The sequence below is a fragment of the Deltaproteobacteria bacterium genome, assembly GCA_016874755.1.
Taxonomy (GTDB): domain Bacteria; phylum Desulfobacterota; class Binatia; order UBA9968; family UBA9968; genus DP-20.
Genome location: VGTH01000004.1, coordinates 1 through 57,671 on the forward strand (window position 1 = coordinate 1; position 57,671 = coordinate 57,671).

Annotated in this window: 49 protein-coding genes and 1 tRNA gene (1 of these 50 running past the window's edge); 31 read left to right on the forward strand and 19 right to left on the reverse strand. The window is 57.8% G+C overall.

The window, feature by feature from the left end; genetic code table 11:
- Positions 1 to 22: 22 nt before the first annotated feature.
- The 4 genes from FJ145_03405 to FJ145_03420 all read right to left on the reverse strand — a co-directional run bounded on the left by FJ145_03405 (position 23) and on the right by FJ145_03420 (position 3,086).
- Positions 23 to 586 (reverse strand): bifunctional (p)ppGpp synthetase/guanosine-3',5'-bis(diphosphate) 3'-pyrophosphohydrolase, encoded by a 564-nt coding sequence (locus tag FJ145_03405; protein ID MBM4260469.1) that lies wholly within the window; start codon positions 584 to 586, stop codon positions 23 to 25.
- Entirely contained in the window at positions 583 to 945 is a 363-nt protein-coding gene (locus FJ145_03410) for a hypothetical protein (GenBank protein ID MBM4260470.1), read from the reverse strand. The genes FJ145_03405 and FJ145_03410 overlap by 4 nt, the downstream gene beginning before the upstream one ends.
- 144 nt (positions 946 to 1,089) lie before the next feature.
- On the reverse strand, positions 1,090 to 1,878 hold the full coding sequence (locus tag FJ145_03415) for a hypothetical protein (protein ID MBM4260471.1): 789 nt from the start codon (positions 1,876 to 1,878) through the stop codon (positions 1,090 to 1,092).
- Positions 1,875 to 3,086, reverse strand: coding sequence for a hypothetical protein (locus tag FJ145_03420; protein ID MBM4260472.1), 1,212 nt, complete (start codon positions 3,084 to 3,086; stop codon positions 1,875 to 1,877). The genes FJ145_03415 and FJ145_03420 overlap by 4 nt, the downstream gene beginning before the upstream one ends.
- A 316-nt stretch (positions 3,087 to 3,402) precedes the next feature.
- Here FJ145_03420 and FJ145_03425 point away from each other — a divergent pair, with 316 nt between their 5' ends.
- From FJ145_03425 to FJ145_03445, 5 genes are all read left to right on the forward strand, one after another.
- The gene (locus FJ145_03425) at positions 3,403 to 6,177 is read left to right on the forward strand and encodes a class I SAM-dependent DNA methyltransferase (protein ID MBM4260473.1); all 2,775 of its coding nucleotides are present in this window, start codon (positions 3,403 to 3,405) and stop codon (positions 6,175 to 6,177) included.
- Entirely contained in the window at positions 6,174 to 7,244 is a 1,071-nt protein-coding gene (locus FJ145_03430) for a DUF1016 domain-containing protein (protein MBM4260474.1), read from the forward strand. The genes FJ145_03425 and FJ145_03430 overlap by 4 nt, the downstream gene beginning before the upstream one ends.
- A gap of 227 nt (positions 7,245 to 7,471) precedes the next feature.
- Positions 7,472 to 9,526 carry a DEAD/DEAH box helicase gene (locus FJ145_03435; protein ID MBM4260475.1) on the forward strand — a complete coding sequence of 685 codons (2,055 nt, stop codon included), beginning with the start codon at positions 7,472 to 7,474 and terminating at the stop codon, positions 9,524 to 9,526.
- Entirely contained in the window at positions 9,513 to 10,715 is a 1,203-nt protein-coding gene (locus tag FJ145_03440) for a GIY-YIG nuclease family protein (protein MBM4260476.1), read from the forward strand. Before FJ145_03435 ends, FJ145_03440 begins: the two co-directional genes overlap by 14 nt.
- A gap of 336 nt (positions 10,716 to 11,051) precedes the next feature.
- Positions 11,052 to 11,330, forward strand: a complete 279-nt coding sequence (locus FJ145_03445; protein MBM4260477.1) for a hypothetical protein — start codon at positions 11,052 to 11,054, stop codon at positions 11,328 to 11,330.
- An 11-nt stretch (positions 11,331 to 11,341) separates the two neighbouring features.
- Here FJ145_03445 and FJ145_03450 read toward each other — a convergent pair whose 3' ends face one another.
- Positions 11,342 to 12,574 (reverse strand): DUF4102 domain-containing protein, encoded by a 1,233-nt coding sequence (locus FJ145_03450; GenBank protein ID MBM4260478.1) that lies wholly within the window; start codon positions 12,572 to 12,574, stop codon positions 11,342 to 11,344.
- Positions 12,575 to 12,741: 167 nt separating this feature from the next.
- A tRNA-Thr gene (locus FJ145_03455) sits at positions 12,742 to 12,817 on the reverse strand.
- A gap of 394 nt (positions 12,818 to 13,211) precedes the next feature.
- Between FJ145_03455 and FJ145_03460 the strand changes: the two genes are divergently transcribed.
- The 3 genes from FJ145_03460 to FJ145_03470 all read left to right on the forward strand — a co-directional run bounded on the left by FJ145_03460 (position 13,212) and on the right by FJ145_03470 (position 16,562).
- Positions 13,212 to 14,645 carry an ammonium transporter gene (locus FJ145_03460; GenBank protein MBM4260479.1) on the forward strand — a complete coding sequence of 478 codons (1,434 nt, stop codon included), beginning with the start codon at positions 13,212 to 13,214 and terminating at the stop codon, positions 14,643 to 14,645.
- 90 nt (positions 14,646 to 14,735) lie between these two features.
- The gene (glnA, locus tag FJ145_03465; GenBank protein ID MBM4260480.1) at positions 14,736 to 16,148 is read left to right on the forward strand and encodes a type I glutamate--ammonia ligase; all 1,413 of its coding nucleotides are present in this window, start codon (positions 14,736 to 14,738) and stop codon (positions 16,146 to 16,148) included.
- 72 nt (positions 16,149 to 16,220) lie between these two features.
- Entirely contained in the window at positions 16,221 to 16,562 is a 342-nt protein-coding gene (locus FJ145_03470) for a P-II family nitrogen regulator (protein ID MBM4260481.1), read from the forward strand.
- Between the two features lie 124 nt (positions 16,563 to 16,686).
- Here the strand turns inward: FJ145_03470 and FJ145_03475 are convergent, their stop codons facing one another.
- Together FJ145_03475 and hisC are read right to left on the reverse strand one after the other, a co-directional pair.
- A complete protein-coding gene (locus FJ145_03475) occupies positions 16,687 to 17,094 on the reverse strand; it encodes a hypothetical protein (GenBank protein ID MBM4260482.1) in 408 nt (135 codons plus the stop codon).
- Positions 17,095 to 17,122: 28 nt separating this feature from the next.
- Positions 17,123 to 18,184 (reverse strand): histidinol-phosphate transaminase, encoded by a 1,062-nt coding sequence (gene hisC / locus FJ145_03480; protein ID MBM4260483.1) that lies wholly within the window; start codon positions 18,182 to 18,184, stop codon positions 17,123 to 17,125.
- Between the two features lie 288 nt (positions 18,185 to 18,472).
- Between hisC and FJ145_03485 the strand changes: the two genes are divergently transcribed.
- The 14 genes from FJ145_03485 (at position 18,473) to FJ145_03550 (ending at position 38,425) form a co-directional block, all read left to right on the forward strand.
- Positions 18,473 to 23,530: a hypothetical protein gene (locus FJ145_03485; protein MBM4260484.1), complete on the forward strand. Its 5,058-nt coding sequence runs from the start codon at positions 18,473 to 18,475 to the stop codon at positions 23,528 to 23,530.
- Between the two features lie 115 nt (positions 23,531 to 23,645).
- Entirely contained in the window at positions 23,646 to 24,422 is a 777-nt protein-coding gene (locus FJ145_03490; GenBank protein MBM4260485.1) for a DUF2075 domain-containing protein, read from the forward strand.
- A gap of 34 nt (positions 24,423 to 24,456) precedes the next feature.
- Positions 24,457 to 25,302, forward strand: a complete 846-nt coding sequence (locus tag FJ145_03495; protein ID MBM4260486.1) for a hypothetical protein — start codon at positions 24,457 to 24,459, stop codon at positions 25,300 to 25,302.
- Between the two features lie 144 nt (positions 25,303 to 25,446).
- On the forward strand, positions 25,447 to 28,074 hold the full coding sequence (gene clpB, locus FJ145_03500) for an ATP-dependent chaperone ClpB (protein ID MBM4260487.1): 2,628 nt from the start codon (positions 25,447 to 25,449) through the stop codon (positions 28,072 to 28,074).
- Between the two features lie 233 nt (positions 28,075 to 28,307).
- Positions 28,308 to 29,741, forward strand: a complete 1,434-nt coding sequence (locus FJ145_03505) for an MFS transporter (protein MBM4260488.1) — start codon at positions 28,308 to 28,310, stop codon at positions 29,739 to 29,741.
- A gap of 69 nt (positions 29,742 to 29,810) precedes the next feature.
- Positions 29,811 to 30,038, forward strand: a complete 228-nt coding sequence (locus tag FJ145_03510; GenBank protein MBM4260489.1) for a hypothetical protein — start codon at positions 29,811 to 29,813, stop codon at positions 30,036 to 30,038.
- 336 nt (positions 30,039 to 30,374) lie between these two features.
- Positions 30,375 to 31,493, forward strand: coding sequence for a DNA polymerase IV (gene dinB / locus FJ145_03515; protein MBM4260490.1), 1,119 nt, complete (start codon positions 30,375 to 30,377; stop codon positions 31,491 to 31,493).
- A 39-nt stretch (positions 31,494 to 31,532) separates the two neighbouring features.
- Complete coding sequence (gene hemE / locus FJ145_03520; GenBank protein ID MBM4260491.1) at positions 31,533 to 32,576, forward strand: uroporphyrinogen decarboxylase; 1,044 nt, start codon at positions 31,533 to 31,535, stop codon at positions 32,574 to 32,576.
- A 3-nt stretch (positions 32,577 to 32,579) separates the two neighbouring features.
- Positions 32,580 to 33,524, forward strand: a complete 945-nt coding sequence (gene hemH / locus FJ145_03525) for a ferrochelatase (protein MBM4260492.1) — start codon at positions 32,580 to 32,582, stop codon at positions 33,522 to 33,524.
- 35 nt (positions 33,525 to 33,559) lie between these two features.
- A complete protein-coding gene (gene hemG, locus FJ145_03530; protein ID MBM4260493.1) occupies positions 33,560 to 34,984 on the forward strand; it encodes a protoporphyrinogen oxidase in 1,425 nt (474 codons plus the stop codon).
- 103 nt (positions 34,985 to 35,087) lie between these two features.
- Positions 35,088 to 35,921 carry an amidohydrolase gene (locus FJ145_03535; GenBank protein MBM4260494.1) on the forward strand — a complete coding sequence of 278 codons (834 nt, stop codon included), beginning with the start codon at positions 35,088 to 35,090 and terminating at the stop codon, positions 35,919 to 35,921.
- Positions 35,873 to 36,739: a D-alanyl-D-alanine carboxypeptidase gene (locus tag FJ145_03540; protein MBM4260495.1), complete on the forward strand. Its 867-nt coding sequence runs from the start codon at positions 35,873 to 35,875 to the stop codon at positions 36,737 to 36,739. Before FJ145_03535 ends, FJ145_03540 begins: the two co-directional genes overlap by 49 nt.
- A gap of 270 nt (positions 36,740 to 37,009) precedes the next feature.
- Positions 37,010 to 37,720, forward strand: coding sequence for a dienelactone hydrolase family protein (locus FJ145_03545; protein ID MBM4260496.1), 711 nt, complete (start codon positions 37,010 to 37,012; stop codon positions 37,718 to 37,720).
- Complete coding sequence (locus FJ145_03550; protein MBM4260497.1) at positions 37,721 to 38,425, forward strand: class I SAM-dependent methyltransferase; 705 nt, start codon at positions 37,721 to 37,723, stop codon at positions 38,423 to 38,425.
- 578 nt (positions 38,426 to 39,003) lie between these two features.
- Here the strand turns inward: FJ145_03550 and FJ145_03555 are convergent.
- The 3 genes from FJ145_03555 to FJ145_03565 all read right to left on the reverse strand — a co-directional run bounded on the left by FJ145_03555 (position 39,004) and on the right by FJ145_03565 (position 39,981).
- Complete coding sequence (locus FJ145_03555) at positions 39,004 to 39,195, reverse strand: hypothetical protein (protein MBM4260498.1); 192 nt, start codon at positions 39,193 to 39,195, stop codon at positions 39,004 to 39,006.
- 142 nt (positions 39,196 to 39,337) lie between these two features.
- Positions 39,338 to 39,460: a hypothetical protein gene (locus tag FJ145_03560; GenBank protein MBM4260499.1), complete on the reverse strand. Its 123-nt coding sequence runs from the start codon at positions 39,458 to 39,460 to the stop codon at positions 39,338 to 39,340.
- A 239-nt stretch (positions 39,461 to 39,699) separates the two neighbouring features.
- Entirely contained in the window at positions 39,700 to 39,981 is a 282-nt protein-coding gene (locus tag FJ145_03565; GenBank protein MBM4260500.1) for a type II toxin-antitoxin system Phd/YefM family antitoxin, read from the reverse strand.
- Positions 39,982 to 40,120: 139 nt separating this feature from the next.
- Between FJ145_03565 and FJ145_03570 the strand changes: the two genes are divergently transcribed.
- The 3 genes from FJ145_03570 to FJ145_03580 all read left to right on the forward strand — a co-directional run bounded on the left by FJ145_03570 (position 40,121) and on the right by FJ145_03580 (position 41,470).
- Positions 40,121 to 40,519, forward strand: coding sequence for a VOC family protein (locus FJ145_03570; GenBank protein ID MBM4260501.1), 399 nt, complete (start codon positions 40,121 to 40,123; stop codon positions 40,517 to 40,519).
- Positions 40,520 to 40,721: 202 nt separating this feature from the next.
- Entirely contained in the window at positions 40,722 to 40,988 is a 267-nt protein-coding gene (locus FJ145_03575) for a hypothetical protein (protein ID MBM4260502.1), read from the forward strand.
- Positions 40,985 to 41,470 carry a type II toxin-antitoxin system RelE/ParE family toxin gene (locus tag FJ145_03580; protein ID MBM4260503.1) on the forward strand — a complete coding sequence of 162 codons (486 nt, stop codon included), beginning with the start codon at positions 40,985 to 40,987 and terminating at the stop codon, positions 41,468 to 41,470. The genes FJ145_03575 and FJ145_03580 overlap by 4 nt, the downstream gene beginning before the upstream one ends.
- A gap of 171 nt (positions 41,471 to 41,641) precedes the next feature.
- Here FJ145_03580 and FJ145_03585 read toward each other — a convergent pair whose 3' ends face one another.
- The 4 genes from FJ145_03585 to FJ145_03600 all read right to left on the reverse strand — a co-directional run bounded on the left by FJ145_03585 (position 41,642) and on the right by FJ145_03600 (position 45,959).
- On the reverse strand, positions 41,642 to 42,820 hold the full coding sequence (locus tag FJ145_03585; protein MBM4260504.1) for an NAD(P)/FAD-dependent oxidoreductase: 1,179 nt from the start codon (positions 42,818 to 42,820) through the stop codon (positions 41,642 to 41,644).
- Positions 42,821 to 42,834: 14 nt separating this feature from the next.
- Positions 42,835 to 43,209, reverse strand: a complete 375-nt coding sequence (locus FJ145_03590; protein ID MBM4260505.1) for a DUF4440 domain-containing protein — start codon at positions 43,207 to 43,209, stop codon at positions 42,835 to 42,837.
- 16 nt (positions 43,210 to 43,225) lie between these two features.
- On the reverse strand, positions 43,226 to 44,401 hold the full coding sequence (locus tag FJ145_03595; GenBank protein ID MBM4260506.1) for a CoA transferase: 1,176 nt from the start codon (positions 44,399 to 44,401) through the stop codon (positions 43,226 to 43,228).
- Positions 44,402 to 44,708: 307 nt separating this feature from the next.
- A complete protein-coding gene (locus tag FJ145_03600; GenBank protein MBM4260507.1) occupies positions 44,709 to 45,959 on the reverse strand; it encodes a CoA transferase in 1,251 nt (416 codons plus the stop codon).
- A 44-nt stretch (positions 45,960 to 46,003) separates the two neighbouring features.
- On the opposite strand from FJ145_03600, the gene FJ145_03605 reads away from it, so the two are divergent.
- The 3 genes from FJ145_03605 to FJ145_03615 all read left to right on the forward strand — a co-directional run bounded on the left by FJ145_03605 (position 46,004) and on the right by FJ145_03615 (position 48,575).
- Positions 46,004 to 47,371 (forward strand): MmgE/PrpD family protein, encoded by a 1,368-nt coding sequence (locus tag FJ145_03605; protein ID MBM4260508.1) that lies wholly within the window; start codon positions 46,004 to 46,006, stop codon positions 47,369 to 47,371.
- A gap of 22 nt (positions 47,372 to 47,393) precedes the next feature.
- Positions 47,394 to 47,660, forward strand: a complete 267-nt coding sequence (locus FJ145_03610) for a hypothetical protein (protein ID MBM4260509.1) — start codon at positions 47,394 to 47,396, stop codon at positions 47,658 to 47,660.
- Between the two features lie 252 nt (positions 47,661 to 47,912).
- Positions 47,913 to 48,575, forward strand: a complete 663-nt coding sequence (locus FJ145_03615) for a dienelactone hydrolase family protein (protein ID MBM4260510.1) — start codon at positions 47,913 to 47,915, stop codon at positions 48,573 to 48,575.
- Positions 48,576 to 48,610: 35 nt separating this feature from the next.
- Here FJ145_03615 and FJ145_03620 read toward each other — a convergent pair whose 3' ends face one another.
- The 4 genes from FJ145_03620 to clpS all read right to left on the reverse strand — a co-directional run bounded on the left by FJ145_03620 (position 48,611) and on the right by clpS (position 53,699).
- Complete coding sequence (locus FJ145_03620) at positions 48,611 to 49,759, reverse strand: cupin domain-containing protein (GenBank protein ID MBM4260511.1); 1,149 nt, start codon at positions 49,757 to 49,759, stop codon at positions 48,611 to 48,613.
- A 68-nt stretch (positions 49,760 to 49,827) separates the two neighbouring features.
- Positions 49,828 to 51,081, reverse strand: coding sequence for a M48 family metallopeptidase (locus FJ145_03625; GenBank protein MBM4260512.1), 1,254 nt, complete (start codon positions 51,079 to 51,081; stop codon positions 49,828 to 49,830).
- Positions 51,082 to 51,126: 45 nt separating this feature from the next.
- Positions 51,127 to 53,382, reverse strand: a complete 2,256-nt coding sequence (gene clpA, locus FJ145_03630) for an ATP-dependent Clp protease ATP-binding subunit ClpA (protein MBM4260513.1) — start codon at positions 53,380 to 53,382, stop codon at positions 51,127 to 51,129.
- Between the two features lie 2 nt (positions 53,383 to 53,384).
- Positions 53,385 to 53,699, reverse strand: a complete 315-nt coding sequence (gene clpS, locus FJ145_03635; GenBank protein ID MBM4260514.1) for an ATP-dependent Clp protease adapter ClpS — start codon at positions 53,697 to 53,699, stop codon at positions 53,385 to 53,387.
- A 218-nt stretch (positions 53,700 to 53,917) separates the two neighbouring features.
- Between clpS and FJ145_03640 the strand changes: the two genes are divergently transcribed.
- The 3 genes from FJ145_03640 to FJ145_03650 all read left to right on the forward strand — a co-directional run.
- A complete protein-coding gene (locus tag FJ145_03640) occupies positions 53,918 to 54,778 on the forward strand; it encodes a CBS domain-containing protein (GenBank protein ID MBM4260515.1) in 861 nt (286 codons plus the stop codon).
- Between the two features lie 74 nt (positions 54,779 to 54,852).
- Complete coding sequence (locus FJ145_03645; GenBank protein MBM4260516.1) at positions 54,853 to 56,676, forward strand: 2-oxoacid:acceptor oxidoreductase subunit alpha; 1,824 nt, start codon at positions 54,853 to 54,855, stop codon at positions 56,674 to 56,676.
- A 23-nt stretch (positions 56,677 to 56,699) separates the two neighbouring features.
- Positions 56,700 to 57,671 carry the 5' portion of a 2-oxoacid:ferredoxin oxidoreductase subunit beta gene (locus tag FJ145_03650; GenBank protein ID MBM4260517.1) on the forward strand. The gene runs 60 nt beyond the window's last position, so only the first 972 of its 1,032 coding nucleotides appear in the window; it begins with the start codon at positions 56,700 to 56,702; its stop codon lies beyond the right edge, outside the window.

Genomic DNA, 57,671 nt, shown 5'->3' on the forward strand with positions numbered 1-57,671 from the left:
TCTCCACAGCCATGACGATCACCTAACGCGGTTCGATACCGAGCTTCTTCCGGCCCTCTCGCAGTACCTGGGTGAAGTGGGCTTCCAGTTTGCCATTGACCTTTGGGCAGTTCGACACGACCGACTCGGCCCAGTCGAGGTATTCCCGGCGCCGCTCCATGCTCCAATCCGCGGGCGGCGCGTGGGTCACGTCGAGCACGTTGGAAATCTTGTCGCCTAGCTTAATCAGCGCCGCTCCGTCAGAAAGGCTTTTTGCGTGTTCGATTTGGAGCTGCTTACGCTCGCCTTTGGGCAAGCTCTTGTTGTCGCTCACCTCTTCGACAAGGCTACGGATTGTCGCACCGAACACTGCCTGCAACTCTTCCGGTGTGGTGCGGGTGTCCTCGATCGTATCGTGCAGGATCGCGCCGGCCAGCACTTCGGGGTCGGTGACGCCCCCAACGTCCGCCAGCAACAAGGAAACCGCGATGGGATGGTTGATGTAAGGAGAAGCTTCCTCGTCTTTGCGCCGCTGGTTGCGGTGGCGCTCCGCCGCGAAATGGACCGCGCGCAGAATCAGAAGTTCATGCGAGCTATTTTGCTTCATCGCTTAGTGTCCTTCTGAGGCTGAGGTTCGATGCGCTCCATGTCGAGGGCGCCAATAGCTGGCGCTCCACATAGTTCCTGACACCGGCTCTTGGCGTACTGCCAGGCTGAGAATCTGGGTTGTATGTCCGGTGCTGGAGCCACCGGCTTAAGCCATGGATCGTCTCCAAAGGCGGTATACTGTTCATACAATTGATCGCATGTCATGCCGCGCTTGTGCTGCGATCGGAGAGAGCGGTCGACGATATTTTTTGCCTTCTCAACGGCCTCCTCGTACGTCGCGAACTCGCCAAACTCATAGCGGTCCTCAGCGCTGAAGAGTGAATTGAAGTTGTCGTCAACGAAAACTTTGTACGGCATAAAGGGTCTCCGGACCACAGCCTGATACTATCACAATTGCCGGCTGACGTGTCATTGACGTGCCAGCCAACGGCTGTTCGCGTGACTCGCTGCTTGCCAGCCGCAACCCGTTGCGCGGGCGGCTTGGTTTTAAGGCAACTCCGACTAGATTTTAATATTCTTCCGAATGGTTCCCACGTCACGCCCCCGTGCGATGGGCAGCTTGGCGATTTGCTGTGCGTACCAAAAAGCCGACATGTGAGGCCGCCGCTTTTTCTGCGCCCGGTATGCCTTCCGCCATGCCGCGTACATCGCCCGAGTTTCCTGCTTGCGCTCCTCACGCCGGTCGACGCTCGGCGTGTAGGCTGGATCAACTGTCGTGGCGCTATCGACTATGCGGCGGATCGCCTCGGCGTCGACCCCGAATCGCCCGTTCTCGAACGCGACCAGATCCGCGAGCGGTTCCGACTTGTCCCCGGCGACCAGGGCGACTCGCTCGTCCACACGCAGGCATAGCACTTGGCGCTGCTTCTTTCCTTTGAACGTGCCGATGGGGAGCAATGAGTCACCGGCCGGCTTCTGCTCGCTCGGCCGGATTTGCAGGCTCGCAGCGATGAATTCGCCGACCGTGAGCGTATCGCAACGCCATTGTTTCAAAAGATCGTCAGGGATCGCCACCCGGTTAATATCGTCCCGCTTGTCGCACACTACGAACGAGGCCGCCTTCCCGTCGGCGCGGCTGACCGTATGCACCGCCATCGCGCAGGCCCGCTCGCAGCCGGGGCAGACCACCGACTTTGCCGGGCGGGCGCGTGCCAGTAGCTTTTGCTGTTTTAGGGCGGCGACCGGCTGGCTCGGCCAGTCACGCAGCTCTACCTCGCCGACGTACACCTGACCGTCAGGGGCGGCGCCGAGGCGCTCAAGCAACTCGATCACGGCGTCCAGCGGCTTCATCCTTCGGCGGCTTTCCGTTCCTCAACCGCTTCCCGTGGCTCGATTCCAGACGCGGTCAGCATATCCCGCAGCTTGAGATCGATCTCGTCGTACTTGAGCGAACAGGAGTTGGGGTGGGTGATACGGATCGTGACCGACTTGGGCCGGTCGTGGCCGTTGACCGTAACCAGCGCGCCAAGCTCGACCCGGGTGACGTTGTACTGGTGCAAGGGGACCGACTTGGCCAGGTTATCGAGCATACCATGGATCGCCCCCGGATCGTTGACGCCGTCGGCCTCCACTGTGATGCGTTCGCCCCGCGTCACCCTGGAGGACAGGCGCAGCTTTTTGATCGCCACTTCCTGGATGCCGCTGCTTGAATCATAGACGAAGTCGAAGCGCTTGTTTCTCAACGGATTGAGGTCGTAAACCCGGCCGTCCTTGGGATCGCCCGGCAGCTCGGGCAGCTTCAAGATCGCCGTGGCAAACATGCCCTGGAGCGGCTCGACGGCCTTGTTGGCGCCGCGGTAGTTGAGATCGAGGGTGCCGTCTTTTCGCGAGTAAACGAAGATCACTTCAAACGCCGGATTATGCGGCCGGCGGTCGAACTGGCCATCGACCCACTCGACGCCGTTTTGCGAATAGTCTTCCGGGTAGGCAAAAAAATAGTCGAGCTCGCCGCGCCGGTAGGGCTCGACCACGCAGTTGTTGCCGCGCCCGTCGGTGTGGTGGAAATAGGTGCGAATGAGCCCGGCCAGCTCTTTCAGGCTCGCGTCATCCACCGCCGCTGGGACCTTGGGCAAGTTCTTCCGCTTGCGCCAATGGGTCAGCGTGTCAGCGTGATAAAATAGCGCCGCGCCTTTCCAGTAAGCGCGATGTTTCAGGAAAGCGACCATCGCCCGCTCATAGTGGTTGGATAGTCCGGAGAGCTGAGCCACGAGTTCCTCGCGCGCCGCGCGATCGTCGCCAAGATGCCATTCGGCCTCGTCGATGATGGCCCGGAATCCTTTTTCACAGCTCAGCTCAAAAATGTCCCGCAGCTCGGCGTCCATGTCGTTGCGCTGGCTCGCGGGGAGCGCCAGCCAGGCGGTGAATAGCGCGTCCGGCTGGGTCTCTTTCATGGCCGCGAAATCCAGGTCGGTGAAGATTTCGTGGCTGTGAAAGTAGCGGGCCAGGAGCGCATTGGGCATCTGGCGGAAGAAGTCTCTAGTCGAGTAGTGGCGAACCATTGGCCCTCCCAAGACAACACTAGACTTCCCTGGAATATAGGAAAGAACCGGAAGTTTTAGTAGGGGTTGTGGAAAATGTTGGTAAACGCTCTGAGGGCGGCTTGCGGGAGACTCGGCCGCCATGGCGTTCACTCGCTTAAGGGCACGCCAGCACGGCGGTAATTTGCGCTACCCGCTAGGTCTCCTTCAGGCCGCGGTCCCCTACGTCACCGATTGGAGGTGCTTGGATTATATCGAACATCGGTAGTAAAAGGGGCTGTGCAAACCGTAAAAACGGCACTAGTTCCGAGTACTGCCTCAGAGGGGGCCAATTGCGTTGAACGCCGTTGAGATCGAGCAGGCCATCACGGACCTCGCAGAGCAGCCCTTTGACGCCGCGATCTTTCCCTATGCTTTCCTTGAGGCGTTTGGCAACAAGGAGACGACGATCAAGAGGCTTCGCGCTGGGGCGTCGAACAAGTCGGACCTCGGCGGTGTCCTCCAAACCAACAACGTCCACATCCTGACCTGCGACGCGGGCAAAGTGCCGGATTCACTCAAGGCGCTCAAGGATAGCCCCGCGACGGCCAGGGGCAAGGCGAAGTTCATTCTCGCTACCGACGGCACGGATTTCGAGGCCGAAGACCTGAACAGCGGTGAGACGGTTGCCTGCGCCTTCAAGGATTTCCCTGACCACTTCGGCTTCTTCCTGCCGCTGGCGGGGATCAGCACCGTTCGGCAGATCAGCGACAATGCCTTCGACATCCGGGCGACCAGCCGCCTCAACAAACTCTACGTCGAACTTTTGCGGGACAATCCGGAGTGGGGCAAGGCCGCTCGTCGCCACGACATGAACCACTTCATGGCGCGGCTGATCTTCTGCTTTTTCGCCGAGGATACAGACATCTTCGTCGGCAAGGGCAAGTTCACCGAAATGATCGCGCAGATGAGCGCGACCGACTCGTCCAACACGCACGAGGTCGTCAGCACGTTGTTCCTAGCCATGAACACCAAACGGGAGGACCGGTCAGCCGCCAAGATTCCCCGCTGGGCCGACGACTTCCCCTACGTCAACGGCGGGTTGTTCTCTGGCAGCATGGACGTACCGAAGTTCAGCCGGATCGCCCGCTCCTACCTCCTGCACGTCGGCCGCCTCGACTGGACCAAGATCAATCCCGATATCTTCGGGTCGATGATCCAGGCAGTTGCCGAGGACGAGGAGCGCGGCGAGCTAGGGATGCACTACACGAGCGTCCCAAACATCCTCAAGGTGCTGAACCCGCTTTTCCTTGACGACCTGCGGGCGCGGCTTCAGGAAGCGGGCGACAACCCCCGCACCTTACTCAACCTGCGCAAGCGCATGGCGAAGATCAGGGTCTTCGACCCGGCCTGCGGCTCCGGCAATTTCCTGGTCATCGCCTACAAGGAGATGCGCGAGATCGAGGCGGACATCAACAAGCGGCGCGGCGAGCCGGATCGCGCCTCCGAGATCCCGCTCACAAACTTCCGCGGGATTGAGCTGCGCGACTTCCCGGCGGAGATCGCGCGCCTAGCGCTGGTCATCGCCGAGTACCAGTGCGACGTGCTCTATCGCGGGCAGAGGCTGGCTCTGGCCGAGTTCCTGCCCTTGCGCAACGAGAACTGGATCACCTGCGGTAACGCGCTTCGGCTCGACTGGCTGACCATCTGCCCGCCCACCGGCAAGGGCGTGAAGGTGCAGGCGGATGATCTGTTTGGTACACCGCTAGACCAAGCCGAGATCGACTTCGAGAACGAAGGCGGCGAGACCTACATCTGCGGCAATCCGCCGTACCTCGGCAGTCGATGGAGAGAGAAGGATCAGCAGGAAGACTTGGCGGCTCTCTTCTCTGGCCGCGCACCTAGCTTCAAGGACTTGGACTACGTTGCCGCGTGGTACTTGAAGGCTGCGGATTACCTTCACGCTGTGCCCAGTTGTTCCAGTGCGTTTGTCGCCACCAAGTCGATCTGTCAGGGCGAACAAGTCGCTATGCTGTGGCCTCTGGTCTTCGGTCAAGGTCTGGAAATATCCTTCGCTCACCGCCCGTTTCACTGGAGCAACCTGGCAACCGCAAACGCGGGTGTGACCGTGGTCATTGTCGGCATCGCATCCGGGCGTTCGAGCAAGAAGTTTCTCTTTGATGGTGACGAGAAGCGCATCGTTGAGAACATCGGGCCGTACCTGATTCCCGTTGGGAACATCATCGTTCAGAAGGCCCCTCGACCCTTGAATGGCCTGCCTCGGATGGACTATGGAAACAAGCCTACAGATGGCGGCAATCTGATCTTGGATAGAGCCGCGAAGGATGCCCTTGTCGTGGCGCGCCCCGAAGCCACCCGGTTCATCAAGGCTTATGTTGGTTCCACTGAGTTCATCAATGGGGTGCCACGCTTCTGCCTGTGGGTTGAAGATGAGGACGTTGACGAGGCACGTTTGATACCCGACCTTCGTGAACGGTTTGAGAACGTCAGAACGCTCAGAGCTGAAAGCAAGGGGCAGCAGGCGAACGCGAACGCAGACACACCCCATCGGTTTGTCTTCGCACCTCACCGATCCGGGAGTGCGCTGATCGTTCCTCGCGTTTCCTCCGAACGCCGCCCGTACTTGCCCGTAGGACTTGTCGATGATGCGACAGTGATCTCTGATCGGGCTGCGGTGATCTACAGGCCCGAAACATGGTTCCTCTCGATCGTGGCGAGCCGGATGCACTTGGTATGGATCGCCACAGTATGCGTCCGCATGAGAATGGACTTTTCCTACTCGAACACTCTCGGCTGGCATACGTTCCCCGTGCCGACGCTGACGGACAAGAACAAGGCCGACCTCACGCGCTGCGCCGAGGACATCCTCTTGGCGCGCGAGCGTCACTTCCCAGCGACCATCGCCGACCTCTACGATCCCGACGCCATGCCCGCCGACCTGCGCGCGGCGCATGAGCGCAACGACGAAGTGCTGGAGCGCATTTACATCGGTCGCCGCTTCAAGAACGACACCGAGCGGTTGGAAAAACTGTTCGAGCTTTATACAAAAATGACGGCGGAAAGGGCCAAGTCTGCGCCAGCAAAAAGGGACGCGAAAAGGAAGACGGCATGAGCACCGAAAACTCGAAGCCTGTGCGCCTGACCGCGCCGCCCGCAGGCTACGCCGACTGGCTGGCCGAACTGAAAACCCGCATCCACGGCGCCCAGCAGCGCGCCGCGCTGGCGGTCAACCGCGAACTGGTGCTGCTCTACTGGCAAATCGGCCGCGACATTCTAGCGCGGCAGGCTGAGCAGGGCTGGGGCGCGAAAGTCATCGAGCGGCTGTCGCAGGACCTGCGCTCGGCGTTCCCGGAAATGCACGGTTTTTCGCCTCGCAACCTCAAATACATGCGTGCTTTTGCCGAGGCATGGCCGCATCAGCAGTTTGTGCAAGAGGTGCTTGCACAATTGCCCTGGTATCACCAGTTGGCACTGCTGGACAAACTACCCGGCCCGGAAACCCGCCGCTGGTACGCGGCCAAGGCCATCGAGCACAACTGGTCGCGTAATGTGCTGGTGATGCAGATTGAAACCCGCCTGCTGGAACGCAGCGGCAAGGCTATAACCAATTTCCCGGCGACGCTGCCCAAGCCGCAGTCCGATCTGGCGCGCGAATCGCTGAAAGACCCCTACCGTTTCGACTTTCTCGGCCTGACCGACGAAGCACAGGAGCGCGCGGTTGAAGGCGCGCTGGTCAAGCATGTCACAGAATTCCTGCTGGAACTGGGCGCGGGCTTTGCCTTCGTCGGGCGGCAAGTGCTGCTGGATGTGGGAGGCGACGAGTTCTTCATCGACCTGTTGTTCTATCACCTCAAACTGCGCTGCTATGTCGTGGTGGAACTCAAAGGCGGCAAATTCAAGCCCGAACACTTGGGGCAACTGGGTTTTTACCTGACCACCGTGGACAGGCAGGTCAAAAACGCGCATGACAACCCGACCATCGGCCTGCTGCTATGCAAGAGCAAAAACAAGATCGTGGCCGAATACGCCTTGAGCGACAAAACACAACCGATGGGAGTGGCCGAATACAAGTTGCTCGAATCGCTGCCGCCGGAACTGCAAACCAGCCTGCCGAGCATCGAACAGATTGAGCGGGAGTTGGCCGCCGGGGATCCGCTTGGCGATGGGAATGAGGAATGAGTGCATTCCTCGGCCTTCCGAAACGCGCGGTGGTTTGAGATTCTATGAGGCGCTATGGGGTTCTATGAGATTTTATGAGTTGATGTGCGCCGGAAGGTTTTTGATTTCTGGCGGGGCGCGGAGCGCAGGGAAATGAAAATGCTTTATCCGACAACGAATTACAGAATGCATCCGGGCGGTGCGGGAATTGATCGGGTTTTGATCGCCCGTGCACCTGAGCATCCGCTATGAACATCACCGTCCCTTCCGTCTCCGTCACCTACGCACGCAACGGGGCATCGACCAAGGCCAACGCCCTTGGGATGCGGCCCATGCAGGAACGCGCCTACGAGAAGCGCGGCGAGCAATACCTCCTTATCAAGTCGCCGCCCGCGTCGGGCAAGAGCCGCGCGCTCATGTTCGTCGCGCTCGATAAGCTGGCGAACCAAGGCTTGAAGCAGGCCATCGTCGTCGTGCCGGAGAAGGCCATCGGTGCCAGCTTTAACGACGAGCCGTTGTCCGAGTTTGGCTTCTGGTCCGACTGGCATGTCGAGCCGAAATGGAACCTGTGCAACGCGCCCGGCAACGACAACGGCGGCAAGGTAAAGTCGCTCGGCGCGTTCCTTGAAGGAAACGACAAGGTGCTGGTCTGCACTCACGCGACGTTCCGCTTCGCCGTCGATGCCTACGGCGTAGAGAAGTTCGACGACCGGTTGATCACGGTTGATGAGTTCCACCATGTTTCGGCCAATCCCGACAACAAGCTCGGCTTACACTTGGGGCAGTTCATCGCGCGAGGCCGGACGCACATTGTCGCCATGACCGGCTCCTACTTCCGTGGCGACGCCGAAGCCGTGCTTGCCCCATCCGACGAAGCCAAGTTCGATACCGTCACATACACCTATTACGAGCAGCTCAACGGCTACGATTACTTGAAGCAGCTCGACATCGGCTACTTCTTTTACAGCGGGCCTTACGTCGATGACATCCTCGAAGTCCTCGACCCCGCCGAGAAGACCATCATCCACATCCCCAATGTCAATTCACGGGAGAGCACGAAGGACAAGATGCGGGAGGTGGAGCACATCATCGAGGCGCTCGGCGAATGGCAAGGTGTTGATGCTGAGACGGGCTTCCAACTTGTCAAGCGGCCCGACGGCCGGGTGCTGCGCATTGCCGATCTTGTCGATGACGATGCCGCGAAACGCGACCGCGTGTCCGCCGCGCTCAAGGACCCGGCGCAGAAGAACAATCGGGATTACGTGGACATGATCATCGCGCTGGGCATGGCGAAGGAGGGCTTCGATTGGATTTGGTGCGATCACGCACTGACCGTCGGCTATCGCGCCAGCCTGACCGAGATTGTGCAGATCATCGGGCGCGCAACCCGCGACGCGCCGGGCAAGACTCGCGCGAGGTTTACCAACTTGATCGCCGAGCCGGATGCCTCCGAGGAGGCGGTGACCGAGGCCGTCAACGACACCTTGAAAGCCATCGCCGCTAGCCTCCTGATGGAGCAGGTCCTCGCCCCGCGCTTCGACTTCAAGCCCAAGAACCCGGACAGCGGCCCGACGCCTGGGTTCGACTATGGAGAGAACGGCTACGACCCAAACAAGTCCAACATCGGCGTCAACCATCAGACTGGACAGGTGCAGATCGAGATTAAGGGCCTGGTCGAACCCAAGAGCAAGGAGGCGGCGCGTATCTGTCAGGAGGACCTGAACGAGGTGATCGCCAGCTTCATTCAGGACAAGACCGCTATCGAGCGCGGCTTATTCGATGAAGAACTGGTGCCGGAAGAACTGACGGTGGTCCGCATGGGCAAGATCATCAAGGACAAATACCCCGAGCTTGATGCGGAAGATCAAGAAGCCGTGCGCCAGCACGCCATCGCCGCCCTCACGCTGACCCAGCAGGCAAAGCAGCTCGCGACGGTCGGCGAAAGCGACGAGGCGACTCCCAACACCGCGCTGATCGACGGTGTGCGCCGTTTTGCGATGGACGTGCGCGAACTGGGCATCGACCTGATCGACCGCATTAACCCCTTCGGCGAAGCCTACGCCATCCTCGCCAAGACGATGAGCGAGGAAAGCTTGAAGCAGGTCGCGGCGGCTATCTCCGCCAAACGCGCGAACCTGACCCCGGACGAAGCTAAGGAGCTTGCGGGCCGCGCCGTCCAATTCAAGCGGGAGCGCGGGCGTGTGCCCGCGCTCGATTCGCAGGATGCGTGGGAGCGCCGCATGGCCGAAGGTGCCGCCGCCTTCATGCGCTACAGGAAGGAGGGTCGCTATGAGAGACCTTGAACTCGACGAACTGGCGGCGGAACTTTCGGAATTCGCCGCGCCGGAAGTGAAGGGCGGACGCCCGCCGCGCGAGGAGCGCGTCATCGCCGGGTTCGAGGAAATCCAGCGGTTTGTCGAGAAGCATGGTCGCGTTCCGCGACATGGGGAAGATCGCGACATCTTCGAGCGGCTGTACGCCGTGCGTCTCGACCGCCTGCGCATTTTACCGGACTGCCGCGCCCTGGTGGAGCCTCTGGACCATCAGGGATTGCTTGCTGATGAACCGAGAGTCGGCGAGCCACCGGCGGACTACGGCGTGGACCAACTGGCTGCCGAACTGGCGGGCGTGGGCGGCGCTGAGGACATCACCATACTGCGCCATGTCCGCACCAGCGCCGATAAGCGCGCCGCCGAGGAGATCGCCGACCGCAAGCGCTGCGAGGATTTCGAGACATTCAAGCCGCTGTTTGAGCGCGTGCAAGCCGACATCAAAACGGGCCTGCGGCAAGCCCAGCCCATCGAGGCGGGCCGCCGCGCGATTGAAGCCGGCGACTTCTTTGTCCTCGACGGCATCACCCTCTACGTCGCCGAGGTGGGCGAACCGTTGAAGACGACAGCGGGGGAAGTTGATCGCCGCCTGCGGCTGATCTTCGCCAACGGCACCGAGAGCAATTTATTGCTGCGCTCGCTTCAACGCGCGTTCTACAATGACCCCGCCGCGCGGCGGCTGGTCTCGCCGGAGAGCGGGCAACTTTCTTTCGGCGGCGATTGGGAGGCGGAAGATGTCGAGAGCGGCACGATCTACGTCCTGCGCTCGCTGTCCGATCATCCCTATATCACACAGCATCGCGACCTGATCCACAAAATCGGCGTGACCGGCAGCAAGGTCGAAACCCGACTTGCTGACACCGAACACGACGCCACATACCTTCTGGCGAAGGTCGAGGTGGTTGCTACCTACAAACTGGCAGGCATCAACCGCACGCGGATGGAAAATCTGTTTCACAGGCTGTTTGCGTCGGCGCGGTTGAACATCACCATCAACGACCGCTTCGGTCAGCCCGTGCAGCCGCAGGAATGGTTCCTCGTGCCCTTATTCATCATTGACGAAGCCGTCGAGCGCATCAAGGATGGGTCGATTACCAGCTACGTCTACGACCCCAAGGCGGCACGGCTGGTGAAGGCGGTTTCCGCAGCTCGCGCAACGTAGAAGCTGGCCGGCGAGTACTAAGGACAGTGAGGAATTCGATGCGCGCAGGTTAGCCTATGTCTTCTTGAACAGCGGTATCACCTCTGCCCCCGCTTACAGGTTATCCAAATAATCCGCCCAAGATGGTATCATCTTCCGCCACTCCCGCAGGTGCTCGGAAAAATTGGATTTCGGCTATATTTAGGCAGAGATGGCGCGGCTGTAATCCCGCTGCTAATCGGCGGCGACAAGTCAACGCAGGGCAAGGACATACGCACGGCGAAGCGATACTGGGACGACTTCAAAAAAGAAAAGAGATGAACGATGGCACGGCGTAGCAAAGACTGGAATGCTGGTTTGGCCGAAGATTTACGGGATATGAGATTTGCTCGCGAATTTCTCTTGGCCGCTGTCGATGACGGGGTGTCGATCCAGATCGCCATGGGCAAAGTCATCCGGGCTATCGGTATCAAGGAGTTTTCCGCGAAAATCGGTATGGCCGGCCCAAACATCCTGCGGGCGATAAATCCGCGCCACAATCCGACCCAGGACACCCTCAACCGAATGCTAAAGCCATTCAAGCTCAAACTGAGCCTCGTACCCATCGAAGAAACCAACCGCCGCCGTGCGGCTTAGGAAATTTCCAACTACGCCTGCTTGAACAGCGGTATCACGTCCGCCCCAGCCTTCAGCCCGTCCAAATAATCCGCCCAAGCCTGCATCATCTTGCGCCGCTCCGGAAGATGCTCGGCAAAGTTATAAGCCGCGCTGACGGCGTTGCGCTCGGCGTGGGCGAGCTGGCGCTCGATGGCTTGGTGGTTCCAGCCCTGTTCGTGTAGCAGCGTGGAGGCCATGCTGCGGAAGCCGTGACCGGTCATCTCTCCCTTGGTGTAGCCCATGCGCCGCAGGGCGGCGAGGACGGCGTTCTCGCTCATCGGCCGCTCATGGGTTCTCGCGCTGGGGAAAACATATCGCGGCGCATCGGGGCGCGACGGAAAAACCCGGTTGGTCAACGGCTCCAGCTCCCGGAGAATCTCCACCGCCTGGCGGGATAGCGGCACGATATGCTGCTCGCGCATCTTCATGCGCGCGGCGGGCAGGCGCCATTCGCCTTTTACAAGATCCATCTCCGACCACCGGGCATGACGTAACTCTCCCGGCCGGACAAACACCAGCGGCGCCAAGCGTAGGGCGCATTTGGTGGCAAAATAACCCTGGTAACCGTCGATCACGCGCAGCAACTCGGCGATCAGCTTTGGCTCCACGATCGAGGCGTGGTGTTTGACTTTCAAGCGGGGCAAAGAGCCGCGTAAGTCGCCGGTCGGATCGCGTTCCGCCCTACCGGTGGCAACGGCATAGCGAAATACCTGTCCACAGGTCTGCATTGCTCGGTGGGTGGATTCGATAGCGCCGCGACTCTCGATGCGCCGAAGGGCAGCCAGCAGCTCCGGTGCTTTGATGTCGGCAATCGGGCGTTTGCCAAGCCAGGGGAACAAATCTTTTACCAGTCGCCGCAGGATGCGGTCGCTCGTGCTAGACTCCCATCCGGGTGAAAATTTCGCGTGCCACTCGCGCGCGATCGCCTCAAAACTCTCGGCCCCAGCTTGTGCCGCCCTCTCTGCTTTGCGCGCTTCGCCGGGATCGATGCCATCGGCGACTTGCTTGCGGGCAGCGTCACGCCTTTCTCGGGCGGCCTTCAAAGATACATCGGGATAGACCCCAAACGAGAGCCGCTTCTCCTTGCCCGCAAAGCGGTATTTCCAACGCCACCACTTGCCGCCAGCGGGAGCGACCTCAAGGTACAATCCACCGGCGTCAAACAGCTTGAACGTCTTGTCTTTGCCCTTGGCCGAACGAATCGCAGTGTCGGTTAGCGCCATTTTGGGGGCAACTCACTTTCTGTGATACCCAGTTGCCCCCAGAGTTGCCCCCACAATGTGGGCAGCTTGTCCCGGATGGCATCGGATCATCCCGGACACTATATAGCAAAAACTCTTTTAATTACAAATCTTTAATGGATTTCTTTGGACTGCTGCGGAAGAGAGGATGGAGCCACCCGCCGGAATCGAACCGGCGACCTACTGATTACGAATCAGTTGCTCTACCAACTGAGCTAGGGTGGCTTACTCTTGATGGGCGCTTAGCCGTTGTGGCTTTGGCGCCTGGTTGATCTTAATCAACGTGGCTGTGAAAGTTCAAGCGCACTTAGCCTAGCATGATTGCCCGAGGTTTTAAATGATGGCGCGTCGGGCTCATGCGCGATGCTCGTTTCGGCGTCTTCGTTCGCTGCTGCCTAATTTTTGCGCAACCGCCTTTTTTCTAGGCATCCCCAAAATCTTCATTTGCGCCGCGAGACCTGGAAGTAGTTGATTTCTCGCCTTTCCCTTCCCACTACCAAGCTGGTATGCGGGTTGCTCTATTGCTACCGAGCTAACTTGCTGACGTTTTTTTCAGCACCGACCATTGTTGCGATAGAGGGGGGATCCGCCTGTGAAGTTGCGAAAGATAATCTGGGCGATGTTTTTTTTATGGATCGTGGGTATCTCACTTCCTGCTTCAACTACAGCTCAGGCGCCTGAAGCGCCGAAGGCGGCTGCCCCGGAGGCGCCAAAGGATGCCACCGCACCGGCGGCACCGCAGCCGTTTACAGTGAGCCCAGCTCCAGGGGCTGCGCCGGCGACAGCTGTGGCGCAGGCCGGCGCACCGGCCGCTCCCGCGACGGCGGCACCGCAGATCGACAAAGGCGATACCGCGTGGATTCTCACCTCTGCCGCGCTCGTTTTGATGATGACGATCCCCGGTTTGTTTCTTTTCTACGGCGGTATGGTGCGCTCGAAAAATATTCTCGGCACAATCATGCAGAGCTTTGTCGTGACCGCGTTGATTAGCATTCAGTGGGTGTTGTTCGGCTACAGCCTCGCGTTCGGACCCGATATCGGCAAATTTATTGGCAGCTTGGCTTGGGTGGGACTCAGCGGTGTCGGCACCGCGCCCAACCCGAATTATGCCGCGACCATTCCGCATCAAGCTTTCATGATCTACCAAATGATGTTTGCGATCATCACGCCGGCGCTGATCACCGGCGCCATCGCCGAGCGCGCCAAGTTCAGCACGTTCATTGTTTTCGTCCTGCTCTGGGCGACGCTTGTTTATGATCCGCTGGCGCATTGGGTCTGGGGCAAAGGCTGGATCGGGGACATGGGCGCCCTCGATTTCGCCGGCGGAACGGTGGTGCATATCAGCTCAGGCATTTCCGCCCTCGCGGCGATTATGATTTACGGCAAACGCGTCGGCTACGGCCATGAAAACATGACGCCGCATAACTTGCCGTTCACAGTTATCGGTGCGTCGCTACTCTGGGTCGGTTGGTTTGGTTTCAACGCCGGCAGCGCGCTAGCGGCGGACGGTTTGGCAACCACGGCATTTCTCACCACTAATACGGCGGCGGCGGCCGCGGCGCTGTCGTGGATGTTTGCCGAATGGGCGAGCCACGGTAAGCCGACGGCTCTAGGTACTGCCAGCGGCGCCGTAGCCGGCTTGGTGTGCATCACCCCCGGTGCAGGCTTCGTCGGGCCGATCTCCGCGATCATCATCGGCGTGGTGGGCGGCTACATTTGCTACTCCGCGTGTAATCTCAAAGCGAAATTTGGTTACGACGACTCCCTCGACGTGGTCGGCGTGCACGGGGTCGGTGGCACGTGGGGCGCGCTGGCGACCGGCTTATTTGCCTCGAAGGCGATCAACCCCGCCGGCAATGACGGTCTATTTTTCGGCAACCCAAGCCAGCTTTGGGTGCAATTCGTTAGCGTCGCGGCAACGATGGTTTTTGCTTTTGTTGTCACCGCCATTATTCTGAAGATTCTGAAGGCCACCATGGGATTGCGCGTCAGTGAAGAAGAAGAACGCATGGGCCTCGACCTTACCCAACATAACGAGCGCGGCTACGCGTAACGGGTGTTGGCTCTGCAACGGAGAATGTGATAACAGGAGTGACTTTCCAAGAGGTTTGCAGCATTTCAAACAGATAAAGGAGAAAAGCAGATGTCCGTAAAAGACGCCTTAGAGATGGCGAAGAAAAACAAAGCCGAGATTGTCGATTTTAAGTTCATCGACGTTCCCGGCAAGCAGCAGCACTTTTCAATCCCAGCCGCGGAGCTCGATGCCGACAAGTTCGAGCAAGGGCTGGGCTTCGATGGTTCGAGCATTCGCGGTTTCCAGAGCATCAACGAATCTGACATGATCCTGATGCCCGATCCCGACACAGCGATGATGGACCCGTTCACTGAGCACTCGACCATCACCTTTGTCTGCAACGTCCTCGACGCCATCACCCGCGAGCCCTACTCCCGCGACCCGCGCTACATCACGCAAAAAGCGGAGAAATACCTCAAATCTTCCGGCGTCGCAGACATCAGCTACTGGGGTCCGGAAATCGAGTTTTTTATCTTCGACAGCATTCGCTTCGACCAGAACCATCATGAAGGGTACTATCACATCGATTCCAGCGAAGGCTTCTGGAACGCAGGTAAACCCGGTCCCAACCTGGGCAACACGATCCGATACAAAGAGGGTTATTTCCCGCTGCCGCCGATGGACCAATATCAGGACCTGCGCTCCGAGATGGTTTTGAACTTGGAGAAATGCGGCATCAAGGTGGAAGTGCACCACCACGAAGTGGCCACCGGCGGTCAGACCGAAATCGACATGCGCTTCGACACCATGACCAAAATGGCCGACAAGGTGTTGCTCTATAAGTACGTGGTCAAGAACACGGCGGCCAAGCGGGGCAAAGTGGTCACAGTCATGCCCAAGCCGTTGTTCCAAGACAACGGTTCCGGCATGCATTGCCATCAGAGCTTGTGGAAAGCCGGCAAGAATCTGTTCTATGACAAGAAGGGGTATGGGTTGATCAGCGACACGGCACGCTGGTACATCGGCGGGCTGCTCAAACACGCCCATGCGCTGTGCGGGTTCATTGCGCCGACGACCAATTCCTATCGCCGGCTGGTGCCGGGTTACGAAGCGCCGATCAACTTGGTGTACTCGGCGCGAAACAGAAGCGCTTGCGTGCGCATCCCGATGTATTCGACCAGCGAGAAGGCCAAGCGGTTAGAGTTCCGTACTCCCGATCCGAGCTGCAACCCGTACTTTGCGTTCCCAGCGATGTTGATGGCCGGGGTGGACGGTATTCGCAACAAGATCGAGCCGCCGAAACCGATCGACAAGAACTTGTACGAATTGGAGCCGGAAGAAGCTGCCAAAGTGAAGTCGATGCCAGGGTCATTGGACCAGGCGTTGGATGCGTTGGAGAAGGACCACGAGTTCCTGCTCCGAGGCGATGTGTTTACCAAGGACGTGATCGAGACCTGGTTGGAGTACAAGAGGAAGAACGAGGTCGATGCGATTCGGCTGAGGCCCCATCCTTGGGAATTCGCCCTCTATTTCGACATTTAAATCACTTGCTCCCAATGCGGCCGCTCTTGCTTAGAGAGCGGCCTCGCCCCATACTTAGCTCAGGGGGAAACCATGAAAAAGATTGAAGCGATCATCAAGCCTTTCAAACTCGATGAAGTAAAGCAGCGACTGACTTCGGCCGGCATCACCGGTATGACGATCACCGAAGTCAAAGGCTTCGGTCGTCAGAAAGGCCACACGGAACTTTATCGCGGCGCCGAATACACGGTGGATTTCCTGCCTAAAGTGAAAATCGAAATCCTTGCGCCGGACGATATGGCGCAGAAAATCGTCGAGGCGATTCTTGACTCGGCACAAACCGGCAAGATCGGCGACGGGAAGATCTTTGTGTCGACGGTCGAAGAAGTGATTCGCATTCGGACCAACGAAAGAGGAGAAGAGGCGATCAGTTAATCGGCGTACGATTCTTTCGGTCATAGCTAAACCCGGTGTGGGCGAACGTGCCACACCGGGTTTTTTGTTTCAGTGGTCCAAAATCAGTTCCGGCGGAAGACCGGGAGCTTTGCTTTTACTCAGCTCAATAGCAGCGAATTTCTATCTCATTGCCGTCCGGGTCGGCAAAATAGACCGAGGTCGCTTGACCCTGCGCTCCCCAGCGTGACACCGGGCCTTCGCGGATGGCGATTTGACGTTGCGTCAGAAAATCGACGATGCCGGCAAAATCGGCTTTGCCGACGACCATACAGAAGTGATTGAGGTTGTGCCTATTTGATGGCTCGGTCGCGCCGGTCTCTTTCAGCGGAAAGAGATCGATGATCGTGTGTTGGTTGATGCGCACCGATGGGAAGCCAACTTTGCCGGCGCGGAAGGCGGCGAGTCGTTCTGCTGTCAATCCCAACACGTCCATATAAAAACGCAACGCTCGGTCGACGTCGGCGACATTGAGGACGATGTGGTCGAGCTCGGTGATCTGTATTCGTTCCATGGCGCACGCACCCTCCCGGTAAGGAAGCTTACATCGCCGCGACAATCTCTTTCAACTCTTTTAACAGCGAGCGAATTTCTTTGGCCGTGCCAACCGTGATGCGCAGGCAATCTTGCAAGCCTGGCACGTCAAAGTAGCGCACGAGAATATTTTGCTGCTTCAAGCCTTCGTAGACGATTCTTTGGTTGCGCCCGACCTTGCGCGCGAGCACAAAGTTGGTGTGCGACGGGTAGACTTCATAGCCTAGCTTCAGCAGCGCGTTGGTGAGTTGCTGGCGGCTGCGCTTGATGCGCTCGGCGTTGCGTTGCATCCACGCCAAATCCTGCAACGCGCTGCAGGCTGCGACCATGCTCAAACGGTTGAGGTTGTAGGAGTCTTTGACTTTCATCATGCCGGCGATCAGTTCTTCGGCGGCGAAGGCGAGGCCGATGCGCATGCCGGCCAGCGAAAACGACTTGGAAAACGTGCGCAGGACAATCAGGTTCGGCAGTTGGCGAATCAACGGAATCGACGACGCGCCCTCGGTCGAGGCAAAATCGACGTAGGCTTCGTCGACCACCAAAATGCCTTTGACCGTGCGGGCCAAATTGACGATTTCAGTCAGCGGCACCAAGGTTCCGGACGGCGCGTTGGGATTGCAAAGAAACGTCAGCGCGGCATCTTGTGCAGCTAGTCCCTCGGGAACCGAAAAATCAGCCGGAAAAGCTACCGGCGCGCAGCGGCCGTCCTGGATTTCTACCAGGGTTTCGTAGAGCGAGTAGGTTGGCACGGGAAAAGCTACACGATCTTTGGGACCGACAAAGGAGCGCAGCAAGATCGACAAGATTTCATCGGAGCCATTGCCGGCGATGATATTTTCCGGTTGCACTCCGTAGACCTGCGCCGCCACGGCGCGCAGCGTTTGGCTCAGCGGTTCTGGGTAGAGCCTGAGCGACGCGTCGGCAGCGCGCCGCAGCGCCGCGCGCACTTTGGGCGACGGCGGATAGGGATTCTCATTGGTGTTGAGCTTGATAACCGCCGGGTCGCGCGGCTGTTCGCCCGGTGTGTAACCATCCAGGGCTGCGATATTGCTTCGGAAATATGCCGCCATGAGGACGATTCTAACGACCCCATCGGGGCATTTCAATTAAACGCACCATGGCGCACGAGGGTGCTTTTCGGAGTGATAGAGCGGCGTCAAGAAGCGGACGAGGGGGCTCACGGGATTGTTTCGCGAGCCGACTTGTTGCGCGTGAAATTTCACTGTCTAGCTCCGCACCACTTCCGGAAGTGTGTTCAAGTGCCGAAAAAATCCCGCCGATTTCTTCCACGGCAAGAAACGGAATCCGTGGCACGCTTTTAGCACAAGAAGCACACATCTATTTGTGTAGAGACACCCATGAACGCAGAATCGAACACGCCGTCCAGCCCTTCGCCAAACAATCACCCCGCGCTCGCCTTGGTTAGCCGGATCGATATCCTCGACACCAAGCTGCACTTGCTCGAGCTGTATGTCACCGAGGCTCAAGCTGCTGCCGCAGCCGAAAGCAAAAAGCTGCGCGAACAGTTTCAAGCCGAGCTCAACGCCCTGCAAGCCGAGGTCAAACAAAAAGAATCGACCCTGGAAACCCACCAGGCGCTCGCCCAGCAGGCTGACCGCAATCAGCGCAAGCATATTCAAGAGCTGCGCGCCGAACTGCTCGAAGCAAACCGCCTGGCGGAATCGCGGCAGAGCGAGTTGACCGCTAACAAGCTCGCCGCTACGGCGCTGCGCGATCGTATCAATTTTTTGGAAACCGACGCGGAGAAAAACCGCGCCGAAAGCACGCGCCAAATGGCGTCGTTGCTCGAGCACATCAAGCAGCTCGAAAGCGCCAATCAACAAGTCGAAAACCGCATTGCAACGGAACTACAAGCCAAGTTTGAACAGGAATTGACCGCTCTGCGTCAGACGCTAGAGGAAAGAGACGCCGAGCTGCAACTACGTGAGACCAGCGATCGCGACGCCGCGGCGCGCCACGCCAGTGAAATCCAAGCGCTGCAGAACGATATTGCCGCAACGCAACAGCTACTGAAAGAAAATGACCGCGCGCTCGGCGCGGCGACGGCAGAAAATCGCCGCCTGCAGGATCGGATCGCCGCTGTCAACGCGGTGCACGAGCAGGCGATGGCCGATGCGCAGCGCTCCTTCGAGGCACGCAGCCAAGAATATCGCCAGCAGATCACAGTCCTAGAGCGGCGCAATGAGAGCAATACGCGGCGCTTGCGAGAGCACGGCGACGAACTCACTCGGCTGCAAACTCAGCACATGATGCTGCAGCGGGCAGCTGATGAACAGCAGCACCAGACGGCGGCGGCACAAGCGGAAATAGTCAAGCTGGAGAGTCAACAGCAGGGCTTGAAAACCGAGTTGGCGGAAGCGCGCCAGCGCCAACAAGAGCAGGAAGATCTTAGCCACGAGCTGCGCAGGTTGGGCGAGCAGCTAGCAGAAAAACAGGGCATCATTGACAGCGGCGTCCGTGAATTCGCAGCACTGGAAAACCAGGCGAACCAATTGCGCGCGCAGGTCGCGCAATTAGAAGAAGCCAAATGGCTTGCCGGCGAAGAACACGGCGCGACGCTGGGCCGGCTCAACGAGCAGCTGGATCATCTGCAAACCCAGCTTGCAGCCAAAGAGCAAAATATCGCTGGGCGTGAGCAGGAGTGCGCCGCACTGCAGCAGCAGTTGCGACAACTGCGCGAGCATTTGGCCCATCAGGAGCATCGGCAAAATCAGCGAGAAGAAGAACATGGCGCCGCGGTTGCGGCCCTGCAACAGGAGCTGCGCCAGGTTGGCGAGCAGCTCATTGCCACACGGCAGAGCGCCGAGGCGCGGGGCGACGAAGTAAACGAGCTGCACGGACGAGTCCGTCAACTCAATGACCAGATTGCGGCGCTTGAACATGACCGACACCAGGTCGCCGATGGCCATCGCTCCCATATACACAGCCTGGAAGACCAGCTGTGGGAGGTTGGCAAGCAACTTGGCGAAAAGCAGCAACAGCTCGAGGGGCGCGAAGGGGAGATATACAGCTTACAAGATGAGGTTCGCGCACTGCTGCAACAAATTAGCCAGCTGCAGCAAGCACGTGAGCAAGCCGTCAACGAGCATCAAGCGGCGCTCGGCCTTGTACGCGATCAACTCGAAGCGCAGCTCGGCGAAAAACGGCACCAAATCGAAGCCCGCGAGCGTGAAGTCAACGAGCTGCAGAACACTGTACGCGAACTGCACCAGCAGGTTGCGGATCTTCACCAGGTTCGCGAGCAGGTGGCGAGCGAATACGACGCGGCCGTCGACGCGTGGCGTGATCGACAGCATAACTTGGAAGCGCAGCTCGGCGACAAGCAGCAAGTGCTCGAGCTCCGCGAGCGAGAGGTCGCGAACCTCGAAGCGACGGCGCGTCAATTGTCCGAGCGACTCCTAGAGCAGGAAAAGGCACAGCAACAGGCTGCGGCTGAACAGGGCGACAGAATTCACCAGCTCGAAGCCAGTATCGCTGCGCGCGCTCAGGAGTTCGCTGCCGCCTTGGCCGAGCATAGCACAATTGCGGCCGAGAGCAGCGCTGAACTGGAAACTTTGCGGGCGCAAACTCATGGCTTGAACGAGCGGACAAGCCAGCTGCAGAGCTTGTTGCAGCAGTCCGACAGCGAGAAGCATGAGCTCGACGAGCGGCGCGCCGCGCTGCAGCAGCAATTGCACGATCTGCAGCATGCTTTCGAAGAAGCGCAAGCGGCGTTGCAGGGCCAGCAAGCGGAATTTAGCGCCTTGCGCGATCGGCTCGAAGTGGAGCGGCACGCTGTTGCCCAGCGCGCGACCGATTGGGAGCAACGGTTCGGGGCCCAAGAGGCCGACCTGCGGCGCGCCGATGAAGAGAACGCTGCGCTGCACGGAGAACTCCAAACCCGTGAAGCGCTCCATCAGGAGCGGCTACTCGACTTAACGCAAAATTTGGAAAGCACGCGCCGGCAATTTGACGCCGAGCTTGCGGCGCTGCGCGACGAATTACAGCTAAAAGAGGCCGCGCTGCAAGACCGCCGCGCCGAGCTGGCCGCCAGCGAGACGCGTCTAAACGGCAAAGTGCAAGAGCTGACAGCCGAGCTTACACATGAACAACACAGGTGCCGGGACAGCGAACAAGAGTTGGCACAGGCGAGCGCCGAGGTCGAGATTTTGCGCACGCGGGTGGCCGAGCTCGAGACCCTTTCAACGGAAACTGAACACGGTTTAGCCGCCAAGATGGAGCAATTGACCCGTGCACATGGCGCCGAGCTGGCCGATGTGCGGGCGCAGTTGCAGGAGCGCGAGCAAGCTCAAATCGCTAGAGAGCTACACTGGCATGCCAACCAAGAGCGAGCGCGTGCCGAGTTCGCGGCGCTGCGCCAGGAGCACAGCGAACAACAAGGATTGATCGCGCAGCGCGAACAGACCATTGCTGAACTACAGCGCGAAGCGGACAAGCTGACGGACCAGCTCTACGAAGCTGAGGCCAGCTACCACCAAAAGTTAAACGCAAGTCTCACCGAAACCGAACAGCGGTTTACCACCGAGCTCGCCCTGCGCCAAGTGGCCATTCTCCAGCTGCAGAACGAACTGGCGGACAACCAGCGCCATGCCATTGAATTAGAGGAGTCTTTAACCAGCCAGGTCCACGCTTTGCAACAAAGGTTGGCTGACAATGAAACAGTCCTTGGCCAACGCGGCGCCGCTCTCGCTGACGTCAATAGCGAAATCAGCCGGCTGCGCGATCGGCTTGGCGCGCTTCAAGGGACTAACGAAGAACTGGTCAATGAGGGGCGGGAGTCCGATGAAAGATTTCGTCTTCGCTTGGCCGACCTGGAAAACGCCCTAGCCGAAGGAACGGCGCTTGCCGAGCAACGCAGCGCCGAGTTGGAACAAGCCCAGGCCGAAATCTCTGCTCTCAGACAGCATATTCTTATCGCCGAAGAACTTTATCGGCAATCACAAATCGAAGACCGCTCGGTGCGCGCGGCTATGCAAGAGGACCTAAGCCGGGCGCGCCAGGCGTTGGACCAAAAAGCGCAGGACTTCGTCGCCGAGTCGACCTTACTATACGCCGCGCGTGAGCAAGTCGCCGAGGAACTGCGCGCTGTGCAAACTCGTTTGGCGGAACGTGAGGCGTTGCTCGACGCACGCGAGCACGACTGCGCTGCGCTGCGCGCCGAAATTCGGACGTTGACAGCGCAACTCTTCGAAACGGAAACTGCGCAGCAGTCGGCCGAAGCTACGAACGCGGCAATGGCACAGGCGCAGCGCCAGGCAGCTACGCTGCTGGCGGAAAAGGAAGCGTTGCTCAGCGAAAGCCTGGCGGTGCAGCAAGCGCAGGAGATCGAGCTGGGCGGTTTGCGCGAGCAAGCGGTTCGATTGGAAGGACTACAATTCGCAAAACTACACGCCGAAGAAAACTTTAAGCGCGCCGAGCGAGTGTCGTCGGAGCTCGCAGCGCTGAGGGTCGACCTGGCTGAAAAAGAGCGCGGGTTGGCTTTGCACGAAGAGGGCCGTCAAGAGCGGGAACGCTCGCACCAAGAGAGCCTGAATCAACTCCAGATACAGTTGACGCAGCAGCAGTTGCTAGCCGAAAGCCGCGCCCGACAAACCGAAGATCTGCGTTCCCATATCGAAGTATTGCAAGAGCAGCTCAGCGTCCTGGAAAGCAATAGCATCGAGTTTGCGCGCAGACAACAAGAAGAGTTTAGCAAAGCCGAAACCGTGCTGCGCAGCGATATCGACGGGCTCCTCAAAGAGATTGCTGAACAGCGCGACGTCATCGAAGCGCGCACTGGCGAGATCGACTTACTACAGAGCGGAAAGGCGGCGCTGCAAAATGAGATCGAAAGGCTGGCTGCGGCGGGCATGCGGCTGAGCAGCGTTAACGCTGATGGCAACCCCGCAACCTACGGCGATCAATTGATTGAAATAGCTAATCTGCGTGCCGAGATCATCGAAAAACAGCAGCTTTTGGAGGACCGCAATGAGAGGCTTCTCCATGCCAAGGGCGAGCTGGCGGATCTGCAAAAAAGCATGGAGAACATTACCGCACCACGCGACGAGGCCCATCCTGTCATTGCCGCCACCGACAATGAGCTGTTGTGGGAACAACTAGGCCGAAACGACCGCGTTGCGGAGGACTCCGAAGCGGCGGTGGTAAACGAGCGCGAGACCGGCTTTCGGGTCACATTCGACCGCCGACAAAATGACACCCTCGCCATACAGCCCGGCGCGCCCACGAGAGCGGAGCGGCAGGGTGATGCCAGCGCAAGCGCGGCGGTCGGCGATGAGCATGAAGGACTTGAATTTCTCGTACGCCACGGCAAAGGCGACGGTCGCCCTTTACCCAAAAATGGTCATGATCGTCGTTGGCGTTTCAGTTTACGCAGAAAACGCCGATGGAAATCTTGATAGGCCAGAAGCCCACGGCCGCAGGCTGTTGGAAAGCGCCATGCCTTAGCCGGTTTTCGGTTCTCGGATTTGCGCACCAACGGCGGGCCTCACGGGACCGCAATAGGACAGCTCTATGACGCAGACAGAACGCGTACCTACAGGAATTACCGGGCTCGATGCCTTGCTCGAGGGCGGTTTCCCCAAGGGCAGATCGATTCTCGTTACCGGCGAGCCCGGCACCGGCAAGACAATCTTGGCGCTACAGTTTCTGGCCGAAGGTTTGGCGCGCGGCGAGAAGGCAATTTACGTTGCCGCCGACGAAGGCCCGGTCGATATTCTCGAACAAGCCACATCCATCGGTTGGGATCTGGAAAAACATGTTGAACGCAAGGAGATGGCGATCTTGAACGCCGGCACCTATTTGAGCTCGTTGCCCGGTGTTAGCAAAGACCGTCAGATCGATATCCATAAGGCGATCGGCGATCTCGCCAATTTCGTCAATCGTCTCGGCGCGCAGCGGTTGGTGCTCGACCCCGCCGGTCCGTTTGTGTTGATCCGCGATGCCGCCACGCGCATTCAGGATCAGACGCGCCTGCTCATCAAACTGCTGCGGACGTCGATGCAGACCACCAACATTCTCACGTCCTACGCGGTGCCTCGCACCGGCGAGCGCAGCATGCACGGCATCGAAGAGTATCTTGTCGCCGGCTCACTCGTGCTCGAGATGGTGTTAACCGACGATCACCTGGCGCGCACCATGATGATCGAGAAAATGCGCTGCACCAACGTGAAACCCGCCCAGTACGAATTCGACATCGTCAAGGGCCAGGGCGTGGTACTGCAGCCGGCCGAAGAGGCGCAAGCCAAGATCGCACAAGATCCCACAACCTCAGCAGCGGTGAGCGCGTAGAAAAGATTTACTTCACACGAGAAACTAAGGATCTATGAGCAGCAAAACAAACGGGGCGTCTAACGGCGTGCAACGGGTCTCAACGGGGATTACCGGACTCGATACGGTGTTACAGGGTGGCTTTCTGCCGAGCCGGACCTACCTAGTGACCGGCGATGCCGGCACCGGCAAAACTACGGCCTGCATGCAATTTCTTATGGCTGGCTTGCTGGCCAATGAGAAATCGGTCTACGTGACAGTCGACGAACGCCCAACGGAAATTTTGCAATCGGCTTCCTCCCTGGAATGGGACCTCCAGAGCCACGTGCAAGACAAGAACTTGGTGATCCTCGATGCTTCGCCCTACTTCAGTGGCCGCGGCGTTACCTCGGAAAAAGGCATCGATGTCACTAAGTTCGTCACCGATCTTGCCGGTTATGCGAGTAAGCTCGGTGCCGTGCGCCTGGCCATCGATCCGGTGACGCCACTGATCTTGTCGGCCGATTCCGCCTCGCGGGTGCACGAGAACGCGCGCACGTTGATCCATCTACTGCAGACCAATCTGACCACGACCAATTTGCTGACTTCCCACCTGCCGGACCGAGTCGACCACACGCCGACGCAAGGCATCGAAGAATTTCTCGCCGCTGGCGTTCTTGTGCTGAGGGTCAATCAGGGCGGCGACAAACCGCCGCGCACTTTGAGCGTAAAGAAAATGCGCGGCACAGCCGTGGAACCCGGCGAGTACGCTTTTAGCATCGCTAAAGGCAAAGGCATCGTGCTCGGCCAGCAACCGATGACAAGCGCCGCGACGGCACCCGCAGCCGAAGGCAAAAAAGCGATCGTCGTCGAGGACGTCAGTTTCCAAGGGCTGGAATTTTTCGAGCTGCCCAAAGACTAGTCCGTGGTTTTCCGGTAATAGATGGGGCAAGCTGATCCGAGTTGTCTCGGTTAGCGTCGAGCAAAGTGCCGATTTCCCGGCGCATTTTTATTTTCTTGACAGTTTTCTGAACGATGCTTAACTTCCTGGGCGCAGGAGTTAAGTATGCGTCTTGATAAACTAACCACCAAATCTCAAGAAGCGTTGCAGCAGGCGCAAACGCTGGCCGAAAAGCGAAACCATCAGGCCATCGACGTTGAGCACCTGCTCTTTGCCTTGCTTGGTCAAAAAGATGGCGTTGTGCTATCGCTCCTACAAAAACTGGGCGTTGCGGTTGGTTCAATTGTCGAGCGGCTGCAAAAAGGACTCGACAAATTGCCGCAGGTTACCGGTGCGGCCGGCCAGACCTATATTACGCCGCGGTTAAAAAAGGTCATCGAAGGAGCCGAAGCCGAAGCGGAAGCCCTGAAAGACGATTACGTCTCCACCGAGCACCTGCTGCTCGCCATGATCCAAGACAGCGGCGAAACCGGCCGCATGCTCAAAGATTTGGGCACGTCGCGCGATAAAATTCTCAATGCGCTGGTGAGCATCCGCGGCGCCCAGCGCATCACCGATCCCAACCCTGAAGAAAAATATCAATCATTGGAAAAATATGGCCGCGACCTGACCGATCTTGCTCGCAAAGGCAAGCTCGATCCGGTGATCGGCCGCGACGATGAAATTCGCCGCGTCATTCAGGTGCTGTCACGGCGCACGAAGAATAATCCCGTGCTCATCGGCGAGCCCGGCGTCGGCAAGACCGCCATCGTCGAGGGGCTGGCGCTGCGCATCGTCAATGGCGATGTCCCCGAAGGTCTCAAAGACAAAAAGCTCATCGCCCTCGACTTGGGCGCGCTGGTGGCCGGTGCCAAGTTCCGCGGCGAATTCGAAGATCGTTTGAAAGCGGTTCTGAAAGAGGTCACCGAAGCCAGTGGCCAAATCATTCTTTTCATCGATGAGCTGCACACGCTGGTGGGCGCGGGAGCGGCCGAAGGCGCCATGGATGCGTCCAACATGTTGAAGCCGGCGCTGGCGCGCGGCGAGCTGCGCTGCGTCGGTGCGACGACGTTGGATGAGTACCGCAAGCGCGTCGAAAAAGATCCGGCGCTAGAGCGGCGCTTCCAGCAAGTCTACGTCGGCGAACCGTCGGTGGAAGATACCATCGCGATCCTACGCGGCTTGAAAGAGCGCTACGAAGTCCATCACGGCGTACGCATCACCGACCCAGCGATCATCGGCGCCGCGACGCTGTCGCATCGCTATATCAGCGATCGTTTTTTGCCCGACAAGGCGATCGATCTGATCGACGAGGCGGCGTCGCGTTTGCGAATTGAGATCGACAGCATGCCGATCGAGATCGACGAAGTCGAACGCAAGATCATGCAGCTGGAGATCGAGCGGCAGGCACTCAAACGCGAGCAGGACAAAGCTTCGCTGGAGCGTTTGGCGCAGCTCGAGCGGGAAATTGAAAATTTGAAAGAGACTTCCAGCGGCTTGAAAGCGCGCTGGCAGAACGAGAAGAAATCGATCCAGAGCCTTCGCGAACTTAAGGAAAAAATCGAAGCGACCAAGGTCGAAGAGCAGCAAGCGCAGCGCAAGGGCGACTTGAACAAAGCCGCCGAGCTGCGCTACGGCACGCTGACCCAGCTGCAAAAGGAGCTGGAAAACGCCAATGCTAAACTAGCTGAGCTGCAAAAAGATCAAAAGATGCTCAAGGAAGAGGTTGACGCCGAGGACGTCGCTGAAGTGGTGGCCAAGTGGACGGGCATCCCGGTGTCGAAAATGCTCGAAGGCGAAATTCAAAAGCTGCTGCGCATGGAAGATCGCCTGAAAGTGCGAGTGGTCGGCCAAGACAGCGCAATTCACGCGGTCGCCAACGCGGTGCGGCGCGCGCGCGCCGGCTTGCAAGATGAAAATCGCCCGATCGGCTCGTTTATCTTCCTGGGCCCCACCGGCGTCGGCAAAACCGAGTTGTGCCGGGCGCTGGCGGAGTTTCTCTTCGACGACGAGCAAGCGACGGTGCGCCTGGATATGTCCGAGTTTATGGAAAAGCACTCGGTGTCGCGCCTGATCGGCGCCCCTCCGGGATACGTCGGCTACGACGAAGGCGGTTACTTGACCGAAGCCGTGCGGCGCCGGCCCTATTCAGTGGTCTTGTTCGATGAAATCGAAAAAGCCCACCCGGATGTGTTCAACGCACTATTGCAAGTGTTGGAAGACGGCCGCATGACCGACGGCCAAGGCCGCACCGTGGATTTCAAAAACACGGTGATCATCATGACCTCCAACCTGGGCAGCCACCACATTCAAGAATTGGCGCACCGGGACCACAAGGAGATGGAACGGCGCGTCACCGAAGCGCTGCGCGAAGCGTTCAAGCCGGAATTTTTGAACCGCATCGATGAAACGATCATCTTCAACAACTTGGGCCGCGAGGAGATCAAGTTAATCGTCGACCTCCAGTTGAAACGGCTGCGGCACAATTTGGCCGGGCGCAAGATTGCCTTGGCGGTGAGCGAGTCTGCCAAAGCGTTGATTGCCGACAAAGGCTACGATCCGATTTACGGCGCGCGGCCGCTGAAACGAACCATCCAGCGATTAATTCAAGATCCGCTGGCGGTCAAGATTCTTGAAGGAGAATTCAAAGAAGGCGATGTCGTGCGCATCGACAGCGACGGCGAGTCGCTAGAATTTGCGCACGGCACGGCGGATGAGGCAAGCGACAGCGCCGAAGCAAGGACGCTGCATTGAACGCCCGCGTGAAGAAAGTGCCGGTCGGCTTGGCGCGGGTGCGCCGCCGAGCAAGGCATTCAAAGACAAGCATAAGGAGAGCCGCAAACACGCCGAGGAAAGCCTGCGCGCCGAGCTAAAACAATCACCGAAATCGTAGCAAGCAGCTCCGCTTTCAGCTATCTTAGCAGAGGGGGCAGTCGGGCCAACCGACATGCCCCCTCTGCTTTTTTGCATGGCCGATGCCGTTTTAGATGAATGTGAGAACCGATCCTTCGGACAAGCGGCGCTCGCGCTTGATCTTGCTCAGCGTCTGCACCGGTCAAGCGCTGGTCGGCCTCGACCAGCGCTCGATTGCGATTGCGCTGCCCACCCTGGCCAACACTTTCCAGAGTGCTTTTACCACCATCCAATGGACCGTGCTCGTCTACGATCTCGTGCTCATTGGCCTGATCATTACGATGGGCCGCCTGGGCGATCTTTTTGGCCGGCGCCGGTTTTACACCTCGGGTTTCGTTATCTTCGTTGTTGCCGCGGCGATCTGCGGTCAAGCGCAAACCACCGGACAGTTGATTTTCTTTCGCGCCCTGCAAGCGATCGGCGGCGCGATGATTGCGGCCAACGGCCGCGCCATCGTCTCGGTCAATCTGCCGCTGGCGGAACGGGGGCACGCCTTGGGTCTAACTTCCACGGCGTTTCACATTGGCTTTCTAACCGGCCCTTCGCTCGGTGGATTTCTCATCGACACGATCGGTTGGCGCTGGATATTTTACATTAACCTACCATTCAGTTTGTTTGGCGCTTATCTCGCATGGAAAGTGGTGCCGGAGACGCGAGCGGAAGCGAAACCGACCGTCGACGTCGCTGGCGCGCTGCTGCTGCTGTTGACCAACAGTCTGTTCATTTATGCCATCGATCAACTGCCGCGCGTGGGCTGGCGCCATCCGCTGTTCTTGAGCTGCCTAGCATGCGCGTTGGTTTCATTGTTGATTCTCCTGCGCGTGGAAGCCAAAGCGGTATCGCCCATCTTGCACCTGTCGATGTTTCGCGCCCGCAGTTTCTCGGCGGGAATTTTAAGCCTGTTTGTGTTGGCCGCAACGCTTTCGGCGATCAATTTTCTCTTGCCGTTCTACTTGCAAAATTTGCTCGGCTATTCGGCTTCCCAGGCCGGCTGGATCGTGGTGGCGGATTCGGTGATCATCATGATCATGGCGCCCATCGCAGGCGCGCTTTCGGACCGCTTGGGCTCGCGCCTGCTCTGTACCGTGGGCTGTGCGCTGATCGCGGCTGCGCAACTTTTTCTTGCGACCTTGAGCCTGAGCGCGCCGGTATTCGTCATTATTTTGCCGTTGATTCTGTGGGGCATCGGCTGGTCGCTGTTTAACGCGCCCAATCAAAGCTCGATTTTGGGATCCACCGCGCCTGACAAGATGGGCGCCGCGGCCGGCATGATTTCCACCACGGCGCGCACTGGCGGCGCCATCGGCGTGGCGCTTTCCTCGACCTTGTTCGGCTACCTGGTTTCAGCGGCCAGTCTAACCAGCAGCCAATTCAATTCGCCGGAGAGCTGGCGCGCCGCACCGGCGGTTTTCGGCCACGCATTTTCGGTTACCATCGGGGTGCTTGGTTGTTTTACCCTCATTGCGGTTTTGGCTTCGGCCGTGCGACCGGCGCGGCGACACGCATAACAACATTGGCTTGACAGTGGTTGGCGGACTTTCTTACTCTTCGGGCAGCTACTGTCGACGGGAGGCACAATGAGCCTGACACACACTCTATTCGGCTTAATTGCGATGTGGATGATTTTTGCAGAGGGCACGCTGCACTCGGGGCCGATGCACGCGGCCGAAGCGCCGAGCGCGCGCATCGTCTACAACGCGCTCGGCGGTTCGATGGCGCCGCTCTGGCTCGGCCAGGAACTCGGTCCGTTCTCCAAACATGGTCTGCAGCATAGCCTGAACTACCTCTTTCAAAGCGATGGGTAAATTCTGGAAGACTGATAACCGGCAAACCTTGGAAAGCATTTACGACGACGACGGCAGCGCCCTCAGAAAGTACCGTTGATGACCAAGCAGGAGGTTCAAGCGGTGCTGGAAGTCGTGAAGAGTCCGAAAGGGGTGCGCGCCAAGCCGGAGGTGTTTTACGACCATTCGTTTGTGCAGAAGATCGAAGCGTCGGGATTTATCGATGGGCTTTACAAAAAATAGCCTTCGTGACCCGTGCTCGTGACTCGTGCTCGTATTCGGAGCGCAGGCGAGCACGATTAACGAATCACGATCCGGAAACCACGAGCACGAGCCACGAACTCGAGCACCGTCCCCATGCCCTGGTACCTCCACATCGACATGGACGCTTTCTATGCGTCCGTCGAGCAAGTGCTCGATCCGAGCTTGAAAGGCAAGCCGGTGATTGTCGGCGGCCGCAATGGCCGCGGTGTGGTGACCTCGGCGTCCTACGAAGCGCGCAAATTTGGCGTGCACTCCGCGATGCCCGGTTTCCGTGCCAAGGAACTGTGCCCGCAGGGGATATTTTTACCCAATCGCAGAAAGACCTACTCTGAATTTTCGCAGCGGGTTTTTGCCATCCTCGAACAATATTCGCCGAAGGTGCAGGCGATTTCGATCGACGAAGGCATCGTCGATCTTACCGGCACCGAAAAACTCTTCGGCCCGCCGCTGAAGACCGCGGACACGATCATCAAGCGCGTCGAAAAGGAGCTCGGGTTGCCCTCTTCCGGCGGCGTATCGACCCATCGCACGATTGCCAAGATCGCCGCGACGCTGGCAAAACCGCATGGCTTGATCTTCGTGCCCGCTGGAACCGAGAAGGATTTTCTGACACCACTGGAAGTCAAAATGATTCCTGGCATTGGACCGAAGACGCAGGCGAGCCTGCTGCAGCGCGGCATCAAGACGATTGGCGACCTATTTCTGAAACCTGATTTGGCACAGCGATTCTTGAATCTCGATCACGCCGAGGAGCGGCATCGTCATCATGACCATTCGGTCGGCAATGAAACCACATTGGAGAAGCCGCTCAACCAAATTGCCCAGATGGAAGAGGTGCTCTGGGAACTGGTCGAGGAGGTCGGCGGCCGGCTGCGCAAAGACGATTTGTATGCGCGCTGCTTGACGGTAAAGATTCGCTACAGCAATTTTCAAACGATCACCCGCTCGCGCACGCTGGCGGCACCCACCTGCTTCGATCGCGAGATTTTCGCCGTTGTCAGTGAACTGCTGCGCAATAATGTTGCCAAAGGCCGGCCGGTGCGTTTGCTGGGTGTCAGCGCCAGCTCGCTGCAAAGCTCCGGCTGGCAAGAGCCGCTGCTCAATCGCGACAAACGGCAATCGTTGGAGAAGCTGTACCACGGCATCGATGCGCTGCGGCAAAAGTATGGCGAAGATTCGGTGGGCGCGGCGACACCGCGCAAACGTGGTTGATTTTGCGAGCGAAGCTCCGTAGTCTTTCGTTACTCTCCTATGGCAAACCTGGCACCGTCCTCGCATCCGTTCTTAGCTGCCTGTCGCCGTGAACCTACTGCTTACACGCCCGTATGGCTGATGCGCCAAGCAGGGCGCTACATGGAAGAATATCGCAAGCTGCGCGCGCAGTACGGTTTTTTAGAGCTCTGCAAAAAGCCCGAGCTTGCCACTGAGATTACCGTTACGCCGGTGGAACGGCTCAAGGTCGACGCGGCGATTCTCTTTGCCGATATCTTGCTGATTCTTGAACCGATGGGCGTCGGTTTGGAGTATTCTAAGGGCGACGGACCGGTGATTCACCATCCGGTGCGCAGCGGCAAAGACGTCGACGCGCTGAAGGAGTTCAACGTCGAAAAGGAGCTGGCGTACGTCTACGAAGCCGTCAAGCAGATCTGCAAAGAACTCAAGGGTAAAGTGCCGTTGATCGGTTTTGCCGGCGCACCGTTTACGTTGGCGTCGTACTTGATCGAAGGCAGCGGCTCGCGCAATTACATTCATACCAAAAAGCTCTTCTACACGGCGCCTGAAGCCTGGAAGCGTTTGATGGAGCGGCTGGCGCAGGTCATTGGCGATTATTTGAATTGTCAAATCGCCGCCGGTGCGCAGGTCGTTCAACTCTTCGATAGTTGGGCCGGCTGCTTGGCGCCGAGTGACTACGAGCAGTTCGTTATGCCGTATACGAAGATGGTGATCGGCGCAGTGACGCCGGGAATCCCGGTGGTCAACTTTAGCACCGGCACTACCGGTGCGTTGAAACATTTGCGCGCCGCGGGCGGCGATGTCATCGGCCTCGACTGGCGCGTCCACCTCGACGAAGGCTGGGCGATGGTCGGCCATGATGTCGCCGTGCAAGGCAACCTCGATCCCGTGGCACTGTTTGCGCCGCCCAAGGAAATCCGCAGCCGCGTTGGCGAAGTCTTGAAGCGCGCCGGTGGCCGGCCCGGACATATCTTCAATCTCGGTCACGGGGTTTTGCCGGAGACGCCGGTGGAGCATGTGGTCACGATGGTCGAAGCCGTGCATGAGTTGAGCGCAAAGTGAGGATTGGAGCGTTGGAGTAGTGGAGTGATTTTCTCTTACGACGCCATCCTGCTGATCGCCTTTGGCGGCCCCACTTGCCCTGAAGAAATTCGTCCTTTTCTTGCTCGCGTGACTGCCGGGATAGCGATTCCTCCGGCGCGCTTGGAAGAAGTCGCGCACCACTATGAAGCGGTTGGCGGTAAGTCGCCGCTCAATGAAATCACTCTGCGCCAAGCTGCGGCGCTGCAAAAAGAGTTTAGTCAAGAAAAACTCGCGGTCTATGTCGGCATGCGCAACGCGGCGCCATTTTTTGTCGACATATTAAAAGAGATGAAAAATAACGGTGTGCAGCGCGCCCTCGGCTTGATACTCTCTTCCCATCGCAGCGAAGCGAGCTGGGAGCGCTATCAGAAGAATATCGCCGATGCGCAGGCGGAGCTCGACGGCGCGCCGGCAATTGACTACTGCGACGGTTGGCACGATCATCCCTTGTTTATTGATTGTTGGGCGGAATTGATCGGCGCGGCCATGACAGGTGTCGCGCAGCGCGGTGAACCCGCGCTAATTTTCACGGCGCACAGTTTGCCGACGTCCATGGCGGCGCGCTCGCCCTACGTCGAGCAGTTGCAAACCACCGCGCGCTTAGTCGTGGCTAGGCTCGGGATCGCAAACTGGAATCTTGCCTACCAAAGCCGCAGCGGCCGTCCGTCGGACCCCTGGTTGGAGCCGGATGTTGGCGATGTCATTCGGCGACACGCAGCGCAGGGTATCAAACAAGTATTCGTCGCTCCGATCGGCTTTGTATGCGACCATGTCGAAGTGCTTTATGATCTCGATATCGAAGCGAAAAAAATCGCGAATGATTTAGCCATTGAAATGATCCGCGTCAGTTGCCCGAACGATCACCCAACATTCGTCCGAATGATGGCCAGTGTAGTCCGAAGCAATTCCGAGCAGAAAAATAACTGACTATTTTCCATGCGCAAACGGTGGCACGCACATCTATGAAACACATCGTCGTTATCGGCGGGGGCATCGCCGGGCTCGCCGCTGCGCACCACGTAGTCGAACTGCGCAAAGAGCTGTCACTGGATAGTGAGGTGACTTTGCTGGAGGCTTCCGACAGGTTAGGCGGCACGATTGCCACCGAGCGGGTCGGCGAATTCCTCCTCGAAGCGGGTCCGGATTCCTTCATCACGGAGAAGCCGCAGGCGCTCATGCTTTGCCAAAGGCTGGGGCTTACGCCACGTTTGGTTTCGACGATCAGCGACAACCAGAAAATCTACATTGTACGCGGCGGTAAGTTGAAACCTTTGCCGGAGGGCTTTTTCCTGCTGGCGCCGACGCGCTTTCTGCCGTTTCTCAAAACGCCGCTGTTTTCTTGGGGCGGAAAGCTGCGGATGGCGGCAGAACTGTTCTTGCCGCGGCGGCGCGCCGACGGCGACGAGAGTTTAGGTTCGTTCGTGCGCCGGCGTTTCGGCGATGAAGCTTTGGAGCGCGTCGCGCAGCCATTGGTTGGTGGTATTTATGCTTCGGATCCCGACCGTCTTAGCCTGAGCGCCACCATGCCACGGTTCAAAGAAATGGAGCGCGAGCATCGCAGCGTGATCTACGCGATGTGGGCGGCGCAGCGCGCCCGCGCCGGTGCGCGCCAGGCCGGCAGCGGCGCGCGCTGGAGCTTGTTTGTCACGCTCGCCAACGGCCTTGAGGAGCTGGTTGGTGCTTTGGCGCAGCGGCTGCCGGAGAGCGCCGTTCGGTTGCGCAGCGGCGCGAAGAGTCTGACGCGGAACTTTGCCAACACAAACTGGGAGATTACCTTAGAGAACGATGAAGTTCTGAGCGCCGACGCAGTCATTCTCGCTACGCCAGCTTATCGCGCCGGGGAAATCCTGCGGCTCACCTCCAACGATGCGAGCAGAGAGCTAGCGCAGTTGTCCTACGCTTCGACCGCGATCATCAGTCTGGCCTATCGGAGCGCTGACTTTCCCCAGGTTCCCAAGAGCTTCGGTTTCGTGGTGCCCGTCGCGGAGAAACGCAAGATCATGGCTTGCACGTTCAGCAGCCTGAAGTACCCTGGGCGAGCGCCCGCCGATCACATTTTATTGCGCGCGTTTGTCGGCGGCACTTTGCAAGCGGAACTTTACCGGCAGAACGACAGCGCCATCGAAATTGACGTGCGCGATGAAATCGCCAGTCTGCTGCGCGTGACCGCGGTGCCGGTGCTTTCGCGAGTATGGCGCCATCCCAATTCGATGCCGCAGTACAATATCGGCCACGACGAACGGGTAAAAAAAATCGAGGGTGCGCTCGCCAATTTTCCAACGCTGGCCTTAGCGGGAAGCGCTTACCATGGCGTGGGCATCTCCGATTGCGTGCGCACCGGCGAAGAGGCGGCGCAAAAAGTCGTCGAGCAGCTTTCGAAGTCCTGAGTAATCTTGCGCCGCAGCAGTCTTGCTCTTCTTGACGCCGACAGCGCAACCGGATTATCACTGCACTGAATGATCGAGCTTGTGGCGCGTCAAGGAGAAGTTTATGGTCATCATTGATTCCCAAGTGCATATTTGGGCGCCGGAAACGCCGGAAAAGCCTTACGCCAAAGAAAACGCTTCAGCGCCACATCGGGCGATCCCTCTGGGGCACGACGAACTTTTGCGCGAGATGGACGGTGCCGGGGTGTCGCGCTGTATTCTCGTGCCGCCGACCTGGGAAGCTGACCGCAACGACACGTCGCTGGAAGCGGCGCGGCTCCATCCCGATCGTTTCCGCGTCATGGGCAAACTCGCCTTGAACAATCCTAAAGGCCGCGAGCTGATGGCGACCTGGAAACAGCAGCCTTATATGCTCGGCATTCGCATGGTTTTTAACCGCGGCGAGTCGGCCAAGTGGCTGACCGACGGCACCGCGGACTGGTTCTGGCGGGAAGCTGAGCGCTATGACATCCCCGTGATGACTTTGGCGCAAGGACAGGTGCCGAAGCTGGGCGAGATTGCCGAGCGCCATCCCGGCCTGCGCCTCATCGTCGATCACATGGGGTTGAATTCGGTTCTGCGCGGCAAACCGCTCGGCCCATCGGTCGACGACGTCGTCAAACTCGCGCGCCACAAGAACGTTGCTGTAAAAGTTTCGGCGCTGCCCTGCTACGTCGACGAACCCTATCCTTTTCCAACGCTGCATCCGCTGGTCCGCCGCGTCGTCGATGGCTTCGGCCCGCAGCGCTGTTTTTGGGGCACTGACCTGTCGCATCTGCCGTGTCCTTACAAGCAGGTGGTGACTTTGTTTACCGAAGAGATGAAGTCGCTTTCCGTCAGCGAACTGGAATGGATTATGGGCCGGGGTATCGCCGAATGGCTCGGTTGGCCGCTGTAAAATTGAAACTCTCGGCTCCATACGGCCTCTGGGTAACTACCCTTGCAGCGATCGTGCTAGCGCGCGCCCCGCAGGGCATCGCCGCAATCGACGTCGTCGCGAAAGCAGCCATCGTCATGGACGCCGGTAGCGGCAAAGTTCTCTGGCAAAAGAATCACCAACTACCACTGGCTCCGGCGAGCACTGCGAAGGTGTTAACGGCACTAGTTGTCTTAGAGCGAAACCGTCTCGCGGATATCGTCGAGACGCCCAAAGTCGCGACAAAAACCAGCGGCGCTAGAATTCCCCTGGAAGCAGGCGAACGGCTGAGCGTTGAACAATTGTTGTTTGGCATGTTGCTCGGCTCCGGCAACGACGCGGCAATCGCTTTGGCGCAGCACAGCGGCGGCTCGGTCAACAAGTTTGTTGGGTTGATGAACGGTAAGGCAAAAGCGCTCGGTGCGAAGCGGTCCAAGTTTTTCAACCCGACGGGGCTGCCGGAGAAAGGCCAGCTCAGTACGGCGTTCGATCTTGCGCTTATCACCAAGGCGGCGCTGATGAACGGCGATTTCCGCCGCATTGTCGCGACCAAGTCGTTTGCTTGGAAAAGCGCGGACCACCACGGCGAGTTGAAGAACCGTAACCGTTTGCTCGACGATTTTCCCGGCGCCATTGGCGTCAAGACCGGCAGCACGGCGGAGGCCGGCTTCTGTTTGGTGGCCGCCGCTGAGCGAAAGGAACAAAGAATCATTGCCGTGATACTAAAAAGCGGTGAGCACGCGGTATGGCAAGACGCCAAGTTACTACTCGGTCATGGATTTATGCTGACGACACGCTAGCCCGGATTATTCATCGCTGCGACGCGATCGAAGTGAAACTCTTCCGGAGCGAAGGCAACAGATATCCGCTTCGATGCCGCCCTGTAGGGGCGACCGGCGGTCGCCCTTCGACCGAGCTCAGGGCGAACGGACCGGAGGTTGACATCGCTGGGGCAAATCCGTTCATGCTGCCTGGCGAAGCGTGCTTACGAATCTTGCAGAAGTCTGCTCGATCGTTTGTGCAAGAGTTTGGCAAAGTGATAATCAGAAGACGCGAAAAGGAGCGTTACGATGAAGATTGTCAATCGCGATCTCACAACTGAAAAAGATGGCGTGCCAGGTTATCTGGCTCACCCCGACCGCAAAGAGCCGGGGCCCGGCGTGTTGATCGTGCATCACCATTATGGCTGCACGGGTAACATGAAAGTGAACGTTTGTAACTTTGCTAAGCTTGGCTACAGCACCTATGTTCCTGACCTCTACAAAATGTTGAATATCGCCGACGGTGTGCACGAGGCACAGAAGAAAACCACTGATGGGCAGTTTATTGAGATTCTTGGCAAGGCCTGGCGTTATCTGACGACACGTCCCGAGGTCGATGCAAAACGTTGTGCGGTGGTCGGCTATTGCATGGGCGGGCGCATCGGCATTCATTTCGCTGCGGCAACGCCAAGCGTGCGCGGCTTTGTCGGATTCTATCCTTCAGTGCGCGACGAAGGGCCGAGCCAGCTACGGCCGCGCCATCCCAACGACGCCGTCAAAGATTTCAAATGCGCTTCGCAAATTTTTCTTGGCGGCAACGATCACGTCGCGACGATTCCGGTGCAGCAAAAACTGATGGCCGCGTTCCAAGCCAACGGCCAGCCGCTCGACTGGCACTATTTCCACCGCGCCGGTCACGGCTTCGCGATGGCGGATGGCGACTGCTATGACCCGCCCTTGGCGGAGCAGTCGTGGTCGCTGATGGCGAATTTTCTAGCGCGGGAGCTGGGCAGCGAATGAGTGATCGATGCCTATGCCTATGAGGAGACGAAAAAGGAGTACCAGAAACTATTGCTCTGTCAGTTCGATGTTGAAGATCATCCAGGCCGAAAAATGACTAAGTCGACACCAACAACCATCGCCGATCCCTGGGATCATCATGATTGGAGCTCCCAGGCCTACGCCAAAGAGTGGGCGGCGCGTCAGGATGCGAGCCAACCGCACCGCGACGCGGCGTTTGACGTGCTGGCCAAGACTCTACCGTTTGCCAAGAGCGCCAGGATCAAGATCCTCGATATCGGCACGGGTTACGGCGCGCTGGCGGGCTATCTGCTGCGTCACTTCAAGAACGGCCAGGCGGTCTGCCAAGATGGTTCAGCCGAAATGCTGGCGCTCGCCCGCGAGCATCTGGTCCCCTTCGAGGCGCGTGTCAAGTTCGTGCGCAGCGATTTGAGCGGGCCCGGTTGGAGCAAAAAGCTCAAAGCACCTTTCGATGCGGTGGTTTCGTCGATTGCGATCCACAACGTGCGCGCGCACGGCACCATCCAAAGAATCTACGCGGACAGCTTCGCGCTGCTCAAACCGGGCGGCTGCTTTCTCAACCTCGACCGCATGCGGCCGTCGGTGGAAGAGCAGCTCCAATGGCTGCGCGCCGCCGGCTTCGTCGACGTCAAGCGATTCTGGGACGGCGGCAAAAGGGCGCTCGTCGGTGGGTTCAAGCGTTAACGGCCGGCGGCAATTGCAGCTCAGCCCCTCCTTTTGATTGCGCATGTGCTTACGAGCTAAAAGCGTACTTCACTCCTTCCCAATTCCGCCGCCACTCGGCTGAGTAACGACGAACGGCAAAACTAAAGAAGAAAAAGCAGCCCGATTCAATATAAGACGACTAACGAAAAATATCGTTTGCTTTGGAGCAGCCGTAAATCGTCTCGATTTCTGGTGTATAAGGATCGCTCCCAACGAACGCGCAGTCAACGCCAACAGACAATCGTTAGCCAGCGCGGGTAGTTTACTTTTAAGAGCGGGTCGCTCGCGCAGAAGCTGCGCCAATATCAGCCCGGCGTATTTCCAGTGGCTGTGATGCGGGGTGACGATTCGACTGACTTTCTCGAACGGCCGGTACAGGAGTTCAACGCGCGCTTTGCCAGCGGCTGACGGTGCCCCAGCCAGCAGCTCTTGAATTACCACGGAGCTAAAATAAATGCCCGGCGCCGCTTTGGTGTAAAGATCCCGAATGACCGGAAGTGTGGCGCCGCTTTGAATGAGATCGATCTACAAATCTGTATCGATCAGATGTTTCGCCATTAGAAAAGCTTTTCCACTCCGCCTTTACCCGCGACTTTCCCGAGAAACTTGAGAATATCCTCCCTGAAGACGACAAGGTCCAGAGCCGAATCGATGGCCTCGGTTTCGGTCTTGGCCCGTAATATCGAGCGCACCCGGCGAATTTTTTTTTCGTCCAAATAACAATTCTTGCGCTCCAAATGGGTTTTCATTGCTACTCCCGTACAGATCAAAGCTAATTACCTATGTGGGGTTCAACCGAAGACCAAATCACGCTCGATGGACGAAGTGCGACTTATTCTTAACGATCTTGCTCCGCCCGCTGTTTTGCCGTGGCTCGTCAGAGTGGACAGATTAAGACCAAAAACGACGCAGGTCGAAAGACAATTGCTTGTGGTGTTTGATCGCGACCAGATAGATTCTTTTCTTTCTTACCAAATAGAGCAATACGTAATCGTCAAACCCAAACTCGCGCAGATCGTCGCCCGTCGCAAAGTTTTCTCTTGAGTCGGCGAATCAGAACTTGGCTATCCCGCGATCCTTCATGGTGCGCGAAAAACGACATCCCGGACAACGGGAATTGAGACAAGATCGGGCAAATGTCATCGAAGAGCCGTTCGAGAAAACGCTCAAATGCTTGTCGTCGGACCTCCGTCAGGAATGTTTTGATTTCGTCGAGGTTCGCGGTGAAATTTCGCGTCGCGAATATCGAAAAGCTATCGGCCATAGCGGGCTTTGAGCTTCGCCAGACTCAAAACTTTTCCAGCATTCACGTCGTCGATGCCTTTGGCGGCCTCGTTGAGCAAGCTAAGGTGCACGTGTTCGCGCTCCAGCCGATGGTAGTAATCTAGCCGTTCCGCGTCGATGAGCGCCGCGCAACTTTCCCCATTTTTTGTAAGAATTTTCTCCCCATGCTCGCGCTGAACCTGCGCGCACAACTCGGTGAGCTTCGCCCGCGCCTTGGTTAATGAGATGATATCGTTTGAGGAAATCGCCATAAGTACCCCCGATTCGGCAGTCTGGATAATGTACAGAATTCTGTCAATGCAAACGTTTAAAAGGCATCTCTCTGCCACTCGGCCCGGCATCTGGCTTGAGTCAAGTCGTTGGGATGTGAATACCACAGAGGTACTTTGGTTGACGAGCAGGGCCGATCGGCGTTATGGGTCGCGCATGCCGAAGCTGCGCCGACTGACCATCGTTTCGCTGCAGCCAGAACGCCTGGCGCAGTTTTATCAGGAAGTCTTCGAGATGCGGCGAGTGGCAAATCCCAGGGGCGAGGCGATTTATCTGAGTGACGGTTATTTCAACCTGACAATCATTCCCAACCGTGCCGAAGGGAAAGCGAGCGGGTTGAATCACATCGGCTTCGATGTCAGCCCGGCCGAAGCGGCAAGCGTCCTGGGCCGGTTCGAGCATTGGGGCCTTGCGACTCCCGGCTCCCGTGAAGGCGGGCGCTCCTTTGCCGATCTTCGCGGCACCGATCCCGATGGCAACAACATGGATATCTCCACACACGGGTTTCCAACCGGGTAAGCTGATTGGTTCGGCTTTGAGAGCTTTGGAGTTTGTCAACTTAGTCAAGGATGTCCTGGCTGCATGATCCGCGTGTGGATCGCGGCGGGAACCGGCACTTGACCGCAAACGCCGTAGAGTGATTACCGGCGGGAAAGCATTGGCGGACACATGGATCGCATGGTAAATTACATCTGGAAAAAATTGAAACGGAGAGTCGCGCATGCAACTAAATATTCCCCCTGACCTTGAAAAGCTCATCAATAAGAGGCTTTCCAGTGGTGCCTATAGCAATGCCGAAGACGTGCTGCGCCGGGCACTTGAAGCTCAAAATTCTGAGGAAAGTTGGACTGAAGAGGAACGCCGCATCCTATCGGCCCACATTGAGGAAGGTTATATTGAGGCTGCACATGGTGATCTCATCGAAGGCGATCAGGTCCGGCGCGACATCCGCGAAATGAAAGAGAATTGGCGTTCGACTAAGCGATGAGCGATTATGTTCTGACGCCCCTTGCCAAGGCAGACATCTTCGAAATTTGGTCGTACATCGCTCGTGACAACGAAGAAGCCGCTGACCGAGTAGAAAGTGCAATCTACGACGCTTGCGCAGAGGCTGCGCAAGCTCCATTGCGCGGCCATACTCGGCCCGACCTTACGCCCCGCCCGTTCGTTTCTGGACACTCGACCGTTATCCAAACTATGCCGTCGTCTACCGGCCGGGTTATTGGCGTTGGTAGTAGACGACCAGTAGAAATTCGCAGCTGTTGCCCTCTCCGCTTGTTCCCGGGGCCGGCACAGTGGCCGGCGCAACGGACCCGGATGCCTGGCTCCGCCGTAGCAGAAAAAGACACCCTTGAGCCTTGGCCCCACTACAGAGCCTTAGCGTTCGCCTGTTTTCAGGCGGGAGAGGGACCCGGTGATCATGGCGCGCTCGGCGCAGCTAGCCCTGAAGGCATCGCCCGGCGATTCTGACCATGGTCAAGGTAGGCGAAACATTCTTCGAGATGCTGCACGGTGTGGTAGAACCGCCCGGCTTCGCTGTAGCTCGCGAGCAAGCGCTCAACCATTTCAGTCTTTGGTGCTAAGCCGAGCTCTTGCCAGTTTTGATTCCACGGCTCACGTAAGTTCATATCGATCAAGATTTCACACCGCTTGCCCGGCGGCCCAGCCGGACGACCACGCCCATTGGAAGTTAAAACCGCCGAGTTGGCCCGTCACATCGACGACCTCACCGACGAAGTATAATCCCGGGACGAGCTTCGATTCCATGGTTGTCGACGACAGATCGTCGGTGTCGACGCCGCCCAAGGTTACTTCGGCGGTGCGGTAGCCCTCGGCTTCGAGCGGCGTGAATTTCCAGTGCTGTATTTGCTCACAGATGCCGCGCAACTCACTCTGCTGATATTGGCGCAGCGGTCGGCTGCCCAATTCGATTTCGCACAGCCGCTGTGCCAGCCGTTTGGTGAGGAATTCGCCGAGGACGGTTTTCAACTCGGCATCCGGCCTTACTGCTTGGCGCTTTTTCAGCCAATCGTTCGCGTCCGTTAACGGCAAAAAATTCACAATCAACGCATCGCCCGTCTGCCAGTAAGATGATATTTGCAAGATTGCCGGGCCGCTGAGGCCGCGATGGGTGAACAACATTGCGTTGGAAAAACTCCGCCTGCGGCATTCCACTTGAACCGGTACGGAAACCCCAGAGAGGTCGCGGTAACGCACCATATCGTCCGGCCCGAAAACAAGCGGCACAAGCCCGGCGCGGGGCGGCACGATGCGGTGCCCGAATTTTTTCGCCAGCTCGTAACCGTAAGCCGTCGCGCCCATCTTTGGCACTGACAAACCGCCCGTCGCGATGACTAGCGACCCTGTCTGAACCGATCCGCGGGAGGTTTTCAAAGCAAATCCGCCGCCGGCAGGCTCGACATTTGTCACTTTACAATCGGTCATGATCCGCGCGCCGGCTTGGCGGCATTCATCGGTTAACATTTTCACAATGGACTTCGCCGATTGGTCGCAGAACAACTGGCCCAACTCTTTTTCATGGTAGGCGATACCGTGGCGTTCGACCAAGTTAATGAAATCAGCTTGGGTGTAGCGCGCCAGCGCCGACTTGCAGAAATGCGGATTTTTGGAAATGAAGTTTTCTGGCGCGGTGTGCAGATTGGTAAAATTACAACGGCCACCGCCGGATATGAGAATTTTTTTGCCGACTCGATCGCAGTGTTCAATGACCAGCACGCGCCGGGCCCGTTTGCCGGCTTCGAGGGCGCACATCAAGCCGGCGGCGCCGCCGCCGATCACGACCACATTGAATTGACTCATCGAGCCAGAAGCAGCTACTCCGCGCCAAACGGATTATCGATGATAAAGCGCCAGGTGCCGTCGCTTTGCCGGCGGATGACTTCGATGCTGTTGCCGCGCAATTCGACCGGTTTGCCGTCAGCGCCGGTGCCGTTAACCTGCCATTTGCCGCGAATCAGCGCTGTGTCACCCGACTCCATGATAAAGACTGGATCGAGGCGGATAGTCCCTTTGAGCGCGAGAAACTGTTGCAAAGCCGCGCCGACGGCTGCAATGCCGCTAACCGTCACGCCCGGCTGCGGAGCAAAAGTTGCGCTTGGCTCGAACAGAGCAAGAAGCGCTTCGGCATCGCCCGCGTTGAACGCTTCGATGAACCGAGGATACATCTCCGCAGGCCGTGTCACCGTCATAGGCTTCTCTCCGGCACTAAATGATACCTTTCTCCTTCAGCTCGGCGATTTGCAGATCGCTATAACCCAGTGACTTCAGATATTCGGCGTTGTGCTCGCCCAGCTCGGGCGGCGGCAGCGGGTGCGGATTTTTTGTTTCACTATAGATATTCGGAAACGCCACGGTGCGAATGTTCGGCTTGTCTTGGCGCTCCAGCGTGATTTCCAAGCCCATGTGCTTGATCTGCGGATCCTGAAAAACTTCCTGCATGTTGTAGACCGGCGTGTGCGGCACGTCCTCGGCTTCGAGCCGCGCCATCCAGTGGGCGCGCGTGTTTTGTTTGAAGAATTCGCCGAAGGTCTTCGCCAGCTCATCGTAGTTCTTGCGCCGGTTGGGGCGCGTTGAGAAACGCGCATCGTCTATCAGCTCCGGATGGCCCGCAGCATTGCACAACCCTTTCCAGAACTTCTGCGGCGATGATAAGTGAATCGCAAACATGGCGCCGTCCGAAGCGGTAAATGCATAGGTCTGCGACTGCATCGGCCGGGTGTACGGCCCGGGAATTTTGCCGGTGGCGAGAGAGTCAGTAGCCGGCGCAATCAAGAATGCCAAAATCGAACCGGCCATGGTCGTATCGACCTGCTGGCCTCTGCCTGTTTTGGCGCGCGCGGCGATGGCGCCGAGCACGCCGATCGTTGCAAACATGCCGCTCAAGCTATCTGCATAGTTCGGGCCGATGGGCTTGGGATTCTGCGCATCCATCAAAAGACTCAGCATTCCGCCTAAACCTTGGCCGACGGTGTCGTATGCCGGCCGTTTGACGTAAGGGCCGCTCGGCCCGGTGCCGGTGATGGATAGATAGATCACTCCAGGATTGGTTTTGCTCACCGTGTCGCAGTCGATGCCGAGCCGTTTCATGACACCGGGGCGATAGTTGTCGAGCACGACATCCGCCTTGTTGGCGAGCTTCAAAAAGATTTCCTTTCCTTCGGGAGTCTGAAGATTAAGCGTGATGCTGCGCTTGCCGCGGTTGTAGGCCCAAAAATTCGGCTGATCGCCGCCCAAATCCCAACCGCGAAACGGGTCGCCGCCCTTGGGATTCTCGACCTTGATCACCTCCGCACCCATATCGGCGAGCAACATCGCACCGTAAGGCCCGGAAATAAAATTGCCCAACTCCAAAACTTTGATGCCGTCTAAACAACCGTTCATCGTCGTCTCCCGATAGGTAATTAATGCATTGCGAAAAAGTTATGCTGCACCCCGTTTAGTCTCAACCCGCACCATGATACCGGCCTGAGCCAGCATATTGATCAACTTGTCGACGCTAAACAGGCTAATCTCGCCTTTGAGCAAGTACCCTCTCCCCCTTCGGAGGCAGGTGCCGCAATTGTCATTCTGAGCCGAAGGCGAAGAATCTCTCCTTCTTAGGTAGCTGAGAAGGCGAGATTCCTCGGCGGACCTCGGAATGACAACTCCGGTTTTTCCGCATTGCGACACAGTCTCTGTTGGAGAAGGGTTAGATAACGCCCTTCTCTTTGAACTCCGCGATCTTCGCGCCGTCGTACCCGAGCGACTTCAAAAACTCTTCATTGTTCTCGCCCAACTCAGGCGGCGGCAGCGGAAATGCCGAAGGTGTGTCGCTGTAGGTCAGGGGAAACTTCACCGTGCGGATAGTTGGTTTCTCTTTGCGCTCGATCGAGATCTGCATGCCCATGTGCTGCACCTGTGGGTCGTCGAAGACTTCTTTCAAATTATAAACCGGTGTGTGCGGCACGTCGTTGGCCTCGAGCTGCTCAACCCAATGGGCGCGCGGCTTTTCTTTGAAGAACTCGGCAAAGACTCTGTTCAATTCATCGTAATTGGCGCGGCGGTCCGGCCGGGTCTTGAAACGCGGGTCTTCGATCATCTCCGGTCGGCCCACCGACTTGCACAGCCCCTCCCAAAACTTTTGTGGCGAGGATAGATGGATTGCCAACATCGCACCGTCCGAGCAGGCAAACGCATAAGTCTGTGACTGACGCGGCCTGGTGTACGGGCCGGGAATACGCCCGTGCGCCATCGTTTCAGTCGCAGGCGCCGCCAAAAATGCGAGGATCGAACCAACCATCGTTGCGTCAACCTGTTGGCCCTTGCCTGTACGGTTGCGCGCCATCAGCGCGCCGAGAATGCCCAGCGCGGAGAACATGCCGCTCAAGCAATCGGCGTACGCTGGCCCAACCGGTTTGGGATTTTTCGGGTCCATTAACACGCTCATCATGCCGCCCATGCCCTGGCCGACGGTATCATAAGCCGGTCGCTTCACATAGGGACCGGTTGGTCCGGTGCCAGTAATGGAGCAGCAAACAATTTTGGGATTGATCTTACTGAGCGAGTCAAAGTCGATGCCGAGCTTCTTGGTCACTCCGGGGCGGTAGTTGTCCATAACGACATCAGACTTTTTCACCAGCCCGTAAAAAACTTCCTTGCCTTCCGGCGTCTGCAAGTTCAATGTGATGCTCTTTTTGCCTTTGTTATAGGCCCAGAAGTTCGGCTGATCGCCGCCGAAGTCCCAGCCGCGAAATGGATCGCCGCCCTTAGGATTTTCGACTTTGATGACTTCCGCGCCGAGATCGGCCAGCAGCATCGCGCCGTAGGGCCCGGAGATGAAATTGCCCAATTCCAAAACTCGAATGCCTTCTAAACAACCAGCCATTTTTGTTCTCCCCTTTTTGAAATGTGAAATCTGAAATGCCGAGCAACCGCGAGGCTTGCCTATTGCCTTCGTCATCGGATATTTGAACTTTCATATCTCTCAACGCAGAGGAGAACAAGATGTCGACACCGCCGCCGGTAACTGACAAGTTGGCCCGCTTCGTCGCTGCAACCGATTACGCATCGATTCCGGAAAAAACCCTGGCCAATGCCAAAATGCACATTCTCGACACGCTCGGCGTTGCCCTGGCCGGAGTGTCAACACCCGTTGCCGAGATTGCAATCAACTATTGCAAAGGCCTGGGCGTGTCGCAGGAAGCGTCGGTCTGGGGCACTAAAGAGACAGCCTCGGTATCGACCGCGGCGTTCGCCAATGGTCTTCTGTCGCACGCGCTCGATTACGATGACTGGGACGCCTTCATTCACGTCGGCCACCCGAGCAGCATGATCGTCGGTGCGGCGCTGCCACTGGCGGAGCACCTCGGCGCATCGGGAAAAGAGTTTTTGAAAGCCTACGTGGTTGGCATGGAAGTCATTTGCAAAATCAGCGCGAACTCGCCCAATGTCCAAGAGCACGGCTTTCATAGCACGCCGATATTCGGCAGTTTGGGCGCGACCGTCGCATGCGCTAGCTTGCTCAAACTCGACGTCGACAAAATCAAAGCCGCCCTCGGTGTCGCCGCGTCGGGCTGTGGCGGCATCCATCGCCAACAGGGCTCGATGGTCAAGCCTTTTCACGCCGGCAATTCGGCGCGCAACGGCGCCGAAGCGGCGCTGTTAGCGAACAAAGGTTTCACCGCCGACGCGGCGATCTTCGAAGCGCCGCGCGGCTTTTGCGACACGTTTTTCGGCCCCGACACTTGCGACTACAACAAGATGATCGAGAACATCGGCAAGCCCTACTTCTTGGAATCGCCCGGCATCGGTCTTAAATGGCACCCGTGCAGCGCGCCGCAGTTCCTCGCCGCCGACGCAGCGCTGCATTTGAAACACGAACACAAGATCAATTTCGCCGACGTCGCGAAAATAGAAGTCAGCATCCCGCCCAAGCGCTACCAGCGCCACTACGCCGCCGAGGTGAAAACCGGGTTGCGCGGCAAGTTCGCTATCAACTATGTCGTGGCCCTGTGCTTTCTCGACGGCAAACTGGAAATAGCGACATTTACCGATGAGAAAGCCAACCGTCCCGAAGTGCAAGACGCCTTCAGCAGAGTAAAAGTGATCGTCGACGAGTCGATCCCCGAGCCTGGCCCGTACTGTCCAGTAAGCGTCGAATTGAAAAACGGCACGCGCCATAACTACACCGCCAAGATTGCCAAGGGGGACCCGCGCAATCCGATGAGCGAACTGGAAGTCACCAATAAATTTCTTAGTAATGCCAGCATGGCAATCGGCAAACCACGGGCTGAGAATGTAGCAAAAGCGGTGCGCGATTTAGAGAAGTGCGACGACAGCAAGAAACTCGTGAGCCTGCTCGCACCAGTATGATCTCAAGAACGAGGTTTTGGAGATGGCGTATGATGATGACGATATCAAGCGAGAAATAAAGCGGCAGCGAATCAAGAAAGATCGCGCTCCGATGAAGGAAAGGAAAGAAGCGGAGGCGAAAAGACGGCTGGGATCGGATATTCTGCTGCTGATAACTAGGATCGACGACCGCGCATTCTTTCTAAGACAGCTGGAAACGCTTACCGCCCGCTACGGGCTACATATCGGAGAGACGGAGAAGCTGAATGCCCTCCGGATTTACGATCAGTACCGGAAACGGAAGAGGTAGCCTTGGGTTTAGCAAGTTTCGCTGCAACCGACTTGTGAACTCGGTTAAGTCTTTTTCGGCGTTCCTTTTTTGGCAGTTTTTCTAGAAAAGCCCAGAGCGTGTCGGTGATACGACCTGCAGCCTGCTTAGCTCTGTTTGCCGGTTTGGTTTTGATTTCCCTCATACGATTAACTCAGATATCCTAAGTATAGCATTGAATTCAAACTCTACAATGTCGCAACGTTAAGCTAACGATAAACACACGGTTTTCTTATGATCCCAATCACTGCACGCGATGGCCACACGCTTGACGCTTATCTCGCCCATCCTCAGAGCGAGCCACGCGGCGGTATTGTCATTGGCCAGGAGATGTACGGCATTACCAGTTATCTGCGCGATGTGTGTGACTACTACGCCTCACAAGGCTATCTGACCATTGCGCCGGCGCTTTACGACCGGCGCGAGCGCAACCTGGTGCTCGATTACACGCCGGCAGATCACGACCCGGCGCAGAAGATTTACAAAAATTGGAACTGGGAGCACGCGCTCGACGATCTCGATGCGGCGAAAAACATTGTCTCAGAGGCGGGGAAGGTGGCGCTCGTCGGTTTCTGCTGGGGCGGCACGTTAGCGTGGCTCGCCGCGTGCCGGCGCGATTACACCTGTGCGGTCGCCTACTACGGCTCGATGATGCCGGATTTTAGATTGAAATCGGCGTGCTGCCCGGTGATAGCGCATATTGGCACCGACGATGGCACGTTCACACAAGAACGCGTCGACCTATTTCACCAAGCGCAGCCGAAGGTGCCGATCTACATATACGCCGGCGCGGGCCATGGCTTTGATAACCCCAGCCGCGGTAACCGCTACCACGCAGAAGCCTGTAAGCTCGCGCGCGAGCGCACGCTCGAATTTTTGTCCCGGCACCTTGGCTAAAACGACACTCGAACGAATTTCAACCCGGAACACCCTTACTGCCGATAGACTTCCTCCGGCATGTTGAACGCCGCGCCTTCTTTATCGAGCTGTGCTTTGAACATCTGGCGGATGTAAGGGTCTTCGTCGCGGTACTCGATGGTGTTGCCGCCTTCTTTGACGTCGAGGTTCAAGCCGCGCCATTCGACACCCGGTATGCCGGTGACGCGGCGAGGAAAACCGCCGAGAAAGGCGAGCACGCGCAGCGGATCCTTCGAGGCGCCGTAGTGGCCGTGGTACCAACCGGCGGCGCCGGGCGCGGCGCTGACGATGCCGCCGGCTTTGTAGTCTTGTCTGATTACCAAGTCGCCTTTGCCATCTTGCCACGGCGTTGTGCCGGCTTCACCCGGCCAGGTGATCGTGTAGCCTTTGCCGCCCAAACAAACTAGCACCGGGCCGGCTTCATGGTTGTGGCAACGCGAGTAGCGCCCGGGTGCATACTGCGCGATAAAACCCTGGAACGTGTTGCCGGATAAGTTCCAAAAAAACGTGCGGTGGCCGACGCCGCGCTGACCGTCGAGCGGTAGCTCGACGCGATCCGCGTCGGGAATAATATTGCCGTAGTTGCGCGCTCGGCCGTGGCGCGGATCTTTGCCCAACTCCGTGTGGGCTTTGAAATAGTCGGCGCTGCCGTCGTAACGATCTTTGAATTGGTAGGGGTTGTTAAACAGCGAGTCCTGACTTCGATACAGGTGAAAAATCGGCGGCGCGTTGGTTACCCCGAGCAGCAAGGCTGGGCTGGATGTCGCGTTGACAATGCGGTGCCAGGTATTTAACGGCGGCGAAAACAGACTGCCGGCCTGCCATTCGAAGGTTTGTTTCTTATTTGAATCGTCGCTCCAGATCTCCGTCGTGCCGCGCCCTTCGAGCACGTAGAAAATTTCCTCGTACATATGCTTCTCGGCAGTGATGGCGCCCGCGGCAGGTACTTCAATCACATAGATTCCCTGCAGGCCACCGCAGCCGTTGAGTTCAACAAACGCGCCGCGCGCATTCATGCGCGGCCAAGCTGCGAGTGCCAGCTCGCGAATGTCGTAAAAGCCGACCGCGCCGCGATGGATCGGCAGCTTCTGCTCGTCCATGTAAACCTCGTAGGGGCTGGCCGGTCGTATCCAACGTTTGGTGCCGACGAAATCCTCCGCCATGGCTGAAAACCTCCTGTGATCGCTAGATGCTATCACTCAGCGAGCGCTTGAAAGCAAACGATCGCAGCTTAAAGCAGAGCGGCGATACGCTCCGTCGGCGTGGGGTGCGAATAGTGGTAGGCGGAATACCAGGGATGGGGCGTCAAGTTGGAAAGATTTTTAATCGTCAGGTCGACCAGCGCTTCGATCATCGGTTGCGGCGTGTTTAAAGTTTTTTTGGCGAAGGCGTCGGCTTTGTATTCATGCTGGCGCGACAGCCGATTCATTAGCGGCGCCAAGTAGAAAATTAGCGGACCGGTGACGAGACTGAACAACACCAGCGCGGCGTGATTCGATGGCGTCAAACCGAACGCGGCGAAAAACGCCGGACTCTCGCGCAGCAAGCTCAAGACGTAAAGACCGACCAGCAAGAAAATCGTCTGGACGACGAGCATGCGCCGAATATGTTTTAGCTTGTAGTGGCCCATCTCATGGGCGAGCACGGCGAGGCCTTGTTCGCTGGTCATTTGCTCTATCAGCGTATCGAAAAGCACGATGCGCTTAGCTTTGCCTAGGCCGGTGAAGTAGGCGTTGGAATGACCCGACCGTTTCGAGCCGTCCATCGTGAAGATGCCGGTGGTTTTGAAACCGATCTGCTCGGCCAAGCGTAGAATGCGGTCGCGAAATTCGCCTTCTTTGAGCGGCTCGAATTTATTGAACAGCGGTGCGATCAGCGTCGGATAGATCACGATCATGAGCAGCTGAAAGGCGCTGATAAAGGCAAATGCCCAAAGCCACCAATGACTCCCTGTCGCTTGCATGAGCCAGAGAATCACCAACAGAAACGGCACGCCGATGACGAGCCCGACCAGCAAGCCTTTGATTTTATCGGCGACGAATAGCTTGACGGTCATCTTGTTGAAGCCGAAGCGCGCTTCGAGCCGAAAGGTTGAATAGAGCTCGATCGGTAAACCGACGAGTGAAAAGATTGCACCCACGATCAGGCAGAAGGCAATGCCTTGGGCATAGTTAAACAGCGGCAAACGTTCGGTCAGCGCCGCTGCAATCTGGTCGGCCCACGGCAGGATGCCGCTGAAAAGCACGATCAAGGTAACAATGCGGCCGTAGATTTCCGACCAGCGCCCAAAGGCGCCCTTGGCGAGGGTGTACTCGACTGATTTCTGGTATTCGGCGGAGGCGATTTTATCGCGAAAGAAGGAGGGGATTTCTTTGGCCGCCCAGCGGGCGCGCACGTGCCGCAGGTTCAACTCATTGAGGCAAAACTCGACGAAAAACTCGAGCAGAAAAAAGCCGAGAAAGAGCGCGACGATCAGTTGTTCCATGCCAAGAACAACGATTGCGCGGCGCCACTAGGAAAGCAAGTCGCTTTAATGGACCGTCGCGGCTTCGTAATTGAAGACCAGCTTGCCGTCGGCTTCGTCGACTTCGACTTTGCCGCCGTTTTGCAGCCTGCCGAACAGGATCTCGTCCGCCAGCACGCGCTTGATCTCGTTTTGGATCAGCCGCGCCATCGGGCGCGCGCCGAAGGCCGGATCGTAGCCGCGCTCGGCGAACCACTTCTTTGCCTTGGGCGTGAGCTGGAGAAAGACCTTGCGGTCGTTCAGTTGATGATCGAGCTCCATGATGAATTTGTCGACGACGCGCTCGATATTTTCTTGGCTGAGGGAGTTGAAGTTGATGATGGCGTCGAGCCGGTTGCGGAACTCGGGGCTAAACATCCGCTCGATCGCTTCCTTGCCCTTGCCGGCGTTGGATGAGGCGCCGAAGCCGAGCGGCGTGCCGCTCATCTCGCGGGCACCGGCGTTGGTGGTCATGATTAGAATGATATTACGAAAATCTGCTTTCTTGCCGTTGTTGTCGGTCAATGCGGCGTGGTCCATCACTTGGAGCAAGATGTTAAACAGATCGGGATGGGCCTTCTCAATTTCGTCGAGCAACAGCACGGCGTAAGGGTTGCGATTGATCGCATCGGTCAGCAAGCCGCCCTGATCGAAGCCGACATAGCCCGGAGGGGCGCCGATCAGGCGCGACACGGTGTGCTTCTCCATGTATTCGCTCATGTCGAAGCGCAGAAACTCGATGCCCATGATGTGCGCCAACTGCTTGGCAACTTCGGTTTTGCCGACACCCGTCGGCCCGGCGAACAGGAAACAGCCAAGCGGCTTTTCGGGATGGCCCAGGCCGGAGCGCGATAGCTTGATCGTGTTGGCGACCATGTCGACGGCAGAGTCTTGGCCATAGATGACCAATTTTAGGTCTCGTTCGAGGTTTTGCAGCTGTTCCTTATCCGAAGTAGAGACGCTGCGCGGCGGAATCTTGGCGATCTTGGCGACGATTTTTTCGATGTCCTTGGCGCCAATGGTCTTCTTGCGTTTTTCCGCCGGCTGTATTTTCACCGCGGCGCCGACTTCGTCGATGACGTCGATGGCTTTATCAGGCAGCTTGCGGTCGTTGATGTGCTTGGCCGAGAGCTGCACGGCGGCGCGAATGGCGCTACTGCTGTAATGGACGCCGTGATGCTTTTCGTAGTGTGGCTTCAAACCTTCGAGAATTTTAAAAGCCTCTTCCTGGCTCGGCTCCGGCACTTCGATTTTCTGGAAGCGGCGCGCCAAGGCGCGATCTCTTTCGAAATAGCTCTTGTAATCGTGGTAGGTGGTCGAGCCGATGCATTTCAGTTCACCGGAGGCGAGCGCCGGCTTAAGAATATTCGATGCGTCCATCGAACCGCCGCTGGTGGCGCCGGCGCCGACGATGGTATGAATCTCGTCGATGAAAAGAATCGCGTTGGGATGTTTTTTCAGGCCGTTCAACACGCCCTTCAAGCGCGCTTCGAAATCGCCGCGGAACTTGGTGCCGGCGAGCAAGGCCCCCATGTCGAGGGCGTAGATCGCCGCGCTCTTGAGCGCGTCAGGAACTTCGCCTTGGTGGATTTTCAATCCGAGCCCTTCGGCGATGGCGGTTTTGCCGACGCCCGGGTCGCCGACATAGATCGGATTGTTCTTGCGCCGCCGGCAAAGCACATGGATGGTGCGCTCGACCTCGTCGTCGCGGCCGATCAGCGGATCGATGTTTCCGTGCGCGGCTTTCTCGACTAGGTTGACCGTGTAGGCCTCGAGCGGATTGACGCGACGTTGCGACTTCTCCTCGTCGGCGGGCTCCTCTTCGGACTGCGTGGGCTCTTCGGTGGCGCCGGATTTAGAAATACCGTGCGACACGAAATTGACAACGTCGAAACGCGAAATGCCCTGCTCTTCCAAGAGATAAACCGCATAGGAGTCGGGCTCGCGGTACATGGCGATCAGCAGGTTGCCGCCGTTGATCTCTTTTTTCTCTGCCGATTGGGCGTGAATGACGGCGCGCTGCAAGACTCGATGAAAACTTAAAGTCTGCTGCGGTTCTTGATCGTTGCCGGCCGGCAGGGTTTCCAATTGACCGTCAAAAAACTCTTCAAGCGACTTTTTCAGCCGCGTCAAATCACCGCCGCAGCTCGTGATCGCGCTCTTGGCGTCTTTGTCCTGGAGCAAGGCGTACAGTAGGTGCTCCAGGCAAACGTACTCGTGGCGGCGCTGCTTGGCCTCTTTCAGGGCTACGTTCAGTGTGCTCTCTAATTCCTTGCTGATCATTCTTAGGCCTCTTCCATGGTGCAGCGCAGAGGATGTTCATGACGCCGCGCAAGATCCTCTACCAATGTAACTTTGGTTTCGGCGACTTCGTATGTATAGACGCCGGCTACGCCAATTCCTTTTTTGTGCACGTGAAGCATGATTTGAACCGCCTCCGTATGTTCCTTGTGGAAAACATACTGGAGAACCTGCACGACGAACTCCTTGGTTGTATAATCGTCGTTGTGCAGCAAAACTTTGTAGAGAGGGGGCTTTTTAAGCTTCTTCTTGGTTTCTGTGACCACACCGTGGTCAAATTCGTTTTCCCGCCGGCTCATGAAGGGTTGCCTCCCTGATAGCTGTTAGAAATCTAACATGGCCGTAAGCTCACCCGCAATCGTCAAAACCTTGTCGGTTCGAGCGCGCCACTTACCAATGACCGCAGCGATAAACCATCCGTGCACGAAGGTAGCACAGCTATGATATAGTCCACGTGTCTTAGCACTGAACCCGTATCCGCGCATCGTTGCCGGCTTTTTTACTGGGAGGTAACGCCATGCTCTCCAACAAAGTTCACGAAATCATGACGACCCAGCTGACCAGTGCGCCGGTCACCGCGCCGGTGCACGAAGTCTTGCGGCAGATGATCGCCGAAGACGTCGGCCGCATCGTCATCACCGATAACGAAGTGCCAGTCGGGGTCTTTACCGAAAAAGATGTACTCAAGCGCGTGGTTTATCCAGGTCTGAATGGCAAGCAGACCGCGATCAAAAGCGTCATGAGCTCGCCGATCAGAGCCGTGCGGGAAGAGACCCATATCGTCGAGGCATTCAAACGCATGTACCGCGGCAAATACCGCCACCTGCTGGTGCGCGGGCGGCGCGGGAGAATCGTCGGCATTGTTTCCATGCGGCGGATTTTGAAAATTGCCGTGGAGCTAGGGCAGGGCGCCAGTGAAACCCAGACTCTGACAAACATTGCGGCAACGGACGCGGTTTGTGTCGATCCAACGGAATCGGTGGCGGCAACTGTTCAACTTTTGGTGCGTAAAGAGCTGAGCTCGGTCGTGGTCGGCAGCCCGGACGAGCCGCTTGGTATTTTCACCGAGCGCGATGTGCTGAAGCGCGTGGCGCTGGCTGAGTTTGACCGGCGCGCGACAAAGGTCCAAGAGGTCATGACCGCACCGGTGGTGACCCTGCCGGAGACGACACTGATCGGTGATGCCCTCGCCGAAATGTACCGCCGCGATATCCGCAACTTGCCAATGATGGATTCGAATGGACAACTAAGGAGAATCATCTCCATGCCCGATGTACTAAGATATGCCCGTGCTTTTGATGTCGATGAGCAGGTTCGCCGCACCTGGAAAGAGGTTGCCGCCAGCCTCGCTGATGAGGATCAATACACGCCCGGTTAGAAGTGATAATTCTTTGACTTCTAAGGGAGTTATGTTAGCATGGGAGAGTTGCCGAGAAGTCTGAAGGAGGCTGTATTTTGGATACCCCGCTGATAAACGATTTGAGCATCTGCGTTGCCACGGAAAACGGCTCAGGCAGCGCTTCTTCGAACAACATCTTATTCAAAGCGATCTTCAAGATGGGCATCCCTTGCTCGTCAAAAAACATGTTCCCATCAAACATCCAGGGCCTGCCCACCTGGTACCAGATCCGCGCCAATGCCGACGGCTACTTGAGCCGCAAGGACGTGATCGATGTCATGGTCATGTTCAACGACGCCACCGCGGCCAAGGACATCTACCGGGTGCGCGATGGTGGCATCATTCTTTATGACGATTCCACGCCACTTTCGCCGACGCTGAAGCGCGACGGCGTGCAGTACATCGGTTTTCCAGCCAACAAATTGGTTGCCAAGCTGGTTCCAGCCTCGCCATTGCGCGCCAAGCAACGCAACATGGTCTATGTCGGCGCCTTGGCTTACCTGTTCGGCATCGACATGTCGGTGATCAAAGCCGTCCTCGAAGACACTTTTGGCAAGAAGCCGGCGGTTATTGAATCGAACCTAGTTTGCATCGACGCCGGTTATCAATATTGCAAAGAACAAAATTTCAAACAGAACATAGCCCGCCTCGAACCGATCCCCAACGGCAACAAAGGCAAGATTATCACGGAGGGCAACACCGCGGCGGCCATTGGCGCGGTTTACGGCGGCGCTTCGGTGATCTGTTGGTATCCGATCACGCCGTCGAGTTCTCTAGCGGAGTCCATGGAGTACTACCTGCCGCGTTTGCGCAAGCAGGTCGACGGCAAAAAAGCCTATGCCATCGTCCAGGCAGAAGACGAAATCGCTTCGGCAAGCATGATCGTCGGCGCCGGATGGGCGGGCGCGCGCTCGATGACTTCGACTTCGGGCCCGGGCGTTTCGCTCATGAACGAGTCGATCGGTCTGGCCTACTATGCCGAGATTCCCTGTGTGTTTTTCATCATTCAACGCGGCGGCCCGTCGACAGGTTTGCCAACTCGTACACAGCAGGCAGATATCTCGCTCATGTACGGTGCCTCCCACGGTGACACACGCCACATCTTGCTGATTCCCCACGACATGAATTCTTGTTTCGATTTTGCCCGCCAGAGTTTCAACTACGCCGACCGTTTCCAGGCCCCGGTTTTCGTCGCCATGGACCTCGACCTTGGCATGAATCTTTGGTCGTCCGAGCCGCTCAAGTTGAACGCTGAACAGTACGATTGGGGCAAGCGTTTAAGCGCGCAGGACTTGGACGAATGGACCAAAGCCGGCAAGAAGTTCCGCCGCTACTTCGACCAGGACGGCGACGGCATTCCCTATCGCACGGTACCGGGCAACGAAAACCGCCTGGCTTCGTTTTTTACCCGCGGCTCTGGCCATGATGCCGACGCGAAATATTCCGAGGACGAACACGACTACAAGTACATCCTCGACCGATTGAAAAAGAAGCACGACACCGCGCGCAAGTTTGTTCCGAAGCCGATCATCGAAAAAGAGCGGGGCGTCAAGACCGGCATCATTTGCTACGGCTCGAGTTACGAACCCGTCCGTGAGGCGCGCGACCGCTTGAAAGCGCGCGGTTTGAAGACCAACCATATGCTGATCCGCGCGCTGCCGCTGACCAGTGAAGTGCGCGACTTTATCGCCGAGCATGACACGGTCTACCTGGTTGAGCAGAATCGCGATGCGCAAATGGCCGCCATCATCAAAGACGAGATGCCGGAATTGGGCGCCAAACTCACCAGCATTTTGGTTTACAATGGCTTGCCGGTCACCGCAGGCGAAGTGGTGCAGCAGATCTTTGAGGCCGCAAAAACCGCAAAAACCGCTTAGTCAGAATTCATAAGGACAAGACCATGGCAGAAGCAGCAAAAATCAATCGTCTAAACATGACCGAAAAAGAGTACGACGGCGCGCCGTCGACCATGTGCAAAGGCTGCGGCCATGATGCCATCTCGGCGTCGGTGCAGCGCGCGTACTGGGAAAGCAGTATCGACCCGCGCAAGGTCGTCAAGCTGAGCGGCATCGGCTGCTCGTCGAAAACTCCGGCCTATTTCATGAGCCAGTCGTTCGGCTTCAACGCGGTGCACGGCAGAATGTCAGCCGTGGCGACCGGTGCCAACTTGGCCAATCACACGCTGATGCCGATCGGCGTCTCCGGCGACGGCGATACGTCGGCCATCGGTCTCGGCAACTTCTGCCACATGATGCGGCGCAACGTGAACATCACCTACATCATCGAGAACAACGGCGTGTACGGCCTCACGAAGGGGCAGTTCTCGGCCACGGCCGACGTCGGCTCGGTCATGAAAGGTGGCAAGGTCAATGATATTCCGGCCATCGACCTGGCGGAATTGGCGATCACCCTCGGCGCGACTTATATCGCCCGCAGCTTCTCCGGCGACCGCAAACAGCTTGCGCCACTGGTGCAGGGCGCCTTGGCGCATAAAGGCAGCGCGATTTTGGACGTGATCAGCCCCTGCGTGACATTCAACAACCACGAGGGCTCGACCAAGAGCTTGAAGTACGTAAAAGGTCATTTGGATCCGATTCACGACCTCGATTTTGTGCCGCCCTACGAGAATATCGAAGCCGATTACGACGAAGGCACCGACCACGAAGTGAAGATGCACGACGGCTCACGCATCGTTTTGCACAAGCTCGGCAAGGACTACGATCCGACCAACAAAGCCAACGCGATTCAGGCGATTCACGCGTCGATCGCGGAAGGTAAGTTTTTGACCGGCTTGATTTTTTACAATCCTAACCGCAAATCGTTCACCGACGAGCTAGGCCTATGCGATATGCCTCTGGCGGATTTGGGGCAG

Excerpts from the sequence above, each read along its gene's own strand:
- FJ145_03405 (MBM4260469.1), bottom strand. The coding sequence starts at position 586 with ATGAAGCAAAATAGCTCGCATGAACTTCTGATTCTGCGCGCGGTCCAT.
- FJ145_03410 (MBM4260470.1), bottom strand. The coding sequence starts at position 945 with ATGCCGTACAAAGTTTTCGTTGACGACAACTTCAATTCACTCTTCAGC.
- FJ145_03415 (MBM4260471.1), bottom strand. The coding sequence starts at position 1,878 with ATGAAGCCGCTGGACGCCGTGATCGAGTTGCTTGAGCGCCTCGGCGCC.
- FJ145_03420 (MBM4260472.1), bottom strand. The coding sequence starts at position 3,086 with ATGGTTCGCCACTACTCGACTAGAGACTTCTTCCGCCAGATGCCCAAT.
- FJ145_03430 (MBM4260474.1), top strand. The coding sequence starts at position 6,174 with ATGAGCACCGAAAACTCGAAGCCTGTGCGCCTGACCGCGCCGCCCGCA.
- FJ145_03435 (MBM4260475.1), top strand. The coding sequence starts at position 7,472 with ATGAACATCACCGTCCCTTCCGTCTCCGTCACCTACGCACGCAACGGG.
- FJ145_03440 (MBM4260476.1), top strand. The coding sequence starts at position 9,513 with ATGAGAGACCTTGAACTCGACGAACTGGCGGCGGAACTTTCGGAATTC.
- FJ145_03450 (MBM4260478.1), bottom strand. The coding sequence starts at position 12,574 with ATGGCGCTAACCGACACTGCGATTCGTTCGGCCAAGGGCAAAGACAAG.
- FJ145_03460 (MBM4260479.1), top strand. The coding sequence starts at position 13,212 with ATGTTTTTTTTATGGATCGTGGGTATCTCACTTCCTGCTTCAACTACA.
- glnA (MBM4260480.1), top strand. The coding sequence starts at position 14,736 with ATGTCCGTAAAAGACGCCTTAGAGATGGCGAAGAAAAACAAAGCCGAG.
- FJ145_03470 (MBM4260481.1), top strand. The coding sequence starts at position 16,221 with ATGAAAAAGATTGAAGCGATCATCAAGCCTTTCAAACTCGATGAAGTA.
- FJ145_03475 (MBM4260482.1), bottom strand. The coding sequence starts at position 17,094 with ATGGAACGAATACAGATCACCGAGCTCGACCACATCGTCCTCAATGTC.
- hisC (MBM4260483.1), bottom strand. The coding sequence starts at position 18,184 with ATGGCGGCATATTTCCGAAGCAATATCGCAGCCCTGGATGGTTACACA.
- FJ145_03485 (MBM4260484.1), top strand. The coding sequence starts at position 18,473 with ATGAACGCAGAATCGAACACGCCGTCCAGCCCTTCGCCAAACAATCAC.
- FJ145_03490 (MBM4260485.1), top strand. The coding sequence starts at position 23,646 with ATGACGCAGACAGAACGCGTACCTACAGGAATTACCGGGCTCGATGCC.
- FJ145_03495 (MBM4260486.1), top strand. The coding sequence starts at position 24,457 with ATGAGCAGCAAAACAAACGGGGCGTCTAACGGCGTGCAACGGGTCTCA.
- clpB (MBM4260487.1), top strand. The coding sequence starts at position 25,447 with ATGCGTCTTGATAAACTAACCACCAAATCTCAAGAAGCGTTGCAGCAG.
- FJ145_03505 (MBM4260488.1), top strand. The coding sequence starts at position 28,308 with ATGAATGTGAGAACCGATCCTTCGGACAAGCGGCGCTCGCGCTTGATC.
- FJ145_03510 (MBM4260489.1), top strand. The coding sequence starts at position 29,811 with ATGAGCCTGACACACACTCTATTCGGCTTAATTGCGATGTGGATGATT.
- dinB (MBM4260490.1), top strand. The coding sequence starts at position 30,375 with ATGCCCTGGTACCTCCACATCGACATGGACGCTTTCTATGCGTCCGTC.
- hemE (MBM4260491.1), top strand. The coding sequence starts at position 31,533 with ATGGCAAACCTGGCACCGTCCTCGCATCCGTTCTTAGCTGCCTGTCGC.
- hemG (MBM4260493.1), top strand. The coding sequence starts at position 33,560 with ATGAAACACATCGTCGTTATCGGCGGGGGCATCGCCGGGCTCGCCGCT.
- FJ145_03535 (MBM4260494.1), top strand. The coding sequence starts at position 35,088 with ATGGTCATCATTGATTCCCAAGTGCATATTTGGGCGCCGGAAACGCCG.
- FJ145_03540 (MBM4260495.1), top strand. The coding sequence starts at position 35,873 with ATGGATTATGGGCCGGGGTATCGCCGAATGGCTCGGTTGGCCGCTGTA.
- FJ145_03545 (MBM4260496.1), top strand. The coding sequence starts at position 37,010 with ATGAAGATTGTCAATCGCGATCTCACAACTGAAAAAGATGGCGTGCCA.
- FJ145_03555 (MBM4260498.1), bottom strand. The coding sequence starts at position 39,195 with ATGAAAACCCATTTGGAGCGCAAGAATTGTTATTTGGACGAAAAAAAA.
- FJ145_03565 (MBM4260500.1), bottom strand. The coding sequence starts at position 39,981 with ATGGCGATTTCCTCAAACGATATCATCTCATTAACCAAGGCGCGGGCG.
- FJ145_03575 (MBM4260502.1), top strand. The coding sequence starts at position 40,722 with ATGCAACTAAATATTCCCCCTGACCTTGAAAAGCTCATCAATAAGAGG.
- FJ145_03580 (MBM4260503.1), top strand. The coding sequence starts at position 40,985 with ATGAGCGATTATGTTCTGACGCCCCTTGCCAAGGCAGACATCTTCGAA.
- FJ145_03585 (MBM4260504.1), bottom strand. The coding sequence starts at position 42,820 with ATGAGTCAATTCAATGTGGTCGTGATCGGCGGCGGCGCCGCCGGCTTG.
- FJ145_03590 (MBM4260505.1), bottom strand. The coding sequence starts at position 43,209 with ATGACGGTGACACGGCCTGCGGAGATGTATCCTCGGTTCATCGAAGCG.
- FJ145_03595 (MBM4260506.1), bottom strand. The coding sequence starts at position 44,401 with ATGAACGGTTGTTTAGACGGCATCAAAGTTTTGGAGTTGGGCAATTTT.
- FJ145_03600 (MBM4260507.1), bottom strand. The coding sequence starts at position 45,959 with ATGACGAAGGCAATAGGCAAGCCTCGCGGTTGCTCGGCATTTCAGATT.
- FJ145_03605 (MBM4260508.1), top strand. The coding sequence starts at position 46,004 with ATGTCGACACCGCCGCCGGTAACTGACAAGTTGGCCCGCTTCGTCGCT.
- FJ145_03610 (MBM4260509.1), top strand. The coding sequence starts at position 47,394 with ATGGCGTATGATGATGACGATATCAAGCGAGAAATAAAGCGGCAGCGA.
- FJ145_03615 (MBM4260510.1), top strand. The coding sequence starts at position 47,913 with ATGATCCCAATCACTGCACGCGATGGCCACACGCTTGACGCTTATCTC.
- FJ145_03620 (MBM4260511.1), bottom strand. The coding sequence starts at position 49,759 with ATGGCGGAGGATTTCGTCGGCACCAAACGTTGGATACGACCGGCCAGC.
- FJ145_03625 (MBM4260512.1), bottom strand. The coding sequence starts at position 51,081 with ATGGAACAACTGATCGTCGCGCTCTTTCTCGGCTTTTTTCTGCTCGAG.
- clpA (MBM4260513.1), bottom strand. The coding sequence starts at position 53,382 with ATGATCAGCAAGGAATTAGAGAGCACACTGAACGTAGCCCTGAAAGAG.
- clpS (MBM4260514.1), bottom strand. The coding sequence starts at position 53,699 with ATGAGCCGGCGGGAAAACGAATTTGACCACGGTGTGGTCACAGAAACC.
- FJ145_03640 (MBM4260515.1), top strand. The coding sequence starts at position 53,918 with ATGCTCTCCAACAAAGTTCACGAAATCATGACGACCCAGCTGACCAGT.